Genomic DNA, 56,685 nt, shown 5'->3' with positions numbered 1-56,685 from the left:
TTCAGTACAGCATAGACGAGAACGCGCTTGCTGGCCGTCGGCACGCCGCTAGCATCGACAGCGCCTTTGTAAGTACCGGCGCAGGTGATGAGTGTCAGACCTTCGCGACCTGATTCGAGTGGTTTCATCGCTGCTTTCATATCAACATCGGCAAGGTTCAAAATTTGCACTTTCCTAACGACATACTGCAATGTTTGACCATCGCCACGCTCGACAACGATAGAATCACCATTTTTCAGGCTCGAAATCTGATCAAACACGCAGCTCATAGCCCTAGAAAAGCACGTGTGTCCGTCAAACAAAGCGGCGGTTTCGGTGTTGCCATCACCAGGTGTTTTATACGTATCACAGCGATTGTCGGCGATCGGATTGATCTGGCAGTTATACCAGCCGGTATCACCAATCCGAGTTGGTGCGTCGAGTTGTTGGCTGCCATCTGCCGCTGGACTCTTGACACCTAACGCTATAGCCCTGGCATTGGTTACACCAGCCCTTGGTATCGAGATGTAGCGCGGCTTGTCGGGATCAACTTTGTAATCATCGATCTCAGCCTGGGTAACCGGTTTGGTCGAGATGCCGATACTCTCGATGTAGTGTATTTCCTCGTTATTTTGCCAGGTTGCTACCAAATAATCCATCAGGAAGTAGCTGCCGACAATCGCGGCTAGAGACAATAGTATGGTAATGACTCGACGCAACCAGCGCTTGGTTTTTGATCCAGATCCGATATTAAGCGTCCCACTCCTTGACATATGTTGCCTACTTGTATTCGTCGTAGGTCACCATCAGAGCGCGCGAGTTGAGCTGGCGTAACGATTCGAGGGCGACCGAGACAACAATCAGTAGTCCGGTACCGCTAATCGCCAAGCTCTGCGCCGCCGAGCCGAGGCCAATCATGACAAACACATATTCAAATACAAAAGGAATAATGGCGATCAAGCCTAGAGCTAACGATCCAAACAGCGTTAAACGATTGACGATGCGCGTTAGGTACTTTTCGGTTTGTTTACCCGGCCGGACATTTTCAATGAAACCACCCTGTTTTTGCAGGTTCTCGGCAATTTCACTACTATTAAACACGATCGAGGTATAGAAATAGGTGAAGGCCACGACGAGAATGAAATATGACACCGGATAGATAAACTGCGTCCAGTCACCGGTCAGGCTAAAACTGTTGGTGCTAGACTTTTGGAACCACAAAATAAGGTTTTGGCCCAAATCGACATTGTACCCAGTCGCGACAAATAACTGGCCCAGGAACGCCGGAAGCGCTAGGAAAGCCACCGCGAAGATCACTGGGATAACGCCAGCAGTAATGAGCTTGATCGGCAGAATTGATTTGATGCCGCCATAGGCGCTGTTGCCTTGGACACGCTTGGCATAATTGATGGTGATGATTCGCTGACCTTCATTGATCTTGACCAGGAAGTATAACACTATTAAACCTATGAGTAATATGGCGAGCACCAGTAGCGTAACGTTATGATTGAGCCACGGGATCGTGAACCAGTTAAAGACGTGGAAGGCGTCACTGGCGCTAGACACACTAAAGAGAGCGCTCGACAATGCACCAAAGCTGCTCGGCAGCTGGCTGATAATACCGCCAAAGATCAGGAGTGAGATACCGTTACCGATACCCTTTTCCGTGATAATTTCACCGAGCCACATCAAAATCATGGCGCCAGCGGTCATCGCCGTCACAGATACGATCCATTGGTGCATGTTCATATCCGTGATGACTGTTGATTGATCGAGTACGGTTTGGCGCAAAATATAAATAAAAGCAATCGACTGCAAGATCGCCAGCGGCAAGGTGATAATCCTCGTCCATTGGTTGATTTTGCGGCGACCCGATTCGCCGTCTTTGTGCATTTCCTCGAGGCGCGGAATGGCTTTGGTTAATAGCTGAGAGATAACCGAGGCGGTAATATACGGCGACAGGCCAACGAGCATAATTGAGAAACTGGCGAGCGCGCCACCTGATAACAGATTCAAGAATCCGCCAAAACTACCGCTATCGATGGTATTTGTCACGATGTCTTTGAGCTGGGTTGGTTCGGCTAGTGGAACTGGTATGTGCGACAAAAAACGATAAATAACAATAATGCCCAGCACCGCGAGAACTCGGTTGCGCATATCCGAGCTTTTCATTGATTTAAACATTGTTTTCCAGTTCAAAGTATTCCCCTCGTTAAATTCAGTAAACATTCTACAGGATTTTCTCGCGGTGGTCAAATAAGCAAAAACTCCGCTCGCTTTTCCGTGGCGGAGTTTTTAGGCTTTTGCTAACTAAATGCTATTTCTTGTCAGCTTTTTCTGGCTTGTCCTCTGGCGTTTTTGACGATGGAGGTAATGGCACAGCAGTTTTGACAAACGTGCCGCCATTTTTCTCTAGCTGAGCTACAACGCTCGCCGACATGCCTGGCAGTTCAACCGTAGCTTTGCTCGTTAGTTCACCACGACCAATCACTTTGACGAGGTGATATGGCGTCATGATCAAACCAGCTTCGTAGAGTTTGAAAGCATCAATTTTAGCGCCTTTTAGATCATTTAGCTGATCAGCATAGACAACCTGGGCTGGGACACGTTTGCTCTTGAAGCCGCGCAGTTTTGGTATACCTTGGACTAGTGGCAACTGACCGCCCATAAAGGTTGCACCTAATTTTTTACCAGTACGAGCGCGCTGACCTTTGGTGCCACGGCCAGCAGTTTTGCCGTAGCCGGATGAAATACCGCGACCAACTCGTTTGCGATCTTTGTTAGCTGTCGCGTTCAATTCATGATATTTGGTCATTATTTTGTCTCCTTTTTGACTGGTTTCTTGGCTGGTTTTTTAGTCTGGCCAATCCAATCTTCGCGTGGAACGAGCGAGCGCAAGGCTTCGATCGTTGCGTAGGCGATATTCACTTTGTTGTTTGAACCGAGGGATTTGGTCAACAGGTTAGAAATACCAGTTACACCGATAATCGTGCGGACGACACCACCAGCGATAATACCAGTACCGGGTGCGGCTGGCTTCAGCAGGACGTGTGCGCCGCCGTATTTTAGTTCGACTTCGTGTGGAATAGTGTTATTCGTTAGTGGAATAGTAACGAGGTGCTTTTTAGCAACATCAGTAGCTTTTTGGACGGCAGCCTGGACGTCTTGACCTTTGGCAACGCCGACGCCGACGCGAGCTTTTTTGTCACCGACCACAACGAGCGCTTTGAAGCGGAAGCGACGACCACCTTTGACGACGCGAGAGACGCGGTCAATGGCGATAACTTGTTCCTCAAAGACTTTGTCTTCGGCTGGTTTGTCGTCGCGACGTGGGCGACGGTTGTCGCGCTGACCACGGCCAGCAGCTGGGCGTGGACCGCGTGAATCGCGAGCTAGATTATCACTACTAAAGTTAGTGGCGCTACCAAATTTGCGCTTTGGCGCTTCACCGTTTTTGGCGGCAGCTGGCGCAGCTTTTGGAGCTTCGGCTGTCTCAGGTTTCACGTTCTGTACCTCATTCTCAGTTTTCTTGACTTCTTCACTCATAATTAAAACTCCAAGCCTCCTTTACGCGCCGCATCCGCGAGCGCAGCTAGTCGACCAGCATAACGACGGCCGTTACGATCAAACACTACTGTCTTGATTTTGGCTTTTTTGGCCTTCGACGCAATTTCCTCGCCGATTTTAGCAGCTTTTTCGGTCGTGGTACCGGTCATTTTCTGACCAACAGTGGTGGCTGCAGCCAACGTTTTGCCGTTGACATCGTCAATCAGCTGAGCCGAAATGTGCAGGTTCGAAATGAATACCGTCAAACGTGGTTGCTCGGCAGTGCCGCCGACACGCGCACGCACACGATTCTTGCGCAAGGCGCGATTCAATAATTTACGGTCAGCCATTATTTACCTGCCTTTCCTGCCTTGCGAAGAATAACTTCGTCAGCGTATTTAATACCTTTACCTTTGTAGGGTTCTGGTTTCTTTAGACTACGAATCTCAGCGGCGACCTGACCAACTTGTTGTTTGTCGATACCGCTGACGGTGATCGTCATCTTGTCATTAGTGATAGTAATGCCGCTCGGCGCACTATATTTGACTGGGTGACTAAAACCAAGACTCATCTCGAGCTGGTTGTTAGTAGCAGCGACGCGGAAACCGACGCCGTTGACTTCGAGTTTCTTTTCGAAACCTTTGGTGACACCAGTTACCATGTTGTTGATGAGCGCGCGCATCAGACCATGCTGACTGCGAGCTGCTTTGCTCTCGTCCTGTGGCGAGACTGTGAGAACGCCGTCTTTGACCTCGACAGTGACGGCTGGTGTAATAAACTGCACGAGTTTGCCTTTTGGCCCCTCGACAGTCACATCACCAGAGTCAACCGTGATTGTCACACCTGACGGAATCTCGATTGGTAGTTTTCCGATTCGACTCAGACTCATATGTACCTTTCCTTTTAATATACTTTACAGATTAATTCACCACCGAGGCGTTGCTTGAAGGCTTCGGAGCCAGTCATAACGCCTTTACTAGTGCTGACTAGCATGACACCGCGGCCAGATTTGACGCGTGGGATGTCGTTGGCGCTCGCGTACACGCGGCGACCAGGTTTGCTGACACGTGCAATCTCGGTGATAGTTGGGTTTTCGCCATCGCGATAGATGGTTACGACCAGTTCATCACGCGGTGATTGCTTCTCAACCTTGACGTCGGCGAGATAGCCGGTGCGTACCAATTCCTTGGCGACGGTTACTTTTAATTTGCTAGACGGCAGGCGAACTTCGTTCTTGCCGACAGCGATAGCGTTCCTGATACGGGTCAGGAGATCTGCGATTGGGTCTGTAGATTGTAAACTCATAGTCTTCTCCTTTCCTTTACCAACTACTCTTTGTTACACCAGGGATTTCACCCTTGCTAGCATGTTCGCGGAAACTGATACGGCTCAGGCCGAAACGACGCATATAGGCGTGTGGTCGACCCGTTTCGCCGCAGCGGTTTTTATGCCGGGTTGGCGATGAGTTGCGAGGTAATTTCTGGAGACCGTCCTGGTCACCAGCTGCCTTTAACTCGGCGCGCTTGGCGGCGTGTTTTGCAATCATAGCTTGGCGCTTTTTATCGCGAGCTAGTGCTGATTTCTTGGCCATATTATTTTACCTCCTTCTCAAACGGAATTCCGAACTTTTCTAGTAACTTGCGTGATGCGGCTGGATTGTCGCCACTGATAGCGAATGTGATCTGCAAACCGTGCAACGTAGCGGTTTCCTCGAACGTCAGCTCCGGAAAGATCGATTGTTCGGTCAAACCTAGGTTGTAGTTGCCCTGGCGATCAAATGCTTTGGCACCGACACCGTGAAAGTCGCGGATGCGTGGCATGGCGACGCTAACGAGGCGATCGAGGAATTCGTACATGCGATCACCGCGCAGAGTTACGCTCTGGCCAACTGGTGCGCCCATGCCTTTGCGGATTTTGAACGTAGCAATTGATTTCTTGGCGATGCGCGATACTGGTTTCTGACCAGTGATACGGGTCAACGTGTTTGCGACAACTTCCTGGAAATGCTTGTTGTCCTTGTTACGGCCAACACCGCTCGCAACGACAATTTTCTTGAGACTAGGAACCTGATGGATGTTCGATAGTTCCAATTCTTTTTTCAGCTCACCGGCAATTTGGTCGCTATAGAGCTTTTTGAGACGCGGCGTGTATGTTGCCGCTACTTTTTCAGCCATTATTTAACCTCCTTGCTATTGACTTTGGCGATGCGAGTTTTCGCACCGTTTTTTACCTGGTAGCTGACTTTACTGACTTTTTCGGCACCAGCAGTTTTTTCAACCACGAGAACAACGTTGCTCGCGTCAACTGGTAACTGAATGTCTCGTTTGGTGCCTTGGGCGCTCAAACGGTTAGCGGCTACGTGACGAGTGCGAGTATTGACGCCTTCTAGGTAAACTTTGTCGCCATCGACGCGGGTAACTTTGGCAATTTTGCCTTTGTTGCCGCCAGCGATGACTTTGACGAGATCGTCTGTCTTGATGCGTTTCATTAGAGTACCTCCGGTGCTAAGCTAACGATCTTGGCATAGCCGAGATCACGCAACTCGCGTGGGATTGGTCCGAAAACGCGGGTTGCCTTTGGCGTTTTGTCGTCGTTAATGATAACGGCAGCATTTTCATCAAACTTGATCGTGCTACCATCGGCGCGGCGGATTTGGTTGCGCGTGCGAACAACGACAGCTTTTACGACCGTCTTCTTTTTGATGGTACCGGTTGGGCTAGCGACTTTGACGCTCGCAACGATCACATCACCGACGCGGGCATAGCGTCGTCTAGTAGCACCGAGCACGCGGATACAAAGTATTTCCTTTGCGCCGCTGTTATCGGCGACTTTTAGTCGAGATTCTACTTGGATCATTGTTCGGCCTCCTCAGCTGCTTCTTTCCTCGCAGCTTTTTCGGCTAACTTGGCTTCAGTTTCTTCTTCGACGGCGGTCTTTTTGATCTCGAATTTTTCGCGGCCACGTTCGACGATCTTGGCGAGTGTCCAGGTCTTGGTTCGAGACAATGGTCGGCTCTCTTCGATCAAAACGGTGTCACCGACATGGGCTTCGTTCTTTTCATCATGAGCGTGAAACTTGCGACTAACCGTAAACTTCTTGCCATACAGCGGATGGGTTTCGCGGGTTGTACGCGTCACGACAATTGTTTTGTCGCCAGCAACGCTCGAGACTACGCCAGTAATTGTACGCTTACTCATTATTTTTCCTCCTTGCTGTTGGTTACTTCGGTCAGTACGGTGTGAATGCGGGCAATCAATTTCTTTGATTTTCGAATCACGTGAGCCGATGGCAGTTCATTGGCATGCAGCATCTTTTGCGCCTCGACCAGATCAGCTTTAGCAGTAGCTAGAGCATTATGTAGCTCAGCTTCGCCGAGAGCACGCAAGTCTTTGGTAGTGTTCGCGATAGATTTGCCGACAGCTTTGACATCTTTTTTGATGTCTTTGGTCGAAACTTTCTTGGCCTTGGTTTTTACAACTTCGGCTTCTTTGGTGGTTTTCTTTGTCGTAGCCATGATTACGCCTCCTCCCGTTTCACAAATCGAGTGCGGACTGGTAGTTTGTGGCTCGCGAGGCGCATAGCTTCGCGGGCGACAGACTCTTCGACGCCGTTCATTTCAAACAGAATGGTGCCAGCTTTGACTTTGGCTGCCCAATATTCAGGTGAACCTTTACCGCTACCCATTTTAACGTCCAGTGGCTTTTTGGTAACTGGCGTGTGCGGGAAAATGCGGATCCAGATTTTACCACCACGTTTGGTGTGACCACTGATAGCACGACGAGCTGACTCGATCTGGCGACTGGTGATACGTTCGTTGTCGAGGCTCTGCAAACCATAGTCGCCAAAAGCAATATAGTTACAGCGCGTAGCTTTGCCAGGATTGCGACCTTTGAAAGCTTTGCGGAATTTCGTTTTCTTTGGTAACAACATACTAGCGCCTCTCTCCCTTGTTTATCCAGACTTTGATGCCGATGACACCGGCTGGTGTTTTAGCGACAGCTTGATGATAATCAATATTGGCACGCAGGGTGTGCAAAGGCACCGAGCCTTCGATCAGTTTTTCGCGGCGACTCATTTCAGCGCCGTTCAAACGACCAGCGACTTCGATACGAATACCTTTGGCCCCAGCAGCCATGACGTTTTGGATCGTCATTTTCATAGCGCGGCGGAAATTGATGCGACGCTCGAGCTGACGCGCAATATTCTCGGCAACGATCTTTGATGCGAGATCTGGTTTCCTGACTTCTTCGATGTTTAATCGAACTGGGCTACCGACGATCTTTTCGAGTTCGACGCGCAGTTCTTGGACACCAGAACCTTGGCGACCGATCACGACACCAGCTTTGCTCGTATGGATAGTCACGGTGGTCTGATTGGCATTGCGCTCGATCTCAATGTGATTGATCACAGCACGAGTCTCGAATCGCTTTTCAATAGCTTTGCGAATCTGAATATCAATTGCGAGCCATTCAGCGAAATCACGTTTACTGGTAGCAAACCATTTGCTAGCCCAGTTTTTGTGAACCTGAAGACGCATGCTGATAGGATTAACTTTTTGACCCATTATTTCGTCTCCTTCTTGTCTTTAGCCTCAACTTTGGCTGGTTTCTTGGCGGGTTTGACTGCGCCGGTTACCTGTACATAGATGTTTGCGGTACGTTTCTGGAAAGGATGGGCGCGGCCACGCGAAACCGGGCGGAAGCGCTTGAGGCGTGGGCCCGAGGTGACTGATAGTGTCGTAATACGGAGGCCATCAGCTTTGAGACCGTGGTTGTTGACCGCATTAGCACGAGCGCTAGCGATCAATTTAGCTAGCGGTTTCGCAGCACGTTTTGGCGTATGCTGCAAAATAACTAATGCATCCTCGACAGTGCGGCCGCGAACGAGGGCGGCAACGAGTGCAACTTTGCGAGGCGTTAGACTCAGCTCGCGCAAGGTTGCCTTGACAGTAGCTTCATTCATTACTTTTTACCTCCGTGTTTGCGGAATTTGCGAGTTGGCGCGAATTCACCAAGCTTGTGACCAACCATGTTTTCAGAAACATAGACTGGGACATGGACGCGACCGTTGTGAACAGCGATAGTGCGACCAACCATATCTGGTGTAATCGTGCTAGCACGTGCCCAGGTCTTGATGACGGTACGATCGTCAGAACCGAGAGCTGCGATCTTTTTCGCCAGCTTGGCATCAACGAACGGACCTTTCTTTAGACTTCTACTCATATCCTACCTCTTCCTCTTTGCGTCGTGACGACTTCTTACGATCATTTTGTTAGTAGACTTGCGTCGGCGAGTGCGATACCCAAGGGTTAATTGACCCCATGGAGTACGTGGTGGTTTACCGGTACCGTGCGCACCACCGTCACCACCACCATGTGGGTGATCGACAGCGTTCATGGCGACACCGCGGACACGTGGGCGAATGCCCATGTGACGTTTGCGGCCAGCGGCACCGATCTTGATATTTTGGTGCTGCTCGTTGCCAACGCTACCAATGGTAGCCATACACTCTAGTCGGAAGCGTCGAACTTCGCCTGATGGCATTTTTACCATAGCGTGATCACCTTCTTTGGCTGTCAACTGAGCGCGAGCGCCAGCCGAGCGAACCGCTTGAGCGCCTTTGCCAATGGTAATCTCGATATTATGAATGGTGGCACCAGTTGGAATGTCACGTAATGAAAGACGATTTCCAACCTCAATTGGCGTTGCGGTAGAGTTGGTCTGGTCTGAGACCTGAATCTTTTGACCTTGACGAACACCACTCGGAGCCACGATGTAATGGAGATCGCCGGCTTCGTCGCGAATACGAGCGATGCGAGCTGTGCGACCTGGATCGTATTCGATGTGTTCAACAGTTGCTACCGTGCCGGGAGCGAGGTTAAAGTTCACATTACGATCAAAGCGCTTGGCGCCGCCACCGCGATGACGACTGGTAATACGACCCTGGTTGTTGCGACCGCTATTTTGTTTGCGGATGCGAACTAGAGATTTGACTGGTTTTTTGGTAGTAACCGTATCAAAATCCTGTGACGTCATACCGCGCCTCGATGGCGTTGTCGGTTTCAATTTCTGGATAGCCATTATACTGCCTCACTTTCTGCAGCTTCTTTGAAGATCTCGATTGAGCCCTCAGAGACTGTTACGTAAGCTTTCTTGGTGTCTTTGCGGGATGCGGTCGTTGGACGAGCGCGCTTGCCGCGGTTGACTGCCTTGACTTTACCTTTGGCGACAAGTAATCGAACATCGCCGACTGTCACCTCAGGATATTCAGCTTCGACAGCTGCCGTGACTTGCGCTTTGTTAGCGTCCATTGGGACATCAAAGACGTAGACGTTATCCGCTGACAACTTGTAGCTTTTCTCGGAAATTCGTGGAGTAATTAACATTATTTGTCTCCTTTCAGCCATGCGGTGGTAGCCTCGAGCGACTTGCCGTTAAATACGATCTGATCAGCGTTCAAGATATGAAAGACCGTCAAATAGGTTGGTCGGACTACTAATACGTTAGACAAATTATTAGTAGCGCGCAGCACCTCAGAGGTCTTGTCCTCGACAACGAGGAGCACTTTGCGATCAGTCGCAATCTTTGCAGTGGCTAGAGATTTGACTGTGTCGCGAGTCTTGCCAGTAAATGTTAGGTCGGCAGTCGAAACTTTTTTCGCCTGGCTAGCGAGGGTTAGCGCCTGACGCAGAGCCACACGTTTGCTATTTTTAGCGATTTTCTTGGTATAGTTTTCGTTACCGAGAGGTCCAAAGACGACACCACCACCACGCCAGATTGGGTTACGAGATGAACCGAAACGAGCGCGACCGGTGCCTTTTTGACGCCATGGTTTTTTGCCACCACCCCGAACATCACCGCGCTTGAGCGTTTTAGCGCCAACTTGGCGACCCTCAGCCAGATAACTTTCGTAGGCTAGTTTTAGTAGCTCGTGATTGGTGACTTCGACACCAAACACAGCTTTATCAAATTTAGGAGTCGTTGTTTCAGCCATTATTCTTGCCCTCCTATGATTACGATGCCTTTTTTCGGTCCAGGCACAGCGCCTTTAACACCGATCAGGTTCTTGTCGACGTCGATATAGGCTACGGTCAAGTTCTTGACCGTAGTTGCCTCGCCGCCCATCTGACCAGCCATGCGCTTGCCCTTAAAGATTTTCTGCGGATACATCGAACCGATGGAACCGACTTTGCGAGTGTTACCTTTGCCACCATGAGTTGCACGATGACGTTTAAAGTTGTGGCGCTTGATCGTGCCAGCCCAGCCTTTACCTTTGCTGGTGCCGCTGACATCGACACTATCGCCGACCACAAATACCTCTGCTGTTAGTGCGTCGCCGACTTTGAGCTCTGGTAGAGTCTCAACCCGAACTTCGCGGATGACTTTTGGTGTTATGTGGGCTGCCTTTACGTGGCCAGCCACGGCATTGCTCAGGTTCTTACCCTGTCCGTAACCGATTTGCACTGCGTTGTAGCCGTCGCTTTCGACTGACTTCACCTGAGTCACAGTACAAGGGCCGGCTTGGATCACGGTAATGGGAAGCATTACCCCGTCTTCGCCGAGGATCTGGGTCATACCAAGTTTGGTACCGATGAGAGTTTTCACTAAACTATCCCTTTTCCACTTAAAACGCCTGAGAATTTGCAGTTTCCTATCTGTAAAAGTAGGACTTGCAGACGTTCTCAGGAACGTTGGTCTAACATTAACCCTGTTATTGTAGCAAATTTTGTCATCAAGTGCAAGCCCCGCGCTGACTTAGTTAATATAGGCCATGGCTCGGCATTTTTCCGCCCTGTCTGGTAATCTCTGCGCAACTGACACAGGCTCGTAATGTTGCCGCCGCCATAGTTCCGTTTTGCCCGACAGAGTCCCGTAACGCCTCACGAGCACACATATCCCAGCCCGATTTAGGTGCTGGTCGTCTATCAATACAACCGTCACAATAGTCTATCGCTCTCTGGTTGACTGCAACGATCCCTAAAACTGTTCGCCGACTCTCCGGCGATGCGTTGCTCACCATCTCGACACCAATCGACAGCCGCTCCTCGATAGTAGGCTCTGCAGCCTCTGCGTCATCTATCGCGTAGGTCATCATCTCGGGTGCAAGTTTTGTCATACTAGGTAGGCCTCCTTTTTTCCTAAAAAAAATAGCCCTGTCGCCAGAGCTATAGTCTAATTACTTTGATTGGTGATTTCGTCATCAGATTATATATTACACCTATCTAACGACAAAATCAAGTCTGTTTCTGTTAATAGATGGAAACTGCCATGCCGCCATAGGGATTAGTTCGTAGATTGGCCTGTAGCTGGCTGGCTGTCCAATAGAATGTGCCCCGCAAGGGATCATTGATCCAAAAGCCGATAGGCTGGCTCGGTTCGCCTTTGACACCTGTCACAACTCGGGCATGACCATTCGTCGCCGACGTTACTACGCGCCCATTCGGAGCGGTCCAGCTATAATAGGACGGCTTTTTACTGGTACCAGTACCACTGATGACGACTGGATGACCAGCGTGAATCTCCTCGGCTATCCAGTTAACATGAACACTACTACCGATCCTTTCGGTAGTACTCTTGCCGAATGACCGAGCAACGCGCGCGACAAGTGGCATTTCGACGCCGGACGCGGTATACATACTAGTACCATCAATGTTGCCGACGAACATCTCTCTAGGATCATCCCACTCGTTATTCGCTACATCCATATCGCGCGGGGCATAGTTCATGTAACCCAAAATAGTCATTTCACTAGTGCTGATACCATAATAGGCGAGTGCCATCCGGAGTGAAGCCAGCCCGCAGGTGGCGGCATGTTCCTGGCGCATCATCGGAACACCGAGTTGCCTAGTGCGAATCTCGGTCGTGAAACTAACACTAAACGCTTGCGTACTCGGTAGCCCAAAACCGCCATTGACAACGCCGCCATCCACACGAGCAGTAATCGTTTGTTGGAACCCGAGATTTTTGACAGTAGCAGTCATCGTATTGCCACTCCAACTAAAGCCAGTTACCGTGCCGCCGCTGATAGAAAAGTGCCCTTCGGCCGACGCATGGTCGACGGGTTGATCAAACGTGAATTTGATATTCTGCTGCGCCTGCGATAATTCTTTGCCAGTCGGTGAGCTAGCCGTGACCGCCACAGCACCGACCGTTTTGAACTCGCTGTCGATGGCACTAGCCAAAATACCGCCATCTGTCGATCTCAGCCCTGACTGTATGTGATACGTATAAGTCTTGCCGGCCTCAACTTTCGACGGAGTAAAGACATATTTCGTGTCGCTCTCCCAGGTGCCGCTACCTTCGAGGTCAAAAACTATCTTGTCTCGGCCCTGCTCGGCTATCGGCTGATTGAACTCTATGACCGCCTGGTCTTGTTCACCGAAATGATCGGCCTTGACCATGGATTGTACGGTTGGTTCGTCGGCCACCTTGAGATTGCGTACTAGTAGTGACTCCTTGTTTTTCTCGTCATAGACCTCGACTCTGATAGTTTGTCCCTGCGGCAATAGCTGATCTCCCTTGACACGCCAGGTATAACTAGAATCATCTTGCCTGACTATCTCGGTTTCGATCACCGGATCAGTTTTGAGCGTCAAGGTGCGCAAACCTTTGCCAGATGATTCTAATTTGGCAACGAACAGATAGTCCGCGGAGATTACGGCGCCGTCTTTTAGAGTTGCTACCCCGGCCTTAGCTAAACGAGGCGCTTTCTCTGTTTTAAAACTGATTGATGGCATCGTCGTATCACCCATAAGGTAGCGCTCTGCATCACCAAAATTTACTGTGTACTCGGTGTTAATGGCCAGAGGATTGTCATGTTCGAAAACCAGAGTATCGGTTCCTAGCAAACCGCCCGGATGATAAATCCACTCACCGCCCTTGACCGCTGGTTCGATCGAAATACTATCAACATCGATAGCTTTGAGCGATTGATTGAGCTCGACCGTAAATGGCTCGTTAACGGAGATATTAACCGTCTCGTGTTGGAACGAAATAGCAGAGGCGGTGCGGAGGAATAGGAAAGCTATTAGGGCGACCACAACGACTGCGCCAAGCCCCATAGCCGAATGCTTTAATATATGTTTATGTTTCCTCATCAAATCCACCACTTTCATACCAATCTCCCCTGTTTGTGTTAAAGTATACGTATATTATAACAATAGCACCAGGAAAACACAAGCTTTTTCTGGCGCTATCTAATTTCTAATACACAGCAACGGCTTGTTTGATACCTTTGCTAATGTCGGTCTTTAGCGCCACCGTTGTCCAGTACTTTTCCGTGCCAGTAGCTGGGTCGTTCAGGTAAAAGCCGTCGGGGTCGCTAGGGTCGCCCTTGAACCCAATCACTAGCCTCGTATGGGTGCGCAGTGGCGCGTTCACGGTGGCGCCGTCCTCGGTATACCACACGGTGTCGCTGATTTTGATCGACACGCCCCAGACGATGACCGGATTACCTGCGTAGAGCTGGCTAACGATCCAGTCAATCTGAACATCGTCTTTGGCCTCGGCCGGGCGACCATTTTTATCGGACGCTGCCGCAATCGGCTCAGCAAATACGCCATAGCCCGTTAACTTCTGTTGATCGCCGTCTTTATCGCCTACAAATTGTTTGTGTGGGTCAGTCCAGATTAGCCTGCCGTTGACCGTTTTTGCCACGACGCCGTCATATCCCATCTGATTCAGGAGCGCCATATCAGTTGTCGTCACGCTACGATACGCGAGCGCCATGCGCAAGGCCGAGGCTTCACAGCTCTGGCCATAGGTCTGTTTATAGAGCGGAACTTTCAATTTAATAACGGTGGTAGCGGAAAAGTTCGTCTGCTCCAAACTCGAACTGATCGAGGTTAGACGCTCCTGGGCTTTGGCTAGGTCGGTCGGTTCTCTCGGCAGCGACTCTATGACCTCGGGTTTGTCAGCACTGGAGCTAGCGGTGCTGTCGGGTTGCGATAATGAGGTATGCTCGCCGGTATGTTGGAGTAGTTTAGAGGCAGTCATGACGCAAATCACAACGATGGCCGCGATAGCTAGCGTCACCAGGAGCCAGCCGCGCCAGGCTTTGGCTCGATTAGTCTTTTTCGACTGGCGATTGATCGCAAAGGCGCTGGTCCTAGCCACTGGTCGATGGTGCGAGATTGGTTTTTTCGACGTCACATGTGATCGCACCACCATATGTCTCGATGGGTGTTGCTCGGCAGGAGTTTTATGTCGCCCGTCATGAGTACGCCCAGGCGTTTCGGTCTTGGTAGCTGCGGAGCTCCCTGTTTTGACCTGAGGCGGAGCTTTAGTTTTATGGGTAGTCGATGATCTTGCCATGGTACCTCCTTTATATCACAATACCTACTGGTGAAACATAGCTGATAATAGCTGCTACTACTAGTATACCAATCTCTAAAGTTCGTCCCATCCGAAAACGTTCAAATGTGACAAGGATCAACCCGACAGCGAGACCGACCGGGACTACTTGGACCGATCCAATTGGTGCGCCCAGCCGAAACCAAGTCAGACCGAGGATCATAAACAGGGCTAGCTTGAGCATAAAATAGCTATAGACGCGTTGGTTTTTGTAGATTTCGCGGTTCATATTGCGTGGCGTCAAGCGTTCGCGCCCAGTAACCTTTCGGCCACCGCCGCGAGTAGTGCGCTTTTTGAACCAAAGTTTTTGTTTTGCCATTTCGTATAATTATACCATAAGCCCCTTGCTCTGCTACAATTGATCGTATGATCAGACGACACGGTGGAAGGTCATCAACCAGGAAAACCTGGCGTCTAGCGCTATGGCTCATTATTGTCGCGGCACTCATGGCATGGCTATACATGGCGGCTAGTGCGACGCATCGATTATCAGCAACTGCAACGACGCTGGATCAACCTGCTGTGTCGGCAATGAAATTCACCCAGCCGTCACGCGGCGCGGCGGCCATTGGTTCGCTCGACGACGGTATGATCGCCCAGTACGGCGCGAGAGATCCCCTCCCGCCCGCCAGTATGGCGAAAACCATCACGGTCTTAGTCGTGCTAGACAAATATCCGTTGGCGGCAGACGAAGATGGTCCAACCTTGACCATGAATTCAGCAGATGTGGAGCGATACAACAAAACCGTCGCCGTTGGCGGATCAAATCTCCCGGTTTACGCGGGACAGCAACTAACGCTCCGATCTGTTCTAAACGCCATTATGCTCGAGAGTGCGAATAATCTGGCGGACAGTTTAGCGATCTGGGCCTTTGGCTCAATGGTAAACTACCATACAGCCGCTACCACTTGGCTAGCTAGCCACAATTTGACTGAAACCACCATCGGTCCCGACGCCAGCGGGCTAGATCCAGCCACCACCAGCTCGACAGGTGATCTGATCAAGATCGCTCAGTTGGTCCTGAAAAACGCAGCTCTCAGCCAGATCGTGGCGCAGGCCAAAGCCACTTTTGCAGGCTCTCGGACAATGACGAATACCAACGCTCTCCTCAGTGACGGTTTCAGAGGCATCAAGACCGGCCACACCTCAGAGGCAGGCTACTGTTTGATGTTTGCCTTTGACTATACGAAAGGATCGCAAACCAAAACGATTATCGGCGTCGTCCTAGGACAGACCAGCAGCGCGGCGCGGTTCGCAGCCGCGAAGGCACTCGCGGAGTCGGCCACCAGTAACCTAGACTATACCAAGGTCGTCGCAAAAGGCGATGCCGTAGCCTACTATAATGTGCCGTGGGTTGGCAAAGTCGAGGTCGAGACCGCGAATGATATCAACGCGCTACGTTGGAAAGATGAATCAATTGCTCCTAACTTGCACCTCGATCAGATCACCGCTCCGAAACAGGCTGGCGACAAAGTTGGTACCTTGACCATCGATGATCAATCAGTCGATCTGGTGCTAGCCTCGGATATCACAGAGCCTCATTTCATCTGGAGACTAGGTCATCCTTTCGCAACCAAGTAGTGGACGAACCTGATTTTTTGCACTAGAATGGTACTATGAATATACAACGTCGGCAGCTCTCAGCCAAAATTGTCATTGGTGCGATAGCGATTCTCGTCATTGGTACTGGATTATTTCTATATACATTACAGTCTGGATCTGATACGACAACGCTCAAAACCGCTAACCAGCCAACCAAGGTCGATAAAGATACCAAACCTAAAACCATCCAGGTTAGCTTGCCTGGAGCTGACCCGATCGATGCCATCGTCGAAGATTACAATGATCCGACTAGCCTATGGGTCGTAGTCAACAAAGATCATCCATTGACACGACAAGATTACAGGCCGAGTAATTTAGTTTTTTTGAAAGATGATAGTCGCACCGACAAAAATCAAGACGAGCGCTCATTGCGTGAGGTGGCTGTTAATGATTATCACGCCATGATGACCGACGCCATGGCGGCAGGCTATGATCTGATGATCGGGAGCGGTTTCCGGTCCTATAACCAGCAAAAGATATACTACACCAATTATGTAGCGAAATCGGGCGAGGAGGCTGCTAATAAATATAGCGCTAAACCAGGCTACAGCGAACATCAGACTGGGCTGGCCGCCGACGTCGCGCCACGATCACGAGAATGTTACATTAGCCTCTGTTTTGGCGATATGGCAGCTGGTAAATGGATCGCAGCTAACTCTTATAAATACGGATTTATCATACGCTATCCGGCCGATAAAACCGAAATTACCAAATACCAGTACGAGCCGTGGCATATACGTTACGTCGGGATACCGCTAGCAACAGCCTTGCATCAAAGCGGATTGACGCTCGATGAGGCCTATCCTTATTTACAGGCCGCTCGCGATGAACTAGTCAAGGCCGGCAAGATCACGGTTCAACCGTAACGCCAGCCTTCGCCGCATCAAGGGCAGTTTCAAGGTACGTTCGTCGTTCCGCCGCCGACCTACTACTGCCAAACATAGATCGTATCTCCGCACCAGCGCTTCCCAGCGGCTGCAGTTTTAGATCATGCCGCGCTAGCAACCTATTCGCCGCCTTGTCAGCTGCCGACCATTCATACGACATAAACGTTGGTGCAAATGCTAGTTTTTTGACTGTTGCCTTTCCATCGGTAATATGAATTTCACCTTTGGCAACACCACTCGTTAAGCCGTCGATGCCGAGCTGGCTGTTCAGCATGTTACCGATCGAGTACCAGACCGGTACATCACGCCCGTCGCTGCTTTTTAGCCAAACGACTGGCTGGATGACATGCGGACCAGTGCCGATCACCATAGTTGCGCCACTATCCGCGAGTAGCTGTGCAGTCTTCCGTTGATCAGCATTCACCACGCTCGAATCCTCAGTTCCCCAATGCGCCGACACCAATACGACATCGGCATTCGCCCTAGCATCACTCATCAATCTCTGCACCAACGCTGTGTCGTGATAGATATTCACGCCGTAACTATTCGAGAGTTTGGTGTTGCTAAAATCGGCAAATGCTACGAAAGCTACTTTGACACCCCGTACTGTGAAATAGGCAACTTTATTCTGATCATCAGCCGAACTATTCATGCCGTTATAAGCCAGTAACGTTTGCTGTTTCCAGACGGCGAGCGATTGATTGATGCCGGCTTGACCTTTGTCGTTTTGGTGATTCGAAGCCAGACTGACGACATTACAGCCGGCACCGTCGACCAAATCACGCGCGAACGCACTCGGCGCATTAAACGCCGGGTAGCCAGTAACACCATATGTATCGCCCGCCACCGAAGTCTCGGGGTTACAAAATACGATGTCCGACCCAGTATAGAGCGACTTGATCGCCGTAAAATACGGTTTGTAGTCATAACCATCGGTGGTTTTCGCCTGAGCATTGACCGAATCATGCGCTAACATATCGCCCATCATGGCGATTTTGATAACTATTTCCTTGGCCACGTCGTCTGGTTCGGGATTCGTGGTGTTCGAGGATACAGTATCTTTGTTGTCATTGTCCGATGACTTTTGCTTCACAACATAAAAAGCCCCGATTGCAACCACGATTATTGCCACAGTAGCAATAATAATCCACTTGAGTTTGCTGGATTTTTTGCCAACATAAAATGCCTGTTTCATCTTGATTAGGAGTATATCACGGTCAAGGTAAAACAGGCAAATATCACTAACTACATGCGAATTTCAGCGTCAACACCGGCTGGTAGCGACAGGTTTTGTAGGCTGTCGATCGTCTTTGGTTTAGCGTCAACGATGTCGATGAGGCGTTTATGAACGCGCATTTCGAAAGCTTCACCGCCCTTTTTGTAGACGTGTGGGCTTTTGACAACGGTAAACGTCGATCGTTTAACCGGCAAAGGTACCGGGCCGACGACGTTAGCACCGGTGCGAATTGCCGTGTCGACAATCTGCTTGGCGGCGGCATCGATGATCTTGTGATCATAGGCTTTTAGTTTGATTCTGATTTTTGGTACGGCTGCATCTGCCATATAGCTCCTTCTCCCTGAGTCTCAGGGGCGCCGCAATCTCTCACAAGTTACCGGCGCAATTAGGTTTAACGCATACTATTGTAGACCAAATCTGGGTTTTTTGCAAGGACTATCTAGATTGTTCTCGACATTGACCATGTTGGAATAGCCCGTGATGCGGATTCAATATCACTACGAGAGCACAGCCTGTCTTGCCACATGCTCGCTGTGCAACCACATGATCACCTGCCCGGAGGTCGTTTCCGTCCAATAATTCTGGCACTGTGACGCCCTGTAAATCTGTCGTATTATATCGCTCGGCGTATTCCCCGAACACGCATCGCCCTTCGCCGTCACCATCGTCATCGTTATCACCATTGCCGCGCATCGATCCAGACCCGTCAGTATTGAGGTCCGGCAGCTGGTTGCTAACATATTCAGTGTCAGCTCCACCCGAAAAAGCCCCTCGTCGTTCCATAGTTCCTGTTGACATGCGACATATTATAGCCGAGTCGCCCCTGATTAACAAATCTTTTGACAGATACAAACCAAAAAGAGAGCTTGCCGTTTATAGCAAACTCTCTCTGGTGGTTAGACTATCGATTATTTTACAATCTTGGTCACAACACCAGCACCAACGGTGCGGCCACCTTCGCGGATAGCGAGGTTGAGACCTTGCTCCATAGCGATTGGGGCTTGTAGTTTGACCTTGAAAGTAACGGTGTCACCAGGCATGACCATCTCTTTACCAGCAGGCAATTCAACCTCACCAGTTACGTCCGTGGTACGGAAGTAGAACTGCGGTTTGTAGCCCTTGGCAAATGGAGTATGGCGGCCACCTTCTTCTTTGCTCAGGATGTAAACCTCGGCTTCGAATTCGGTGTGTGGGGTGATTGAACCAGGTTTCGCGATAACCTGACCGCGCTCAATGTCAGCGCGCTCAATACCGCGAAGCAACAAACCAGCGTTGTCGCCAGCTTGACCCTGATCGAGTTGCTTTTTGAAAGCTTCGATACCAGTCACAACTGATTTCTGCGTAGGCTTGATACCAACAATTTCAACTTCGTCGTTGATCTTGACGATACCCTGCTCGATACGACCGGTCGCAACAGTACCACGACCCTTGATCGAGAAGACGTCTTCGATAGGCATGAGGAAATCTTTGTCGAGTGCGCGAACTGGCTCTGGGAAGTATTCATCCATCGCGTTGACCAGTTCCATAACAGCGTCTTCATTAGCAGCGTCGCCTTCGAGAGCTTTGAGAGCTGAACCCTTGACGATTGGAGCATCTTTGTCGAAGCCGTTTTTAGCTAATAGATCGCGGATGTCTTCTTCGACGAGCTCGACGAGATCGGCATCGGCCTGGTCCATTTTGTTTAGGAATACCAAGATCTTTGGAACGCCCACTTGTTTCGCGAGCAAGACGTGTTCGCGAGTCTGAGGCATTGGGCCGTCAGCAGCAGACACAACCAAGATTGCACCGTCTACCTGAGCAGCACCGGTGATCATGTTCTTGACATAGTCGGCGTGACCTGGCATATCGACGTGAGCGTAATGACGCTTTGGTGACTCGTACTCGTTGTGGCTAGTAGCGATGGTAATACCACGCTGTCTTTCCTCTGGTGCGTTGTCGATTTGGTCATAAGCGACTGGTTTGTTAACATCGCTTGGTAGCTTTTTGGCTAGTACTGCGGTAATAGCAGCCGTCAAAGTTGTTTTACCGTGGTCGACGTGGCCCATAGTGCCAACGTTGACGTGCGGTTTGGTGCGGTCAAATGTTGCCATTTGTTCTCCTTGTTATTAAGTTTATAATTAGCTTCGCGCTCTGGCGACGCGACATTCAACATCGCCGCGGCAGCGCTTACCTACTATTCTACCGAAAAAGTACGACTCTGTAAAGACCTTGGGGAGGCAGTAGTGTGCTTATTTATTTACGACGTGTCGTTACCAGCCCGTCGCTAATATACACATTGTTGGGCACATGTCTGGATGGCGAGCAATGTAGTCGATCTGAGGCGTCAATATCGACAATCCGCGCATAGCCTCTAGCTCGCTAGCTCGCACTTGCTGATCCCTCCAATCATATGGCATCTGATCGCCAATGCCATTAAATTGATCAAAATAGATCAGTCTGCAAGCAATTTTTCCCGATACTAGCGGGAACAGTTCTGTTGTAGCAAACCTAGCCTCACCGAGATCTTTATCGTCTATCGTATCAATAATATCTCGCGCCACAGATTCATGAAACCCTACCGTTCCGCGATGCCTGTTTCTAGTGATAACAATCTCGGGTGATAGCACAAACGGCGTAGCCCGCAAGGCCAATCGACCATTTGGCGAAAACAGAAATGCACCAAAAGTATACGATGGCGGTTTCGCAAGGCTCTCACCGAACCTACTAGCGTCACGCTGAGCACTATCTATCTGTAGCGCCATCATGTCATCATCGTCCGAATGAACAAAGTAGCTACCTAGATCTGTTGCATCGGCAACAAACCTATCAACCAGCTGCTCTCTATGCGCGTCTAGTCTTAATATGGCGAATATCTTTGAAATTGTGCCGAGACTACTATCGCTCTCGGCACAGTCTCAGGCTATTTAGCTCGTTTCTCGATGATTTCCTGAGCTACGTTTGGTGGGACTTCCTCGTACTGGGCCAGTTCCATCGAGCTAGCAGCACGGCCTTGCGACATTGAACGTAGGTCAGTTGTATAGCCGAACATCGATGCTAGTGGTACAAATGAAGTGATTTGTTTGGCGCCGCCCATGAGATCCTCCATAGCCTCGATGCGACCGCGACGCGAGTTGATGTCGCCGATCACATCACCCATGAATTCCTCGGGGGTAACCACGACTAGTTTCATCACTGGCTCGAGTAGGACTGGTTTAGCTTGCTTGACACCTTCGCGGGTTGCGAGCGACCCAGCCATCTTGAAGGCCATTTCGTTAGAGTCGACATCGTGATATGAACCATCATAGAGCGTAGCTTTGACATCAACAACTGGATAGCCGGCGATAACACCGCTATCGAGGGTTTCGATGATACCAGCTTTGACGGCTGGGCGATATTCCTGGGGTACCACGCCACCTTTAATGGCGTCAAAGAACTCGAAGCCTTTGCCAGCCTCATTCGGTTCGAGGCGTAGCCAAACATCACCATACTGACCGCGACCACCGGACTGTTTGATGTATTTACCTTGGATTTCCTTGGTACCACGAATCGTTTCGCGGAAGGCCACTTGTGGTTCACCAATGTTAGCTTCGACATTAAACTCGCGTTTCATGCGATCAACGATAATATCAAGATGAAGCTCACCCATACCGCTAATAATCGTTTGGCCGGTTTCCTCGTCAGTATGAACGCGGAACGTTGGATCTTCCTCGGCGAGACGCTGCAGAGCAATCGCCATTTTTTCCTGGTCAGCCTTGGTCTTTGGCTCAATAGCAATAGAAACTGGAGGATCGACGAACTCGATACCTTCGAGCTGTATTGGATGAGCTGGGTCACAGAGCGTCGTACCGGTGGTCGTGTTTTTCAGACCGACCACAGCAGCGATATCACCAGCTTCGACTTCACCGATGTCCTCTCGTTTGTCAGCAAACATACGGACGATACGGCCGATACGCTCTTTCTCACCCGTTGTTGTGTTCAGGATATACGAACCAGCGGTCAATTTACCACTATAGACGCGAACGAAAATGAGTTTACCGACAAACGGGTCAGCCGCAATCTTGAAGGCTAGAGCGCTGAGCGGCTCGCTAACATCAGGTTTGCGCTCGATTTCGTCGCCAGTTTTTGGATTCTGACCCCACACAGCATCGACATCAGTTGGAGCTGGCATGTAGTCGGCGACGAGGTCGAGTAGTTTCTCGACAATCACGCCGCGACCGTCGCCACCAGTTACGAGATAGAACTCGCCAGATAGTACGGCTTTACGGAGAGCCGATTTCAATTCGTCTTCGGTGATCGATTCTTCGCCTTGGTCGAGATAGCGCTCGAACAATGCATCGTCGTATTCGACAGCTTTCTCAACGAGGAGAGTGCGAGCATTTTTGGCCTTTTCAACCATATCGGCTGGAATCTCGCCTTCGACCAATTCGTGATCAGCGTAGTCTTTGTAGGTATAGCCTTTCATGGCAATCAGGTCAACCACACCGCAAATATCTTTTTCGAAACCGATTGGCAAATGAACTGGCAAGGCGTTTTTGCTGAGGCGATCGTGAATGCTATCGAGTGATTTATAGAAATCGCCACCAGTTTGGTTGATTTTGTTTATAAAGCAAATACGTGGCACACCATATTTGTTAGCCTGGCGCCACACCGTCTCAGACTGCGCCTCAACGCCCATTTTGCCGTCAAACACTGTCACAGCACCATCGAGAACACGCAAGCTGCGCTCGACCTCGGCGGTAAAGTCAATGTGACCTGGGGTATCAATAATATTAATTTTGTGACCCTTCCAGAAACACGTCACTGCAGCGGAGGTAATAGTGATGCCGCGTTCCTTTTCCTGTGCCATCCAGTCAGTCGTAGCACCGTCACCGTCACCACGGACTTCGCCGATTTTGTGAGTGAGACCGGTGCGATATAGAATACCCTCGGTGGTCGTGGTTTTACCAGCGTCAATATGCGCAATAATACCGATGTTACGAAACTTTGCTAGGGGAGTTGTTGCCATGTACTTCCTTCTTCTTTTTACATTAATTAGATTGACAGTTACTGTGCTTTATTTCACGCCACCAAAAAAGAGACGCGACTATGCTCGTTAAAAATTTTAACACGGTATGGCAGTAAAAGCAACTTGTTTGGCTGGCGATCGATCTTGTGCTAAAATAGAGCAGTTAATTTGAAGGAGAGAAAGTGGCTAAGAAGAAGAATCAGCAAAAGTTCACCACCTATTCTAACTTGACCAAAAACAAGGGCAAGAGCCGTCGTACTATTAAAAAAGAAGGTAAGGCGCGCGAACGTGCTGAGTATCTAGCAACTTTGCCAAAAAACCCTGTGCTGCGTTTTGTGGCTCATCTACATCCTAAACGCGTATTCAAATATTGGTTCTCGATGCGCGGGCTCAAGATGCTTGGTAAAATCACCCTCTTTTCCATCCTATTCCTCATCATAGCGGGCGGCGCAATGTTTATGTATTTCCGCAAAGAACTTGACGCCCTAAAGCCAGAGGAGCTATCCAAACGTGTCGCCACCACAGTATCTAAATATTATGACCGCAACGGTACATTATTATGGGAAGACACCGGAACTGGCGAATATCGCCTCGTTGTTACCTCAGAAAATATTAGCCAGAACATGAAAGACGCTACCGTCGCCATTGAGGATAAAGATTTCTACAAACACGGCGGTGTCAGCCTGACCGGTATGCTACGCGCCGTGGTCAACAACGTCACCGGTTCGGGTGGTACGCAGGGTGGCTCAACGCTAACACAGCAGTTGATTAAACAGGTTTATTTCTCAGACGAGGCTAATAATCGTGGCATTAGCGGTATTCCGCGCAAAATAAAGGAAGCTATCTTGTCAGTCGAAGCCGAGCGAATCTATAGCAAAGATCAAATCCTCGTGATGTACCTCAACGAATCACCATACGGCGGACGACGCAACGGTGTCGAATCGGCTGCGCAGACTTATTTTGGACACAGTGCCAAAGAGCTCACTTTGGCGGAGGCAGCTTTGCTGGCTTCGATTCCGCAGTCTCCGGGCGCCTACAACCCGTATAACACCGACGGCAACGCCAAACTACTGGCCCGCCAAAAAGTCGTGCTCGACTATATGCGTCAGCAGTTCCCGGATAAATACAGTCAAGAAGCCATCGACGCCGCCAAGGCTGAACCGATTCTCGACACCATCAAGCCCGCCGAGGATCAGCTCAAGAGCGCCAAAGCTCCGCACTTCATCCAAATGGTGAAACAAGACCTTGAAAATAAACTCGGCGCCAAAGTCGTTGGTCAGGGCGGTTTGACCGTAACAACCACTCTCGATGTCCGTGTCCAAGATGTCATCGATAGCGAAGTTGACAAAGTGTTTGCTAGCTCGCTCCCAACACAGATGGGCTTTGACAACGCCTCTGTCACTATGATTGATAACGAGACTGGTCAAGTTCTCGGTATGCGCGGTAGTCGAGATTTTAATTATCCAGATTACGGCGCCTACAATGCAGCGACCGCCTTTATCCAGCCAGGTTCTACTATAAAACCCCTCGTCTATTCGGCACTCATCAATAATCAGACCAATAAAAACGGTGCTTTTGGTGCTGGATCGATCATACCAGATACGCCAATCCCGCAGAGCGTATATCGAACTGGCGATGGCACGTCCGTCGCTAACGCCGACGGCAAGTTCAAAGGCAATATACCGATTAGACAGGGCCTGGCCGAATCACGTAACGTACCAGCTATCAAGGCTATGGCGCTCAACGGCATTAGCGATACGAGAGATGTCATCCAGGCTATGGGCGACAAGAGCTATTGTACGGACGGCGCTGACACTTCAGCTGGTCTAGCCTCGGCTATTGGTGGTTGTGGTGCCAAACAGGTTGAGCACGCTAACGCTTTTGCAACTATTGCTCGTATGGGTGTCTACAAACCAGTCAGCGACATTATCAGCGTCAAGAATTCTCAGGGTCAAACCCTGTACGAATGGGAAGACAAAGGCGAACAAGTCATCGATCCGCAAACAGCCTATATCATCTCCGACATCCTGACCGACGACAATGCCCGTCGTGGCACGATGGGTTGGCGTCCAACTGGTTTTTATATTAACGGCATCAAGACCGCCACCAAAACCGGTACCTCCGATATCGGCGGCAAGAAAAAAGACCTTTGGATGATGAGCTACACGCCAAAAGCTACCTTGAGTGTCTGGTACGGTAACCACGTACCAAAAGCCTTGAAAAACTCCGCCTCATCGCGCCTCGGGCCGCTCGTAGCCGCTGTCACCACACAGGTTTATAACAACGTCTTTAAACCGGACGGTACCTGGAAAACTGGCGACTGGTTTACCAAGCCGTCTGGCTTGCAAACTCTCACCGTGGGTGGTAAGAGCGACCTCTTCCCATCCTGGTATAACAAAAATCAAAAGAAATCGACCGAGAAACTCACCTTTGACAAGGTTAGTAAAAAACTAGCAACTGATTGTACGCCGGCTGGCGCCCGCGAGGAGCTAGAAGTTGAAAAGATCACCGATCCTATCACCAAGGAAACCACCTATACAGCACCTGATGGTTACGATGTCCTAAACAAAGACGATTTCCATAGCTGCTCGGATGCGATTCCGTTCATATCCACTATATCCGCGACACATCGATCTGATGGTCGATACGATATATCTGTTCTAGTCCAAGCCGGAACCAATAGCATAACTAGCGTATCTATCTCTGTTAATGGCAATACCTACTCGGCAACCCAGGACTCAACAGGAGCATGGTCAATTATCGTTGACGCGCTGAGCGGCTCCTATTCCGTATCGGCCACCGCTACTGATGCTGGCTACTATACCGGCAGTGGCTCAAAAACAATAGCATTCTCTGGAAGTTAACCTCGCTATGACAAAAGTATCTTCGCCGCAAATTTCAAAATGGCAGATTATCTGCACCATAGTTTTAGGCCTCGCCACTGTCGCTTCGTTCCTTTACCAGCATACGACCGGGTTCTTTGACCTAGCAAACATTGGGCGGATCTTGCTAGTGGTGGCATTGCTAGTGTCGCTATTCGCTAGCCTGCATGGCATCCCAGACAAATCGACTAGTATGCCAAAATACGCTAAAACACTAGTCTGGTTATTGCCGAGTTTGGCTGTCCTATGTGCCGTCATCAACACCATTTGGCCTGAGCTCGGCCACGCCCTAGTCAAGGGCGGGCATGTCTTTTCGTTCCGTCCGGCCATTTACGTCAAAATGCTGCTCGATCTAGTTTCGTGCGTCGTTTTCATCGTGCTGGTCGTACGATTTGCAAAACGTAAAACCTGGCTACTGGTCGGCGTATTCGCACTCCTCGCCCTAGTTACCTTCTGGATGGCAATGGAGGAAATCTCCTGGGGGCAGCGCATTTTCAAATGGGAAACGACTGGCTATTTTGCCGACAATAATATGCAAGGTGAAACCAATCTACACAACCTCAACACGCAGTTGTTCCAAAATGCGCTCTATTTCGGCGGATTTCTATTACTCGTCGCCTTGCCATTTTTCCGCGATCATATCGCGCGCCTATTACAGAAAATTAAGCTACTAAAACCAATCGCATTTCTACTGCCTAGCGCCTGGATGCTACTGGCATTTTCGGCCGGTCTAGGCTTTATCGATCCATACATGTCAGAAGCTGGTTGGCGCTGGACCTCAATCCTATTTCAGATTATAGCCACCGGCGCAATCTTGGCGGCGTTCAGTTACCGCGCCTACAAACAGCGCGACGTTCGTTTACGAAGCGCCCTATTGTCATTATCGGCCTTTATCCTCGTATTAGCCTTGAGTCTATGTTGTCGTGGTCTGTGGGATCAAGATAGCGGATCGCCAACCGAATATATCGAACTGTTTATCGCCCTCGGTATCAATGCGTGGGCGTTCGAATTGAAAGCTCGCTCCACCGACGAGCGTAGCCTAACAACAGCTAGCTCCTAGATTGAATCGTCTCTGCCAGAATTTGCTAGGGCGATCATCGAATCTTCGGCCGAGCTACGCGCTTTGCTATTTTGTTTCCTAGGCGCGCGAGTTTCGCTTGGCTTATTCGAGCGTTGATTGCGACCCGAAAACTTCTTTTTGTTGCTATTGTTCATCTGATCAGAATGAAAAGATTTCACAGGTTTTTGCGTGTTCTTGGATTTTTGAGCGAACATCATACGACCAGCTTCGGTTTGGAGCGACCGAACAATCTCGACTCGCAGTTTCTGGCCAATCAGATGTTTGGCATCTTCGACCACTACCATCGTGCCGTCGTCCAAATACCCGACCGCCTGTTCGCGGTTAGCGCCAGGCTGAATCACCTGGATTTCGACCGCTTCGCCTGGCAAGTGCTGTACGCGTAACATCTGGGCCAACTCGTTGACGTTAACGACGGTGATGCCGACTACTTTGGCAACTTTGTTGAGGTTGTAATCAGTCGTTGCAATCGAGGCGTCGTAGTTCTTGGCGAGCTCGAGCAGTCGTTCGTCGACGCCGCCCGAGCCAACCCGACCATCGTTCACAATTGTTACCGTCACCGTGTCCATACGCTGCAATTCACGAACATTTTCTAGCCGGGCGCGAGCGCGGGAACGTTTGTCATGATCGGCCTTATCCGCCAGTAGCTGCAATTCGTTGATAACGCTGCGTGGCACGATCAATTCGGCGGTAATCACGCCAGTTTTCGCCACGTCAACAATACGACCATCCATGATAGCGCTCGTGTCGAGCAGCAGCGAGCCGCGCGCAACTTTCAGTGTGCGCTGTCGCAACTTCGTAATCGTCAAAAACGTCGTCTCCGCCAAAATGGCGATAGTTACCATTAGTATAATAATTTCCATAATTTCCTTTCGTTTATTGTTAGATTTAGATTTTTTATTTTGTCAGATGCTGGTTCAAGGCATCGCGCAAATCGACAGCCGGGACGACAAATTTGTCCTTGGCAGCGGTTTTAGGAGCAATCGCAAACTTGAATCCTAGCTTTTTAGCCTCAGCGATACGTTTATCGCTCGACATGGCGGATCTAATTTCCCCGCCTAGGCCCACTTCGCCAAACACCACGGCGCCGTCACGCAGCTTACGCTCGGCAGTGGCACTGGCAATTGCCATACAAACCGCTAGATCGGCCGCCCGATCGGCTAATTTCAACCCGCCCACTACGTTCACAAAAATATCTTTGTCTGATAGATTCAATTTGGTACGGCGCTCTAGCACCGCAATCAATAACGTCAGTCGGTTCGAGTCGAAACCACTCGCCGCCCTCTTAGCATACCCGAAATTCGTCGGATTTACAAGTGCTTGGATCTCAACGAGGAGCGGACGATTGCCCTCCATTGTCGCGAGCACCACCGATCCGTCAGCGTCATGACGCTCAGCCAGCAAGGCCGCCGATGGGTTTTCAACAATCTCTAGACCGCCCTCGGTCATGTCAAAGATTGCCACCTCCGAGGTCGAACCGTAACGGTTCTTGATAGCCCGCACTAATTTGAACCCGCCATAGCGATCGCCTTCGAAATTAATGACGACATCAACGATATGCTCGAGGACTTTTGGACCAGCGATCGAGCCTTCTTTGGTGACGTGACCAACCAACAATACAGCCGTGTTAGTTGATTTAGCGGCGCGAATAATGATATTGGCGCTATTTGTAATCTGGCTGACCGTGCCTGGCGCCGAGGCGATATCGTTCATCGCCATGGTCTGCATCGAGTCGACAATCACTAGTTGAAATTGACCGCCCGCAATCGTCGCCGCCACGTCATCTGCATTCGTGGTACTCACTAGACTCAATGATTCGTTATCTTTGGCGCCGAGACGTTCGGCACGCAGCTTGACCTGACCAGCCGACTCTTCACCGCTAACATAGAGAACGTTATGCTGATGCGCGATCGCTGCCGCCACCTGGAGCAACAGTGTTGATTTGCCGATACCCGGCTGTCCCGCCACTAGAGCCACGCCACCTGGCACTAGCCCGCCGCCTAGCACCGTGTCGAGGTCTTTGATCCCGGTTGATAACCGACTGGCCACCGCATCAAGCTTGATAGCCGAAATCTTTTCGGCCTTTAATATAGATCCGGCAGAGCGTGATACGGCTGATTTTCCTTCCGCCTCTGGGGTTGACTCGAGTAGCGAGTTCCAGGCGCCACAATTGTCACACCGACCGGCCCATTTTGGAAAGCTAGCGCCGCACTGCTGACAGACAAATCTCGATTTGGCTTTGACCAATTAACCCCTCCTTAAAAAATAACAACCTATATCCCCTATTCTAGCACAAGCTGATGAATCATCTAGGATCCGATCGACTGTGACTGACTATTCAGGTTATCGTTGAGTTCGTTGATTTCGATACCGACGGCGTTCAGATCGCCGACGATCTGGTTGTATTCCGCCACCAATGCGTTAATCTGTTGCGCTAGTGCAGTTAGCGCACTCTGACGGGTCATCAAACTAGCTCTGGCTCGGCTGAACTCGGCTTGCGACGCGAATCCACCAGTTGTCGCAGCTCGTTGGTTAAAGGCTTTGATGTCAGATTCTAATTGCGCCAGTTTTGTGTCGTATTCGGCGGTCTTGCTATCAATGGTAGCTTTTTTAGACGACAGCTGATCCTGTAATATCGTAGCTTGGGCTTTCAGGTCGGTGAAAACTTGATGGTAATGAGTATAAGCCGCCACAACCTGGCTGCGATCGGTAAAATACTGTTTGTAATAGGTCTCGAGCTCGCCCGATAATTGCGCGACTTCGGTGCCAAAGATGGAATGGAGCTCGTTCCATCGCTCGCCCGGTTCGAGCTTGTCATATAACGCCACCAGATCCAACATATCCTGGTCTTCGGTTTTGGCCAGTTGCGCCTCTAGCAACTTATCTACCCGATCACGCTCGGCACTCGACAGACGCTCATACGCCGCATGCAGCATTTCGTGTGCCGCCGTCACCGTTTTCACTCCCACGATGCGGCTATCGGTCACCTCAAACACAAATATCCGATGATTTGTATAACAGCCGAGCACGATCGACTGAGTCTCGCGTGTCTTACAGTTACTATTGAAATCCGTCGCACTCTGCAGTTCAGGCTGCGAGGCGTAGAACAAAAACGTACCGTGATCGTTCAGGCTAGCGTCACGAGACAAGGCAGTAATTTCTGCGCTCGGCTTGAACTGCCAAACGGTGATCTGATCGATCACAAACTGTCGATTAAGTACCGCCCAAACGCCAGCCGCTAGCACGGCCAATAGAAAAATTAGCGATAAAAATCGTCTGAAGGTCGAACGTCGTTTCGGATTATGCAATTGACTCGTTTCCACCCGACTATTTTAACAGAAATGCTAGAATGGTTGGATGAATAAACTGGTTCTCGGTATTGACGAAGTCGGACGTGGATCGTGGGCGGGACCACTTGTCGTCGGAGCCGTCGCCTTGTATCAAGATTGCCTAATCGAGGGTCTCAACGACAGCAAAAAACTAACTCCTAAACGCCGCGAACAACTGGCGCGCCAGATACAACAGCGAGCTGCCGCTATCGGTATTGGCTGGGTTGACGCCCGAGTCATCGATACTATCGGGCTATCGGCAGCCCTGCACCTGGCGTCCGAGCGGGCTTTTGCTCAAATCCCTGCTGACATCCGCGAGGCAATTGATAGTATCGTCATTGATGGCCGAGACAGGTTCATTGACGACCCTAGGATAACTACCATGATAAAGGCCGATGGCAAGATCAAGTCCGTCTCTGCTGCCTCGATCATCGCCAAAGTTGCCCGTGATCATTACATGGCGAACCTAGATAGTACCTTGCCCGAATACGCTTTTGCATCGCACGTCGGCTACGGCACCGCCAGCCATACCGCGGCGTTGGCCGATCATGGCGTCATAGACGGCATCCACCGTCAGAGTTTTGCTCCTGTCGCCAAAGTGAGCGGAACGTACCAGACAACCACCATCGACCATATCACCTCAACTATCGGCCACCAAGCCGAAGAGGTGGCGTCCGAATATCTAGCCAAGCTGGGTCACACTATTGTCGATCGAAATTGGCGAACCAAGATATGCGAAATCGACATCGTTTCGACCAACCAAGAAACCCTCTATTTTACCGAGGTCAAATACCGAGCTAACTCAGTTCATGGCGACGGTTTAGCCGCTATCACCCCCAGGAAACTGCACCGGATGCGACGTGGCGTCGAAATGTATCTGGCTAGCCACCAGGAACTCGCACATTCCGATATTAAGCTGTCAGCTATTGCCCTGTCACAAACTCCGCCTGTGGTCGATAACTACATCGACACTATTTTTTAGAACGAAGTTTGTCTAGGACAGCTGCCTGGTCGCGATCAATCCAGGCGACGCGAGCCGAGATGTCGTTTAGGCCAATCTCGATCGCTCGCTTCAGCGCTGGTTCCGCGGTCTTTGACCCAAAGAAATCTTGATAGTTGGCGAGATCTACCTGGTTATCGAGTATTTGTCCAGCACAGCGCGGAAATAGATCGTACGACTTGTCGCCGCTAAACGTTTGATCGATCCAGGTCCAATGATCAACCAGCCAGCCCCACGTTTTGCTGCGAGCGCGACGATTGCGTAGCATCGAGACATACCAACTAAACAGATCTTGCGGTTTCACAATATCCGATCGATCCATCAGATCTAGAATTTCATCAATGCGATCCTGGTCGCGCGTTGAGGTTAACGCCGCCGCAATGTCTTCTTTTAGCTCGGCATTATGTGAGATCTTGTACTGGGCTAATAGGTAATCAAACTCCTCTGGTTCGCCGTAGCGCACCGCCGCACCTAGAATAATCGTCCGCTGGTCGCCGTCTAGCTTGTCTAAACTATGCTTTAACTGCGAGTAAATCCCGAGCGCAGTATCAATCGCAGACTGATCCTCGGCAAAGATCATTTCGCCGAGAATCGTTGGGCGCAGCCTGCGGTCATTGATCGACTCGTCATCAGCCGCTTTCCAGCCCAGCCGTTTGTATTGCCCCTTCGATAACGTACCGCACAGCTGACGTAGGCGCCGTTCGTCATCACTATCGAGCTCCACAAAACGCCCGATAGCCCCTAGCGCCATCGCCATCACATCCCAAACCGCATCGTTATCCTCGTGAGAATACGACTCTAGTAAGTCCAGGATATTAGCCGTCGGCTCGACGCCGGGTTGCACTAATAGCAGCGCCTCGTTCAATAATTTGGCGCGGTCGGTCGGACTCATGTCGGGTACCTGATGATTGATATACTCACTTAACTGTTCATCTTGTACTGTAATAAAATGTGCATTATTATCGACATTGAGTCGAAATAGCTGCGGATTTTTAACTGTAAAAGTCACCTCAGCCGTCTCCATGATCTCTGGTACCTCGGGACTGCTAGCAAACAGTGGAATCGGCCACATCTGATCATCGGTCGTGCCGTCGTTCAAGAATCGTTGCTGTCGCAAAGTAACCTCGTCGCCAGATAGGCTAGCTCTAACGAGCGGGTAGCCAGGCCGCGTCAACCAAGGATTCATAAGAGCCGCCACATCTCGTCCGGCAGCAATGCTGAGGCACTGCCAGAGGTCTTCGGCGGTCGTATTATCGTAGGCAAATTTCTGGAAATAGTCCTTTAGCCCAGACCGAAAGTTAGCTTCACCGATAAAAGCTCGTAACATTTTAAGTAGACGTTCGCCTTTGGCGTAGACAATAGCGCTGTCAAACAGCGTCGAGATTTCATCGGGATGCTGGATGTCTTGGCGCACCGGCTGAACGCCTGGCAAACTATCACGCCGCAGCGCCGCGACGACGTCTAATGTTTCAAAAGTTTGCCACATCTGCCAGTCAGGAAACAGTGCATCGGTTGCGATATGCTCCATCAGGCTGGCAAAACTCTCGTTGAGCCACAGATCGTTCCACCATTTCATCGTCGTCAAGTTGCCGAACCACTGGTGAGACAACTCGTGCGCTATCACAGTTGCTATATACTGTTTGGCCGCCACACCCGTGCTTTTGTCCGCCAGTAGTGCCACTTCGCGGTAGGTAATCAAGCCCCAGTTCTCCATGGCGCCACTACTAAAATCCGGCAATGCTACATGGTCAGATTTTGGCAATGGATATTTGATACCGAAATAATCATCGTAAAAGTCGATACATTTCACGGCCGTATCCAGTGCAAAATCCAGGCTACTCGCCGGTTGTGCCGGCGTCGCATAGATATTGACCTCAACACCCGATGCAGTTTTGGCTGTTTTGCGATGCAGCTTGCCAATCACAAAAGCTAGCAAATACGTCGACATCTTTGGCGTCATCTGAAACGTAGCGCGACGTTTGTTGATCAAGTCCTCGTCGAACACTATTTCGACATCAACCGGCATATTGCTGAGCGCCTGGTAAGCCGAATCAGTCGTGACCTGGCAGAGGAATTTAGCTTTGGCGGCCGGCTCGTCAACACACGGAAAGACCTCACGCGCATGGTGACTCTCGAATTGAGTCGCGAGCAGCTCCTGATCCTGCCCGTCCACCTGATAGTAGCAGGGATACAGCCCGTGCATGCCATTATAGGAGATTTTACCGCTAAACTCGATAGCAACACTGGTATCGCAACTGACACCCCAGCGCTCCTGTAGATCGGCGCTATAATTGGCATCTAGTTCACTATGTTTAACAGGTCGTAGTTCGATTTCATCATTAGCACACTCGATCACCTCGGCCGGCTCGGCATTAACTTTGACGTTTTTGAACGTTAACCCTTTGGCGTGCAATCGCACAAATTTACCAGTTTTATTACCGGCGATAAACACCTGTCCTTTGAATTCACGTTTACCTGGAATGGCTTCGATGCTTAGCAAATAACCTTCGGGCCGAAAAAAATTGATGAGCTGATTTACTGATTTTGTCATGCCATCTATTGTATCATTCTATTGCCTCTATTGACTATTGACAAAAGTTATCCGTTGGTGTATAATGAAAAGATATGGCGCTAATCGAAATTTTGACAGAGAACCCGAATCGGGCAGTCAATACGCATGTCGCGAAAGCCACTAGGCAGATTGCCGCAACAGCACTCGGCGGCACAGTAGAAGTCTACACGTTTGTTTCCGAGACTCAAGGTCAGACACCGATCGACTATTTGCTGCGAGTCACGGCGGTACCGCGACCCGATCATGCCGCCAAACATCAAGACATAATTAACACTCTCGGCGAAAAGTTTCCGGGGCATACATTCTCTATCCTCCCGCGGTTTATTACCCCAGAGGAAGAATCGGCCATGGTCGCTACGCCGCGCCTAGAATCCTAACGTTAACTCTTGCATTCGTAATATTTTTTCTGTATAATGTTCAGTGTTGCCGGCCGATTCAGGTCGGTGTTTTTAATCAGAAAGGATTATTTTATGGAAGGATTCAACATCAAACAGCTGGCCGCTGCTGTCCATTCAATTAGCGAGGAAAAGAATCTACCGGAGGAAACTGTTCTCTCCGTGGTCGAACAAGCCATCGCCGCCGCTTGGCGTCGTGATAACGGCGACCGCGAGTTGAATGTCACCGCCGTTTTGAACCAGACGAACGGCACCGCCAAAATCACCGTTCATTACGACGTGGTGGAGGAGCCAGAGAACGCTTCTCAGTTATCACTCGAAGAAGCCAAGAAAATTGATAAAAATGCCCTGCTCGAAGGTATCGTTGAACAGGAATTTGAAGCTACCAGCTTTGGCCGCGTGGCGGCGCAAACCGCCAAACAGGTTCTACTCCAGAAACTCCGCGAGGCTGAGCGCGAAGTAGTCGCTAAAGACTTTGATGACAAAGTCGGTCAAGTTATCACTGGAACCGTTGCCCGAGTTGAGCCGCGCATTGTACGCATTGAGATCGGCCACGGTTCTGGCATCATGCCAGCCAGCGAACAAGTTCCGGGCGAACGCCTCAACACCGGTTCGCGTATCAAGGTCCTACTCAAGGAAATCGAACGCGACCAACGTGGTCCGCAAATCATCCTGAGTCGTGCCGATGCTGATTTCGTCAAAGTCCTCTTTCAGCAAGAAGTCCCAGAAATCGAAACCGGTGCCGTTGAGATCAAGGCTATCGCTCGCGAAGCTGGTCGTCGCACCAAGATCGCCGTCGCTTCGTCAGTACCAGGTGTCGACCCAGTCGGTACTTTTGTCGGCGGCAAGGGTGTTCGCGTCCAGGCCGTGATGAACGAAATTGGTGACGAGGAAAAAATCGATATCATCACATTTGATAGTGATACTAAAAACTTCATCGCCAACGCCCTCAGTCCAGCCGAAATTTCCCGCATCGAAACTAACGACGACGAGAAAAAAGCCACGGTTTTCGTACCCGAGAATCAGCAGTCTATTGCCATCGGTAAACAGGGACAAAACGTACGCCTCGCTAGTCAAATTACCGGCTATGAACTAGATATCGCTACTGAATAATTAGCAAAACTAGAAAAACACTGAATGCTAATTTAGCACTCTTGCAATGAGAGTGCTAAATTGTTATACTAGAGGTATGGACTTTAGCAAACGCCTAACCGACAACGCTCGCGACGTGCTGGCTCATTCCGAAGTGATCGCCCGCTCGTCTGGTTCAGCCTATATCGGTACCGAGCATTTACTCTTAGGCATCTTGAGCCAAGAGCAATCAACTGCCGCCGAACTCCTTCGGACGGCTGGCATCACCTTTGACCAGGTGCGACAAGCCTTGCAACTAGTTCCGCCAGCTGGTGTTGATAGCTTGTTGCTCAGCCCGACCAGAGGCTTCTCGGAAACCGCCAAGCTCACTATGCGTATGTCGGTGGAATTGGCGAGCGAGTTTCACCAAGATTATTGTGGTACGGAACATATTTTGTTCAGCCTACTCAGCCAAAAAAACGCTCGCGCTGCCACCGTGCTAGCTGACCTACATATTGACAGTAACCAGATACTAGCCGACCTCGAAGACATCCTGGACCGCAAAAAGAGCGATTTTCGCGACGAAGAAGCTCACGCTGCCAGCAAACCGAGGTCAACCCGCGGTTCTTTCCTGTCTAAATTTGCTCGTAATCTCAATAATTTGGCCTCGAGCGACGAGCTAGATCCAGTGATCGGTCGAGACAAAGAAATTGAACGGATGATCACTATTTTGACGCGGCGCACTAAAAATAATCCGGTTTTGATTGGTGAAGCCGGCGTCGGTAAAACCGCCATTGTCGAAGGCCTCGCCCAGCGCATCAATGACGGCACCGTACCATCATTGCTCACTGATAAAAAAGTATGGCAACTCGATCTGGCGGGCATGGTGGCTGGTACGAAATACCGGGGCGAGTTCGAGGAACGCCTGGGGCGCCTGCTCGACGAAGTCAAAGCCGATCGCAATGTTATTATCTTTATCGACGAATTACATCTATTAACCGGCGCCGGATCCGCCGAAGGATCGATGGATGCCGCCAATATCTTGAAACCAGCCTTGGCGCGCGGCGAATTCCGACTAATCGGGGCTACCACGCTCGATGAATATCGCAAAAATATCGAGAAGGATTCTGCCCTCACCCGCCGTTTCCAGACCATTACGGTCAATCCGCCAAAAAGCAAAGACACGATCCGTATTTTAACTGGCATAGCGCCGAAATACGAAGATCACCACCACGTCAAACTATCTGCAGCGGTGATCGACGAAGCTGTTCGATTGTCAGACCGATATTTACCAGAGCGCCAGCAGCCCGACAAAGCGATCGACGTCATCGATGAAGCTGCCGCTCGTGTCAACATCGCCCGCAAACGCAGTGACAAGCCGGTCGAGCTCAAAACGTATCAGCGCGAAATTGCCCGGCTCAACGAACACATGGAAGACGCCGTCGCCACCGAAGATTACGAGCGCGCTGCTCTCTATAAAATGCGCATTTCACGTCTCCACGAAAAGATTGCTGAGGTCGAAAAAACCGATACCAGTGACAGCAAAGTCACACTGAAAATCAACGATGTCGCCGCGGCGGTTAGCGCCATGACGCATATCCCGTTAGAGCAACTAGAACGTTCCGAGACAAAAAAACTAGCCGGACTCGAGAAACATCTATCTAAACATGTGATTGGTCAACGCAGTGCTATCACCGCCGTTTCGCGCGCAATCCGTCGTTCACGTGTCGGTATCGCTGCCAGCCAACGACCGATCGGTTCTTTTGTATTCCTAGGTCCAACTGGTGTCGGTAAAACTGAACTGGCTCGCGTTTTGGCGCGCGAGGTCTTTGGCTCGGACAAAAACCTGATCAAAGTCGATATGAGCGAATTTAGCGAACGACATACCGCTAGCCGATTAGTCGGTGCCCCTGCCGGCTATGTCGGCTACGAAGACGGTGGGCATCTGACTGAAAAGATCCGGCGTCAGCCCTATTCGGTCGTATTGTTTGACGAAATCGAAAAAGCACATCCGCAGGTCTTTAATTTACTGTTGCAGATCCTCGAAGACGGCACCTTGACCGATGGTCATGGACGCACGGTGGATTTTTCTAATACCGTTATCATCCTAACTAGCAACGTTGGCGCCGAGGAAATGACGCGCGAAAATATCCTAGGTTTTGATGCTCGTACCAAAAACGAAAAGGGTGATCTAGCCAGTATTCACCAAGCCAACCAATCGGCCGGCGAGCAAAAACTACGAGAAATCATGCGTCCAGAGCTTTTGAACCGCTTTGACGCTATCATTACCTTTGATAGCCTATCCCGACCAGAAGTCACCGAGATTTTGGATCTAATGATCGAGGATTTCAACCGCCGACTAGCCAGCAAGGGCGTGGCTGTTACGTTGACATTGAAAGCCAAACGACATTTGATCGCGGCTGGCTATAATCCAAAGTTTGGCGCTCGCCCACTGCGCCGCGCCGTATCTGAACAACTAGAAGATTTAGTTGCCGAAAAACTCCTAGCAAAATCCGTCAGCCGAGGCGATATCTTGCAGATCACTGCCGAGAATGGACAGTTAGTTGTGGGCAAGCTCCGCGAACAACCCAGCTACGCTAAAAAATAGCGCCCTCTGTCGTAGGGGACGCTATTCATATTGTCTCGAGTAAGATTACTGTTCGGCAGCGTGGCGAGCGGCAACTTCGGCGGCTTTGGCCTCTAGTTCAGCCTCGGCAGCAGCTTTTTCGGCAGCTTTGGCCTCAGCAGCAGCTTTGGCTTCTTCTTTTAGTTGCTCAGCCTCGGCCTCAGCGGCGGCGTCATGAACATCGTTGATACTCTTGTCAAAGTCTTTACCGGTGAGACGAGCGCTCTTGCCAGCGCGATCACGTAGGTAGGTCAGGTAATTGCGTCGAACCTTGCCGCGTTTGACGACTTCGACCTTTTCGACTAGTGGGGAATGGAGCAAATATGACTTTTCAACACCAACACCGCTGGTGATTTTACGAACTGTGATGCGGCTATTTAATGAGTCCTTGCGATCAGTACGGATAACGACACCCTCAAACATCTGAATACGGGTTTTGTTACCTTCTTTAATCTTTTGATAGACACGAACTGTGTCACCACTACGAACATCAACCACTTTGGCTTTCTTTTGCGCGTCCGAAATCTCTTTAACTAAATCGCTCATTTCACTCCTAAAAATCAGTTAGAATTTTACTTCTCTAGATTGTATCATAGTTTTCGTTTTATAGCAAATAGGATATACTGGTAGGATAACTAGGAGGGTCTCATGGATTATAATCAGCTGGCATTAGAGTTGCACGAAACATATAAAGGGAAGATTTCATTAAAATTACGCGACAACAGCGAGCTCGATCGTACGAAACTATCGGCCTACTATACGCCAGGCGTGGCAGCGGTGTCGAGCGCGATTGCCGAACACCCGGAATTATTGCCAAAATATACTTGGACGAACAATCTGGTCGCTGTTATCTCGGATGGCTCCGCCGTACTCGGCCTCGGCGATATCGGCCCACGTGGCTCAATGCCAGTCATGGAAGGCAAGGCCCTCCTATTCAAGCATTTCGCTGGTGTTGACGCGGTGCCAATTACCATCGACGTACATTCGCCCGATGAGATCGTATCTGTTGTCAAAGCCATCGCACCGAGCTTTGGCGCTATTAACCTCGAGGATATTGCCGCTCCAAAGTGTTTTGAGGTCGAGGAACGGCTCAAGGCCGAACTGGATATCCCAGTTTTCCACGATGACCAGCATGGCACCGCCGTCGTTGTACTAGCTGGCCTCATCAACGCCATGAAAGTCGTCGGCAAAAACCTGCGCAACTGCAAGGTCGTCATCATTGGCGCTGGCGCCGCTGGCACAGCGATTATGAAGTTACTCCATACATACGGCGTCGGTTCGATTGTCGCAGTTGATAGTAAAGGTATCATCGGCGACACGCGTGATGATCTGAACCAGGAGAAGAAGGCATTGCTGCCTTACCTCGAGACATCACTATCTGGTACATTGAATGACGCCATCGCCGGTGCCGATATTTTCATCGGCGTCAGCAAACCAGGGCTCTTGACCGCCGACATGGTGAGCAGCATGAACGAAAAGCCGGTCGTGTTCGCCCTCGCTAATCCAACGCCAGAAATCATGCCGGACGAGGCCAAGGCTGCTGGCGTAGCCATTATCGCCACCGGGCGTAGCGATTTCCCAAATCAGGTCAATAACGCCCTCGCTTTCCCTGGTATTTTCCGCGGCGCATTAGACCACGGTGTCAAAAAGATCACTGACGAGCATAAAATAGCTGCTGCCGAAGCCCTCGCTAGCCTCATCAAAAATCCGACCGCCGAGGAAATTATTCCTTCACCATTCGACCCCCGCGTCGTGCCAGCAGTATCTAACGTTATTAGATAGAAGATAGCTAGAGTACGCGATTGACTTCTTCGAGCGTGGTTTCCCCGGCCAGTGCCTTCAAAACACCTTTTTGCAGCATGCTCACCATACCTTCGTCGCGAGCAGATTTCTGAATCGTGCTAACATCCATGTCCTTTTCATCACCACGCAAAAACGCCGAGATCTCATCGTTAACAATCAGCTGTTCCATGAGGACAATGCGCCCCCGGTAGCCAAACGGATCACTCTCGGACGTCCCCGGTTTCCAGAGTTTGAAATTATCGAGGTTTGGTCGCTCAACACCCTCTGGGAGGTCGGCGAGGACTTCTCTCACCCATTTCTTGGTTGATTCGTCAGGATCGTACTCAATTTTCGTATCATCGTCTAGTTTACGCACTAGGCGCTGGCCAATCACGAGCCGAATCGCTGTCGCAAACACTGGGTTCGTGCCAATCATGTCAATCATACGCGCAAACGCCGCAGCCGCGTCCTGAGCATGAAACGTCGCGAGTACCAAATGACCAGTGATCGACGCCTGAATAGCCGTTTTGGCGGTATCGTTATCACGAATCTCGCCTACCATCACGACATCTGGATCGAGACGCAGCACGGTGCGCAGTTCATCGGCAAAGCTCTTGCCATTCGTGGTATCAACCGGAATCTGACTAATACCAGGCACATCAAACTCGACTGGATCTTCGAGAGTTAGAATCTTGCGCGATGGATCGTTCAAGGCATTAATAATCGAATAGAGCGTGGTAGATTTGCCGCTGCCGGTCGGACCAACCACCATCACCATACCGCGCGGATGACTCACGATTTCGTCGAGCGCACGTCGTTCATTATCATCGAGACCGAGCACATCCATGTTTAGCATCTCAGAATCAAAGTTGAACAAACGAATCACCGCGTCTTGACCATACGAGGTCGGCACTGTCTCAATGCGCATATTTAGCACATGCGTCGCACCTTTTTCATCGGTAATTTCCTTTACAATGTGACCAGACTGCGAATCAGTACTAGCGGTCGACAGGTCAGATACTGATGCGATAGACGAAAATAATATGCGGTATTTTTCATGACTCAAATGAGCTATTGGATGTAGCGTCCCGTCGATGCGGAATCGCACACGAACATTTTCACGCTGATTTTCCAGGTGAATATCGGACGCACCAAGCGTGTCGGCCTGGGTAATCAGATAATTCAAAATGTCATCGCTACGTACTTCGTCGAGCGTCTGACTGACGTGTTCTAGCATATCGTTATCGCCCGCTTCGCCGATCTCAACGTTGTCATAAACGACTTCTTTGGGCGGATCATACCGTTTCATCAGTACGCGAAAAGCAGAATCGGAAATCAGATTGTAACGAACGTTTTTTGCATCAGCCGCGGCGGTATCATTGATTTCCTGGAGATGCGATTCTGGTGTCGCTAGGGTGATACCATACACCACCGTGCCATCGTAACCACCGTCGTCGAGCGGCACCATCCGATATTTATACATATCAGCTACCGGCATAACACCGTTGACTAGCTTGATCGTTTCATCCTGCTCGCGCATATCACGATACGTCACACCTAAAATATCAGCGCGTTTAGCTGTATTAGCTTCGTCGGCATCACGAAAACGGCGTTGGCGTTCAGCTTCATCCATACCGACAATTATAGCATAAACAGTTTAATGTATTTATCGATAGTTATATGTTAAAATTATGCTATGAAGAGACAGTTCTCCATTAGGAGGTCGAGTGGTAGGAAAATAATGATTGTTGGGCTTATCATCTCGGCGGTGTTAATGGCATCGATTGTTGCGATACTGCTAGAACACCAATCTATCGATCGTAATCTATTTGACACATTGCCGAAACAGACCCAGATGAAAGCTCGTCCACACATTACCGCGGCTCGTAGTCATTGGCTATTTATGGGAGATATCTTCTTTGGTCGCTATATTAATGACTGGTCCGAGGCTAGCAGCCTAAAGGAAAAATATCCTTTTCAAAATCTAGACCAATTCGAGCGCCAACACTATAATGCCTGGATCGCTAATTTTGAGTGTCCATCAGTCGCAGGTCTCCATCTCTCCTCAGCAGCCACAGACAAAACGTTGACGTTTAACTGTGATCCGAACTATTTGCCAGAGGCTGCCAAATGGTTCACCGCCGTTTCACTCGGCAACAACCATACCGACAATCAAGGCGCAGCGGGCTTTCGATCTACGCAGGAGAACCTCACTGCCAACCATATTCAGCATTTCGGTGGTTATGACCCGCGTGATCATGCTAACCTTTGCAATGTGATAACTCTAGAAACAACCGTAACCTACGATTCTGGTAGCGATAAGACCCTGTTGCTACCGTTCGGGTTTTGCGGCTATAATGCAGTATTCAAAATTCCGTCAGATTCCGATCTGGCCGAGATCACGCGCTATAGCCAGCTTCTACCGACCTTTGTCATGCCTCACATGGGCACCGAGTATCAAGCAGTACCTGGCTCGCTAACCGTGGCAACCTACCGCAGGATGATTGACGCCGGAGCCGAGATGGTTATCGGTAATCACCCCCACTGGGTACAGCCTAGCGAAAGCTACAAGGATAAATTGATCGTGTACTCTATGGGAAACTTTATCTTTGACCAACAAACACCACCGGAAAAAACTCGTTCCGCCCTGATCGATGTCGATATATCGGTCAAAAACCCTAGCGAGGTTGAGAAGTGGTCGAGTATTGCAGAAAGTTGCCGCGGTAATTTTAATGCGTGCGAAAAGCTCGCGAGCGACAATACATTATCCAGATTATCTCTAGCATACAAATTTGATGTCAAAGGCTCAAATGACGGTAACAAACTAGTGAAACCAGCTACACCTAGCGAGCTATCGGCTATCAAAGATCGTCTCAAATGGGACCAGACTATGGGCGCACTCGGACAATAAATGCTACAATACTTGAGATGAAATCACGTGAATTCACTAGGGGCAGCCAGGAAATTGTTGTCATAGCCCACAACATCCGCTCGATCATGAACCTAGGCTCGATCGTGCGTACAGCCGAAGGTTTTGGGGTATCAACGGTTTTTACAACTGGTTGGACGGCGTCACCCGACAAAGGCTTGCCTCATGTTCAGAAAAAGATGGCTGGCGAACTGCACAAAACTGCACTCGGCGCCGAGGATATTGTTGCGATACATTATCGAGAAGACGTTTCTGATCTGTTAGGAGATCTGAAACAAGATGGCTACAGAATTGTTGGTTTGGAACAAAGCTCTCGTTCAATCCCATTACCCGACTACCAGCCGCCCGATAAAATCGCGCTGCTACTCGGCGAAGAAGTAGGCGGCATTACTGCGGAATTATTGGAACTATGTGATGATACCGTTGAAATACCTATGTTCGGGCACAAAGAGAGCTTTAACGTTTCAGTCGCCACCGGAATCGCTCTTTATGAACTCGCGCGAGAAACTATTTAATAACTACGCAATCAGCACCGTAAATTTCTGCTACCGACTGTTCTAGCTCATCGCAAGCCTTGGCTGTAAAAGGCATGCGAATAGCATCTTTTTTATCCGCACCGAGGACCAAAACGACATTGCTCGCACCTTCAAAACTTGTGAGTTGCTGTTTGAGTTGGGCCAACTTATCGCCATTAGATGGATCCTTGACATGTACATAGATCGTCTTGACTGCGGTATCGGTGACAGGTTTATACGTAGCGCTCGGGGCATTGACTTTTGGTGTTTCGACTGATGCTGCCGCATTGTGGCGCGGTGCGCCTTTGCCGCCCTTTCGTGGTGCGGCTTTTGGCTGTTTAGTTATATCCATCGTGATGCCAGTCGGCACGTAATTTTCTAGTTTGTCATCGCTAATAATTTCAATTGTATCAATGATTACCGATGGATCAGGCGTGCGGTTGCCATCTCGATCACGACCGCTGATGCGGCCATTGATTTGCACCACCGCGCCGACATCAAAATCTGCTGGCAGAGTCTCAAATATCTTTGGAAATACTACCGTTTCAATCTCGCCAGTTTTATCCTCGATCGCAGCGAATGCCATCTTGCTACCTGACTTGGTGACAATTTGACGCAAACGACTAACCAAACCACCAACCACGACTAGTGTGCCATCTTGATCAGAGTTCAGAGTATCTATCTGGTTAGTTTGCTCACGAAAATACGTGTCGTATTTATCGAGCGGATGTTCGCTAATGTAGAGACCTAGTAACTCACGTTCCCAGCCGAGTCTTTCCTTGGTCGGATATTTGGTCGGACTGACAGCGATGTCTAAATGTGTTTCAGCGCCCGCGACTTTTTCGCCGTCGCCGAGCATTTCAAATAAATCAGCTTGACCTGAGGCAGCTTCCTTTTGGATCTTCTGTGAAAAGGCAATGATCTGATCGAGGCTATAGAGCAGATCCGAGCGATCGCCGCGCACAGCCGGATCATCGGATGACTCAGGCTCGATTACTTCGGCGAAATTGTCGAAGGCGCCGGACTTGATCAACGCTTCCCACACTTTGCGATTACATACTCGTGAGTTTACTCTCTTTGCAAAATCTTCGACACTGGTGAACTTGGCGATAGCTCGCTGGGCTAGTAGACTCTCAATCGCCGTCGAACCAACGTTCTTGACCGCGGACAGACCAAACCGAATATTGCCCGTCTCTGGTACAACGGCAAATTCCGGGAACGACTCGTTAACGTCCGGGTTCATCACTTTGATGCCCATACGATTGCACTCGGCAATTTCGATCGCCAAACGATCAATGTTATTCGAATCGCTCGTCATCAGCGCCGCCATAAAGGCCGCCGGATAATGTGCCTTGAGATAGGCCGTCCAATACGCAATCAATCCATAACACGCCGCATGTGATTTGTTGAAACAGTAATTAGCAAATTCTTCTAGCTGCGACCAGAACAATTCCATAGTGTCGCGCGTAATATCGGGATTGTTTTTAAGAGCACCATCGATAAATTCTGGCTTGATCTTCTGCATCATGTCGAGCTTCTTTTTACCGACAGCTTTACGTAAATAATCCGCCTGACCGCCCGTGAAACCAGACAAATCTTTGGAAATCTGCATGAACTGTTCCTGATATACCAAAATACCGTAGGTCGAACCGAGTGCATTTTCCATTCGGTGATGCAAATAGGTGATCTTTTCCTCACCGTGTTTGCGTTTGATAAACGAATCGATAAACTGCATCGGGCCTGGTCGATAGAGCGCTACCATGGCAACGATGTCATCAAAATGAGTCGGTTTCAGCTCGCGCAGATAACGTTTCATGCCGGCCGATTCCAACTGGAACACGCCAGTCGTATCGCCGCGTTGGAATAAATCAAAAGTCTCCGTGTCGTCCATCGGCAACTCAGATAGATTGATATCAACGCCATACACCTTCCGTACAATACGCATGGTGTTATTAATAATTGTCAGGTTAGACAGGCCCAAAAAGTCCATTTTGAGTAGCCCCAGCTCCTCTATTGGCCCCATCGGAAATTGCGTTGCAACGACACCTTTTTGCGCCATTTCGAGAGGGGCAAACTTGACTAACTCATCTGGCGCAATCACCACGCCCGCCGCATGAACGCCGTGACTGCGTATCGTACCTTCGAGACGAATTGCGAAATCAATCACTCGTTTGCTCGTTGGGTTGGTTTCGTACTCTTGTTTTAAATCTGCATCTATTTCAATTGCTTTGACCAGCGGCACATGATGACCTTGCTGCGGCGGCGGAATCAATTTCGATAGACGATCACTCTCGGCATACGGTACTTCGAGCACCCTAGCTACATCTTTGACCGCCGCACGCGAGGCCATCGTACCAAAGGTTGCGATGTTTGCCACTCGTGATGTCCCATATTTTTCGGTGCAATATTTGATCACCTCGTCACGACGCGTGTCTTGAATGTCAATATCGATATCAGGCATCGAGATACGATCTGGATTCAAAAAGCGCTCAAATAGCAAATCGAACTGCATCGGGTCTAACTCTGTAATCCTGAGCGAATACGCAATAATAGACCCAGCTGCTGATCCGCGCCCTGGGCCAAAAACGATTCCTTGGTTTTTACCCCAGTTAATAAAATCCCACACAATCAAGAAATAGCCGTTAAAGCCCATCTTGCCAATCACGCCCAGCTCGTACTCAGCCCGGTCGAGGATTTCCTGAGACAGCACCTTTTTCGCCTCATCAACCGATAGATCGTTGCCAGCCGGTGCACCACTATAGCGCCAGGCTAAACCACGATAGACTAATTTATCTAGATACGATTTCTCATTCTCACCCTCAGGACAAGGAAAACTTGGGATTAAAATATCGCCCATGCTGATATTCACGTCACAAAGGTTTGCCACGTGCTGCGTATTTAAAATAACATCCGGATATGTCTTGCCCCATCGTTCAATTATTTCCGCTGGATCGGTTACGTGTAGATGAAAATCGCTGAGTGACATGCGGTTTTTATCAGATAAAAATGAACCAGTGCCGACACAGAGCAAAATCTCGTGTGCGTCGGTGTCCTCGACCCGAGCATAGTGCGCATCACACGTCACCACAGCCGGGATACCCAGTTCATCGGCGATTTTCAAGGCACCCTCGTTAATCTGGGTCTGTACGTCCCAACGCTTGGGCGCATCAGGATGTCCATGGTCCTGCACTTCGATAAAGTATCGATCGCCAAAGACTGATTTGTACCACTTTGCTATCTCTAACGCCTTGTCATAATCACCAGCTCGTAGATTCTCGCCGACTTCACCACTGGCACAGCCTGATAATACAATAACGCCTTCGTTATATTTTTCGATCAAATCATGGTCGATACGGGGTTTGTAATAAACACCCTCGAGATTGGCGATCGTACTGAGACGCATCAGGTTTTTAATCCCCTGGTCATTGTAGGCGAGCATCGTCAAGTGATAGCGCGCCTTGTCCTTGGCTGGATCACGATCAGTATGCGAACGAGCCGCCACATAAGCCTCAATGCCTAAAATTGGCTTGATACCTTCGGCTTTGGCAGCTTTGTAAAATTCGATCCAACCAGATAGCGTGCCGTGATCGGTCATAGCCACCGCATTCATGCCAAAATCCTTGACTAGCTTTACGAGCTCTGGAATCTTGGTCAAGCCATCGAGCACAGAGTGGTTCGTATGGTTATGGAGATGTGTGAAATCGTTGGTCGATAATGTTTGAGTAATCTTTGATCGCTCAGACGGCAAGATAGGGGTCGTCTGGCGCCCATCAACAACACTGGATTTTTTATCCGCTTTCCCCTCAGTCATTGCAACTATTGTATCACAAAGACCCTGGGCAGTTTATTTCTTGTTTAGCGAATCAATCAGGCGCTCAGTAAAGTCCCGCGCCCAAGGAAACAGGTCGACAGTCTGAGACAATATCCACACTATGACCGCGACTACTATCGTACCGCCGAGGAATGTACCGAGACCAAAGGCTATGCCGCGTAAAAAGTTCATCTTCATGATTTTACGACGGTTGTTGAGATAGACATCCTCGACTAGCTGACGAAAATCAGCCCGCTGGTCTTCGGTCAACCCAGCTGGTAATGTTCCAGCCTTTTCCCTATCGATAGGCTTTGATTTAGCCGGGATTTTCGGTGATTGATCACCCATCGGGCGTTAGGCCTCAACTTTGTCGGCTGCTTTTTTAGCCTTGTCAGCCAATTGGTCAGTGTTCTTTTTTAGCTCGTCAGCCTTCTTCTTGGCGGCGGCACCGACGCCATCAACCGCTTTTTTCGTCTTGCCCAGAGCTTTATCGGTGACTTTTTTAGTATCATCAACCAGTTTATCTGATTTCTTCTTGATATCAGCCCTAGTTTCTTTGCCTGATTTTGGAGCGGTCAGGATACCTGCCACCACACCGACAACTGCACCGACTATCGCACCAATGGCAAATTTGCCTGTTCCTTTTTTAGCCATTATTCCTCCTTTTCTTTACGTAGTTACGAATATATTTTATCACAATTTTAGCGATTATCGCTGGCGAAGCAATCCGGCGCAGTCCGTCAGAAAACTGTTTGAGGTTTTCAGCAGCTTCACCAATAGCCGTAGCAGCACCTTTGATCTTTAGAGAAATCTTGATAAACAAAATCAGTAGAATGATGCCGAGTATCAGAAACAAGGCTAGGAAAGACGACAATATGATAACGAGAATTTGAAATGCGTCCATGGTTATTATTATATCCTTTGTATGTTAATATGTCCACCTACCATTATAGCACTAATGCTAACATAATGCAAGTCCTGCCGCTATAATCTGGTGATTTCGTCTCTGATATCTTGGCCGTAATCTTCATGATCGATCACGTATTTGAGATGTGCCAGGAAGTAGTTTTTTGGATCACCCGTTGTCATCCATTGGCCTTTGGTTTTTACCACGTACACATCACCCTGGGCAGCCATTTTGGTGATGGCATCGACCGTCCATAGCTCGTCATCGAGACTCGTCATGTTTGGCTTCAGGTAATTAAAGACTTCTGGAGTCAACAAGTAACGACCGTAGCTAGCTAAATTGGATGGCGCCTGACCAATGGCTGGTTTCTCCACGATATTGTCGAGGTGTTTACCATTTTTGAGCGAAATAATGCCATATTTGTCCACGACATCAGGCGTGACTTCTTGGCCCATGATGATAGCTTTGGCGTCTGGATGCTTTTCAAAAGCTTCGCAGAGATCATGAGCGTCCGACGTACCGAACACCACATCGTCGCTATAAATGACAATGAAAGCCTCGTCATCGGCAATATAATCGCGAGCGCTGACAATCGGCGAACCATTGCCGTACGGCAGTGCTGGATCCTGGATAATAATACGAATTTTTGGAAAATCGAGGACTTTGCGAACCACGTCGTAGCGCTTGTCTTTGCCCTGAGCCCTGAGTTGCTTACGAATATGGTTGACAGCGTTATTGAAATAATCTTCGTAAATTGGCTTGCCCTCTGGTGTTGCCACGATAATAATTTCCTTGATATCGGCCGCCACACATTCCTCGACAACGAGTTGCATAATTGGTCGATTGCCGATCGGCAACATACCTTTTGGAATAGTTTTAGCGATCGGCAGGTAACGACTGGCGTAGCCCGCATCGGTGATAATTGCTTTGGTTGGTTTTCTCATTATAGTCTCTCCTTTATTAACTTTTGCGCCAGGCCGGGATTGGCTTTGCCCTGCGATCGTTTCATAGTCTGCCCGACCAGGAATCCAATGACTTTTTCCTCACCATTACGTAGATCATCTACCGCCTTGGCGCAGGCTGGGTCGCTCAAGACTTCGTCGACAATCGCAGCAATTGCGCCCTCATCGCTCACCTGGAGCAAATTTTTTGCCTCGGCAATTAATTTTGGATCGCTATCATGAATCAGCATCTCATTAAAGACTTCCTTGCCGGCCGTCGACGATAACTCATTGCCATCGATCATACTGGCTAGCATAATGAGATGTTCGACTGTCGGTAATGTGCTAGCTGGCCTATCATCGGCCTCACCGGCATTTTCATCCTCACTGGCGAGAGAGCTCACGAACAAGTTGGCAACTTTTCGGGCGGTCTTTACATCGGACTGCGCGAGCGTTTCGCTAATGAGTGCAGCAATATTTTGATCCTTTAATAGAACGCGGATCACCGACCCATCGACCTGCATCGTTTCAAATTGCGATCGATAATCACTCGGTAGGAGCGGCATGTCACGTTGCAATTCGGCAATGTCGGCGTCGGTTAACATCACCGGTGGAATATCGGCGTCTGGCATATAGCGATAGTCCTGGGCGTTTTCCTTGGAGCGCTGCGAGACGGTTTGTTGCGCATCATCGAGCCAGCCGCGAGTCTCCTGGGTAATTGTTTCACCGTTTTCAATCAGCTCAATCTGACGTTTGATTTCATAATCAGTTGCGCGCTCGACCGAACGGAACGAATTCAGGTTTTTAATCTCTGTCCTAATACCAAGTTTTTCACCTGGCTTCGCTACTGAAATATTAACGTCAAAACGCATATTGCCGTGATAGAGATCGCCGATCGTCACGCCCGCATAGGTCATCAGCAGATGAAGCTCCTCGGCGTAGGAGCGCGCCTCGGCAGCCGAGTGAATATCCGGTTCAGCGACAATCTCGATGAGTGGCGTACCGGCACGATTGAGATCAACCAGCGAATGATCACCGTAGTGAGTTAACTTGCCAGCGTCTTCCTCGAGATGGGCGTGATGAATGCGCACTCGCCCGCCAATCGGCAAATCAACATGTCCACCAATGATAATTGGCTGATACATCTGGCTGATCTGGTAGCCCTTTGGCAGGTCAGGATAGAAATAATGCTTTCGATCAAATCGCGACTCGTGAGCAATCTCAGAATTTAGTGCCTTACCGGCTCGTGCTGCCATTCGGATGGCCTCTCGGTTTAGATACGGTAACATGCCAGGCAACGCATAATCAATGACGCTGACCTTGCTATTTGGTTCAGCATCACGAGCATCGTTATCGACACTAGAGAACAGTTTGGTCTTGGTCGCGAGCTGGACGTGACATTCGATGCCGATCGTCGGCAGATAGCCATCGACTAGATAATTCTCGACCGCACCAGTAATTTCGCTACCGTGCTGACCAGCGCTCCCTAAACTCATATCGCCCCCAGTTCTTTTAATGAACGTTTGAAAATAGCCAGGGCTCGGCGACAACCGATAAAGTCAATTTTAGTGTTCGCTTCGTGGGCAACCTGGTTGCGAATCTTGTGCGCTGACCACACCTGATTGATATTTGAAAACTGCTTTTTCGCGGCCTTTAATCGATCGCCCATGGTCTCGCCGGGCACTCCAGATTCTTTCAGGGCTTGGTCGAGTAACTTATCGGCCGATAGAACCGCAAAATGGTAGGTGTCGAGGTTGGTTTTATCGAGCCCGTTCTCGATTTTTAGCCAGGCGCTACGGTATTTTTCGCGGTCTAACAAGCTAGGTCCACCCTTGGTAAAGTTCATAAATACGAGCAATCCGATACCGACAATTAGGACGATAATTAGCATCAGGATGATTGTACCTTGGCTCATGAATGTACCTCCATCGTTTTAGCAAATGATAATAACCTCGCGTCGTCCTTTTGGCGACCAATAATCTGGACACCAATCGGCAGACCTTGATCATTGACACCATTTGGCAGACTCAGCGCCGGCAAACCAGCTAGTGATGATGGCACCGTCATAGCGTCGGCTAGATACATTTTAATTGGATCGGCGGTATTTTCGCCTAGTTTAAAGGCTGGTGTTGGCGCCGTTGGACCAATTAGGAAATCGTACTCATCAAATAGTTTGTCGAACTCCTGGATCAGCAACGTTCGAGCCTTTTGAGCCTGCAAATAATAAGCATCGAAATAACCGCTGCTCAGTACATAGGATCCGATCATGATACGTCGTTTGTTCTCTGGCATGAATCCTTGATCGCGACTCTGACCATAGACATCATCGAGCGATTTAGCTGTCTCCGAGCGCAACCCATAGCGTACGCCATCATAGCGAGCTAGATTCGATGACACTTCGGCTGGCACTACGATGTAATAAATCGCCAGGCTGTATTTGGCCATCGGTAAATCAACGTCCTCGACTGTATGGCCTGCGGCTTTTAGTCGATCAACAAATTCCTTGGTTTTTGCAACCACTTGTTCATCGACACCGTCACCAATAAATTCACGAATTAATCCAATTTTTAATGGCTTGTCAGTAGTCTGGGAGATAAAATAATCATCGTGAACAGTGCTGTCTTTGCCGTCTGGTCCAGCCAAAATCTCAGATAGTAATTCAGCGTCAGCGACCGTACGCGTCAACGGTCCAACGACGTCGGTCGAGCTGGCCATCGCTAGGACACCGTATCTGGAAATCATGCCGTAGGTTGGTTTATAGCCAACCGCACCGTTAAAACTAGCTGGCTGGCGAATCGAACCGCCGGTATCTGATCCGAGCGCAAACGGTACCACGCCAGCAGCGACAATTGCCGCTGAGCCACCAGATGAACCACCAGCCACGCGTTCGGGATCAACGACATTTTTCGTGGGACCAAAAGCGCTGTTTTCGGTCGAGCCACCGTGCGCAAAAGCGTCAAGGTTAGCCTTGCCGATTAAAATTGCGCCCTCCGCGTCGAGTCGCTCGATAGCTGTCGCATCCAGTGGGCTCTCAAAGTTTTCGAGGATCTTGGCTGCGGCTGTCGTATGACCAACAGTAGTTAGGAAATTATCCTTGGCCACATAGGGTACGCCTGCGAGACGTCCGACGTCCTCGCCATCTTTGATACGCGCATCGATTTCGTCGGCCCGGGCTAACGCTTCGTTCTCAAATAATTCTAGTAGTGCATGGAGGTTGTCTTTTTCCTTGGCAGCAGCGATGGCTTTTTCAACCTCGGCACGAGCAGAGCTAACACCAGATTTAACTCGCTCGACAATTTTTATAATTTCACTGTCCATTTATAAAACCTTTGGAACCTTTACCTGATTATTCAACGACTCCGGCGCTAGTGCTAGCAATTTCTCGCGTGGTAATTGTGGTTCGATTTCATCCTCGCGCCAAACATTGGCGAGACCAGTCAGCTGATATGTCGGCTCGACGCCAGTCGTATCTAGTTCTTGCAGCTGTTCGATATAGGTAATAATATTTTCGAGGTCAGCCGTTAGAGCGTCTAGCTCATCGTCGCCCAAACTAATACTGCTCAGCGTCGCGAGATGCGCGACATCGGTTTTACTAACACTCATGATACTTATTATAACATTGACAGAACGAGAGACAAAACAAATCTATCTAATATTACGGCTGTAACCTGGTCATTACATTTTAATCCCGCTCACCCCTATTGAATAGTGCCAGAAGGTATTGAAAATAATAATATTTATGTTCTCATGGTGCCGGCTCGCGCGGCAGCCATCTAGTGAAAATGGTATAATAGACATAGGCAGTATTGTACCGCCTGGGGTATAAACTTTAACGGAAAGGGGTAGATACCATGGCGCGGCGCGGTGGATTTGGCGAGTGGCCAGTATAAGTCTAATATACTAGATCATTAGCATAGGACGACCACCAGACACTTGATGTCTGGTGGTTTTATGTTCGTTTAGTTGCATAATTTACAACTTTGCCCGGATCTCGGCGATGGTATCACGCAGATCGGCGGCTTTTTCGAACTCTAGATTAGCCGCAGCTAGTTCCATTTGTGCCGTTAGATCACGGATCAAACCAGCATATTCGTCCTTTGGAATCTTTGCTAGGTTGAGTTTCGGCTTGTCGTCCCGAGCAGGAATAATAGCGCGCAAACCCTCGTCAATCTTTTTTGCAATTGATGTCGGGGTAATATTATGTTCCTGATTGTAATGTTCCTGAACCATGCGGCGATTATTGGTCTCATCGATAGCACGGCGCATCGACCCAGTTATATTGTCAGCATACATAATCACTCTACCGTCGAGATGACGAGCGGCACGACCAATCGTCTGGATCAGCGCCGATTCAGAGCGCAGGAAACCTTCTTTGTCGGCGTCAATAATTGCCACTAACGATACTTCGGGCAAATCCAAGCCCTCACGCAGCAAGTTGATACCGACTAGCACGTCAAAAACACCCTCACGCAGTTGTCGCAAAATGTCGCTGCGCTCCAGTGTATCAACCTCGCTATGAATATAGGCAGTTTTGATATCAAGTTCCAATAAATATGCTGATAGATCCTCGGCCATGCGTTTGGTGAGAGTGGTGACTAGTACGCGCTGACCTTTCGAGGTTCGATCACGAATCTCAGCAACGAGATCGTCGACCTGATGCTGGCTAGGACGCACCTCGATCACCGGGTCCAATAGGCCAGTCGGTCGAATGACCTGGCGAATCGGCTCGGGCGAATGTTGCAATTCATAGTCAGCTGGAGTCGCTGAGACAAAAATCATTTTATTGATATGGCGTTCAAACTCATCGAATCTCAAGGGGCGATTATCGAGGGCACTTGGCAGCCGAAAACCGTAGTCAACGAGCGTTTCCTTGCGCGCGCGATCGCCGTTATACATGCCGCGCACCTGTGGAACAGTCATATGCGATTCGTCGATAAACATCAAAAAGTCGTCCGGGAAATAGTCGAGTAGCGTCGCTGGCTGTTCGCCTGGTTCACGATTGGTCAAATAGCGTGAGTAGTTTTCGATGCCTTTTACAAAACCAGTCTGTTCCAGCATTTCGAGATCGAATTTGGTTCGTTGCGCCAGACGTTGCGCCTCGAGATATTTTTGATTCTTTTCAAAATAGGCCAATCTATCGTCGAACTCAGTGCGAATCTTTTCGATCACCCCCGCCATACGTTCGCGCGGTGTAACGTAGTGACTGGTCGGGAAGATCTTAACATCATTTGGCTGGTCAATGACCTCGCCCGTTAGTGGATCAATCCGCACAATGCGTTCAATATCGTCGCCAAAGAATTCTAATCGGACGGCAATTTCGCTGCCGCTCGGAAAAATATCGATTGTATCGCCACGTACGCGAAAGGTTCCGCGCGCAAAATCAATGTCGTTACGATGATACTGGATATCATTGAGATGGCGAATAAATTTGTCTTGTTTGTAAGGCTGGCCAACCGATGCTTTGATCGACATGTCGGCATAATCAGCCGGTGAACCGATACCATAGATACAGGACACGCTGGCCACGATAATCGTATCGCGCCTCGTCAGTAGCGCCGAGGTCGCCGCATGGCGCAAACGATCAATTTCCTCGTTGATCTTTGAATCCTTTTCGATATAGGTGTCGCTGCTCGCAATATAAGCCTCTGGTTGATAATAATCAAAATAGGATACGAAATAATGCACCTCGTTGTTCGGGAAAAATTGTTTGAATTCACTAAATAATTGCGCAGCGAGGGTTTTGTTATGCGCGAGCACTAGCGTCGGTTTCTGCACCTGCGCAATGACATTGGCCATCGTAAAAGTTTTACCTGAACCAGTTACACCCAGCAATGTTTGAAACTTCTCGCCACCCTCTAGTCCGTTCACCAGTGCAGAAATAGCTGTAGGCTGGTCACCCGTCGGTTTGAATTTAGTATGAAGCTGGAACTTGGACATCTTTATATTATACGCCAAAAATGCTGCGTTTGATCTAGTAATTAGCTGGTCGGACTGTGATGTTCATGTCTTTTAGTCCGTCGTAGCTACGTAAAATGCCGGCTTTGGCACCAATCTTTTGTACTACGGAATCACTGTTAGCGGCGCCGTATATCAATGCCTTTTTTAGCCCCAACCCTTTTGCATAGGCCAAAACAAATGCCGACCCGAACGAATCACCAGCGCCAGTGCGATCGATGACTCGCGATGATGGATTGTATAATCCGGAACGAGCAAACGAAGTTTTGTCGATGGCAACCGCCCCATTTGAGCCATCAGTTCCTACGACAACTGGACAGTAACTATGCGCCCGTCGTACCAGCTCCTCTAGTGATGCACCGCTGAAGCATTTTGCCAGCTCTTCTTTGTTAGCGAGCAAAATATCGACATCAGCCAGTAACGGCTTCAGCTTGTCCGGTCGAGCCAACTCACCCTGACCAGGGTTGAAAGCAATCTTGCCACCGCGCGCTTTTATTTGATCGAATAGTCTCGACAAAATCTCAAAATGACCATTGAGGCTTGAGACATACGCCCAATCAAATTGCGTTTCGACGTTATTCAAATCAAAGTTTTCGGGATGAAAATGAGTGCTAGCGCCACGATACGTCAAAATTGTTCGCTCACCACCAGGTGCTAACAGCAGTACCGAATAGCCTGTGTGGTATCGTGATGAATATTTGGCATGCGTCGCGTCAATTCCCTCCTCGTCGAGCATATGCATAACAGCCGCACCGGCTGGATCGTGCGCAATTTGTCCCAAAAATATCGCGTTTTCGCCAGCCCGGACAAACGTCGTAGCTGCATTCGTAGCCCCGCCACCAGTTGAAAAATCAATTCGATTGACATTTACTTTGTCACCGAGTGGGATATTGAAAAAACACTCCTCAGGGCTCTCACATACTGGAACAAATTCCGAAGAATGCGACAAAAATACATCCTGTACGGCCGAGCCAACACAGAGAAATGTTAGCGGTTTCGGGGTGGCCACCTAGAGCACTGCCTTTCCTGCGCTACCAAAGGCCGATATTTTTTCCTCAACCACCTTCTGCACTTCGTCGCGCACTGTGTTCATCAATTTCATAACGGCATATTGATCAGGATTCTCACGCAATACCCGTTCTAGCGTCGTCCGATAAGCAATCCTGAGATCGCTATTAACGTTAACCTTGCTCACGCCGATCTGAGCGGCCGATTCGAAATAATGGAGCGGCGTACCGGAACCACCATGTAAACTGATATTACAATCGATCGCCTGGCGAATAGAGCCTAGGAGTTCGAGATCCAG

The 56,685-nt window shown here is 49.6% G+C and carries 60 protein-coding genes (2 of these 60 only partly in view); 11 read left to right on the top strand and 49 right to left on the bottom strand.

What is annotated here, in order from left to right; all coding sequences use genetic code 11:
- The 25 genes from IPL44_03085 to IPL44_02965 all read right to left on the bottom strand — a co-directional run.
- Nucleotides 1–752: the 5' portion of a class F sortase gene (locus tag IPL44_03085; protein QQS17269.1), read on the bottom strand. Its footprint begins 19 nt before the window's first position; only the first 752 of its 771 coding nucleotides appear in the window; it begins with the start codon at nt 750–752; its stop codon lies beyond the left edge, outside the window.
- A 7-nt stretch (nt 753–759) separates the two neighbouring features.
- Nucleotides 760–2,163, bottom strand: coding sequence for a preprotein translocase subunit SecY (gene secY / locus IPL44_03080; protein QQS17268.1), 1,404 nt, complete (start codon nt 2,161–2,163; stop codon nt 760–762).
- Between the two features lie 133 nt (nt 2,164–2,296).
- The gene (rplO, locus tag IPL44_03075; GenBank protein QQS17267.1) at nt 2,297–2,794 is read right to left on the bottom strand and encodes a 50S ribosomal protein L15; all 498 of its coding nucleotides are present in this window, start codon (nt 2,792–2,794) and stop codon (nt 2,297–2,299) included.
- Nucleotides 2,794–3,525: a 30S ribosomal protein S5 gene (rpsE, locus tag IPL44_03070; GenBank protein QQS17266.1), complete on the bottom strand. Its 732-nt coding sequence runs from the start codon at nt 3,523–3,525 to the stop codon at nt 2,794–2,796. The genes rplO and rpsE overlap by 1 nt, the downstream gene beginning before the upstream one ends.
- A gap of 2 nt (nt 3,526–3,527) precedes the next feature.
- Nucleotides 3,528–3,875, bottom strand: a complete 348-nt coding sequence (locus IPL44_03065) for a 50S ribosomal protein L18 (protein QQS17265.1) — start codon at nt 3,873–3,875, stop codon at nt 3,528–3,530.
- On the bottom strand, nt 3,875–4,408 hold the full coding sequence (gene rplF, locus IPL44_03060; GenBank protein QQS17811.1) for a 50S ribosomal protein L6: 534 nt from the start codon (nt 4,406–4,408) through the stop codon (nt 3,875–3,877). The genes IPL44_03065 and rplF overlap by 1 nt, the downstream gene beginning before the upstream one ends.
- 20 nt (nt 4,409–4,428) lie before the next feature.
- Complete coding sequence (rpsH, locus tag IPL44_03055) at nt 4,429–4,830, bottom strand: 30S ribosomal protein S8 (GenBank protein ID QQS17264.1); 402 nt, start codon at nt 4,828–4,830, stop codon at nt 4,429–4,431.
- A 16-nt stretch (nt 4,831–4,846) separates the two neighbouring features.
- Nucleotides 4,847–5,116: a 30S ribosomal protein S14 gene (rpsN, locus tag IPL44_03050; protein QQS17263.1), complete on the bottom strand. Its 270-nt coding sequence runs from the start codon at nt 5,114–5,116 to the stop codon at nt 4,847–4,849.
- 1 nt (nt 5,117) lies between these two features.
- Entirely contained in the window at nt 5,118–5,699 is a 582-nt protein-coding gene (rplE, locus tag IPL44_03045; protein QQS17262.1) for a 50S ribosomal protein L5, read from the bottom strand.
- Nucleotides 5,699–6,013 carry a 50S ribosomal protein L24 gene (rplX, locus tag IPL44_03040; protein ID QQS17261.1) on the bottom strand — a complete coding sequence of 105 codons (315 nt, stop codon included), beginning with the start codon at nt 6,011–6,013 and terminating at the stop codon, nt 5,699–5,701. Before rplX ends, rplE begins: the two co-directional genes overlap by 1 nt.
- Nucleotides 6,013–6,381: a 50S ribosomal protein L14 gene (gene rplN, locus IPL44_03035; GenBank protein QQS17260.1), complete on the bottom strand. Its 369-nt coding sequence runs from the start codon at nt 6,379–6,381 to the stop codon at nt 6,013–6,015. Before rplN ends, rplX begins: the two co-directional genes overlap by 1 nt.
- On the bottom strand, nt 6,378–6,722 hold the full coding sequence (gene rpsQ / locus IPL44_03030) for a 30S ribosomal protein S17 (protein ID QQS17259.1): 345 nt from the start codon (nt 6,720–6,722) through the stop codon (nt 6,378–6,380). Before rpsQ ends, rplN begins: the two co-directional genes overlap by 4 nt.
- On the bottom strand, nt 6,722–7,039 hold the full coding sequence (gene rpmC / locus IPL44_03025) for a 50S ribosomal protein L29 (GenBank protein ID QQS17258.1): 318 nt from the start codon (nt 7,037–7,039) through the stop codon (nt 6,722–6,724). The genes rpsQ and rpmC overlap by 1 nt, the downstream gene beginning before the upstream one ends.
- A 2-nt stretch (nt 7,040–7,041) precedes the next feature.
- A complete protein-coding gene (gene rplP / locus IPL44_03020) occupies nt 7,042–7,455 on the bottom strand; it encodes a 50S ribosomal protein L16 (GenBank protein ID QQS17257.1) in 414 nt (137 codons plus the stop codon).
- A 1-nt stretch (nt 7,456) separates the two neighbouring features.
- Nucleotides 7,457–8,089: a 30S ribosomal protein S3 gene (gene rpsC, locus IPL44_03015; GenBank protein ID QQS17256.1), complete on the bottom strand. Its 633-nt coding sequence runs from the start codon at nt 8,087–8,089 to the stop codon at nt 7,457–7,459.
- Nucleotides 8,089–8,487, bottom strand: a complete 399-nt coding sequence (gene rplV / locus IPL44_03010) for a 50S ribosomal protein L22 (protein ID QQS17255.1) — start codon at nt 8,485–8,487, stop codon at nt 8,089–8,091. Before rplV ends, rpsC begins: the two co-directional genes overlap by 1 nt.
- On the bottom strand, nt 8,487–8,747 hold the full coding sequence (rpsS, locus tag IPL44_03005) for a 30S ribosomal protein S19 (protein QQS17254.1): 261 nt from the start codon (nt 8,745–8,747) through the stop codon (nt 8,487–8,489). Before rpsS ends, rplV begins: the two co-directional genes overlap by 1 nt.
- A 3-nt stretch (nt 8,748–8,750) precedes the next feature.
- Entirely contained in the window at nt 8,751–9,605 is an 855-nt protein-coding gene (rplB, locus tag IPL44_03000) for a 50S ribosomal protein L2 (protein ID QQS17253.1), read from the bottom strand.
- Nucleotides 9,605–9,931 (bottom strand): 50S ribosomal protein L23, encoded by a 327-nt coding sequence (locus tag IPL44_02995; GenBank protein QQS17252.1) that lies wholly within the window; start codon nt 9,929–9,931, stop codon nt 9,605–9,607. The genes rplB and IPL44_02995 overlap by 1 nt, the downstream gene beginning before the upstream one ends.
- A complete protein-coding gene (rplD, locus tag IPL44_02990) occupies nt 9,910–10,518 on the bottom strand; it encodes a 50S ribosomal protein L4 (protein ID QQS17251.1) in 609 nt (202 codons plus the stop codon). The genes IPL44_02995 and rplD overlap by 22 nt, the downstream gene beginning before the upstream one ends.
- Complete coding sequence (gene rplC, locus IPL44_02985) at nt 10,518–11,129, bottom strand: 50S ribosomal protein L3 (GenBank protein ID QQS17250.1); 612 nt, start codon at nt 11,127–11,129, stop codon at nt 10,518–10,520. Before rplC ends, rplD begins: the two co-directional genes overlap by 1 nt.
- A gap of 154 nt (nt 11,130–11,283) precedes the next feature.
- Complete coding sequence (locus IPL44_02980) at nt 11,284–11,640, bottom strand: hypothetical protein (protein QQS17249.1); 357 nt, start codon at nt 11,638–11,640, stop codon at nt 11,284–11,286.
- A 133-nt stretch (nt 11,641–11,773) separates the two neighbouring features.
- On the bottom strand, nt 11,774–13,639 hold the full coding sequence (locus IPL44_02975) for a C39 family peptidase (GenBank protein QQS17248.1): 1,866 nt from the start codon (nt 13,637–13,639) through the stop codon (nt 11,774–11,776).
- An 88-nt stretch (nt 13,640–13,727) separates the two neighbouring features.
- Nucleotides 13,728–14,837 carry a C39 family peptidase gene (locus IPL44_02970; GenBank protein ID QQS17247.1) on the bottom strand — a complete coding sequence of 370 codons (1,110 nt, stop codon included), beginning with the start codon at nt 14,835–14,837 and terminating at the stop codon, nt 13,728–13,730.
- A gap of 10 nt (nt 14,838–14,847) precedes the next feature.
- Entirely contained in the window at nt 14,848–15,195 is a 348-nt protein-coding gene (locus tag IPL44_02965) for a hypothetical protein (protein QQS17246.1), read from the bottom strand.
- 47 nt (nt 15,196–15,242) lie between these two features.
- On the opposite strand from IPL44_02965, the gene IPL44_02960 reads away from it, so the two are divergent.
- Together IPL44_02960 and IPL44_02955 are read left to right on the top strand one after the other, a co-directional pair.
- The gene (locus IPL44_02960) at nt 15,243–16,457 is read left to right on the top strand and encodes a D-alanyl-D-alanine carboxypeptidase (protein ID QQS17245.1); all 1,215 of its coding nucleotides are present in this window, start codon (nt 15,243–15,245) and stop codon (nt 16,455–16,457) included.
- 35 nt (nt 16,458–16,492) lie between these two features.
- Nucleotides 16,493–17,344, top strand: coding sequence for a M15 family metallopeptidase (locus tag IPL44_02955; GenBank protein QQS17244.1), 852 nt, complete (start codon nt 16,493–16,495; stop codon nt 17,342–17,344).
- Here the strand turns inward: IPL44_02955 and IPL44_02950 are convergent.
- The 6 genes from IPL44_02950 to fusA all read right to left on the bottom strand — a co-directional run bounded on the left by IPL44_02950 (nt 17,328) and on the right by fusA (nt 23,586).
- Nucleotides 17,328–18,560 (bottom strand): CapA family protein, encoded by a 1,233-nt coding sequence (locus IPL44_02950; GenBank protein ID QQS17243.1) that lies wholly within the window; start codon nt 18,558–18,560, stop codon nt 17,328–17,330. The two genes, IPL44_02955 and IPL44_02950, sit on opposite strands and share 17 nt — an antisense overlap.
- A 50-nt stretch (nt 18,561–18,610) precedes the next feature.
- Nucleotides 18,611–18,928, bottom strand: coding sequence for a 30S ribosomal protein S10 (gene rpsJ, locus IPL44_02945; protein QQS17242.1), 318 nt, complete (start codon nt 18,926–18,928; stop codon nt 18,611–18,613).
- A 109-nt stretch (nt 18,929–19,037) separates the two neighbouring features.
- On the bottom strand, nt 19,038–19,400 hold the full coding sequence (locus tag IPL44_02940) for a hypothetical protein (GenBank protein ID QQS17241.1): 363 nt from the start codon (nt 19,398–19,400) through the stop codon (nt 19,038–19,040).
- A 110-nt stretch (nt 19,401–19,510) separates the two neighbouring features.
- Nucleotides 19,511–20,692 carry an elongation factor Tu gene (gene tuf, locus IPL44_02935; GenBank protein QQS17240.1) on the bottom strand — a complete coding sequence of 394 codons (1,182 nt, stop codon included), beginning with the start codon at nt 20,690–20,692 and terminating at the stop codon, nt 19,511–19,513.
- Between the two features lie 159 nt (nt 20,693–20,851).
- Nucleotides 20,852–21,346: a hypothetical protein gene (locus tag IPL44_02930; protein ID QQS17239.1), complete on the bottom strand. Its 495-nt coding sequence runs from the start codon at nt 21,344–21,346 to the stop codon at nt 20,852–20,854.
- 155 nt (nt 21,347–21,501) lie between these two features.
- On the bottom strand, nt 21,502–23,586 hold the full coding sequence (gene fusA, locus IPL44_02925) for an elongation factor G (protein QQS17238.1): 2,085 nt from the start codon (nt 23,584–23,586) through the stop codon (nt 21,502–21,504).
- Nucleotides 23,587–23,768: 182 nt separating this feature from the next.
- Between fusA and IPL44_02920 the strand changes: the two genes are divergently transcribed.
- A complete protein-coding gene (locus IPL44_02920; GenBank protein ID QQS17237.1) occupies nt 23,769–26,450 on the top strand; it encodes a transglycosylase domain-containing protein in 2,682 nt (893 codons plus the stop codon).
- 7 nt (nt 26,451–26,457) lie between these two features.
- Nucleotides 26,458–27,528 (top strand): hypothetical protein, encoded by a 1,071-nt coding sequence (locus IPL44_02915; protein ID QQS17236.1) that lies wholly within the window; start codon nt 26,458–26,460, stop codon nt 27,526–27,528.
- On the opposite strand, the gene IPL44_02910 is transcribed toward IPL44_02915, so the two are convergent.
- From IPL44_02910 to IPL44_02900, 3 genes are all read right to left on the bottom strand, one after another.
- Nucleotides 27,525–28,409, bottom strand: coding sequence for a TRAM domain-containing protein (locus IPL44_02910; GenBank protein ID QQS17235.1), 885 nt, complete (start codon nt 28,407–28,409; stop codon nt 27,525–27,527). The genes IPL44_02915 and IPL44_02910 overlap by 4 nt on opposite strands.
- Before the next feature lie 34 nt (nt 28,410–28,443).
- Nucleotides 28,444–29,793, bottom strand: coding sequence for a DNA repair protein RadA (gene radA / locus IPL44_02905; protein ID QQS17234.1), 1,350 nt, complete (start codon nt 29,791–29,793; stop codon nt 28,444–28,446).
- Nucleotides 29,794–29,855: 62 nt separating this feature from the next.
- Nucleotides 29,856–30,869 (bottom strand): hypothetical protein, encoded by a 1,014-nt coding sequence (locus IPL44_02900; protein QQS17233.1) that lies wholly within the window; start codon nt 30,867–30,869, stop codon nt 29,856–29,858.
- 34 nt (nt 30,870–30,903) lie between these two features.
- Here IPL44_02900 and IPL44_02895 point away from each other — a divergent pair, with 34 nt between their 5' ends.
- Nucleotides 30,904–31,857: a ribonuclease HII gene (locus IPL44_02895; protein QQS17232.1), complete on the top strand. Its 954-nt coding sequence runs from the start codon at nt 30,904–30,906 to the stop codon at nt 31,855–31,857.
- On the opposite strand, the gene IPL44_02890 is transcribed toward IPL44_02895, so the two are convergent.
- Nucleotides 31,847–34,426, bottom strand: coding sequence for a M1 family metallopeptidase (locus IPL44_02890; GenBank protein ID QQS17231.1), 2,580 nt, complete (start codon nt 34,424–34,426; stop codon nt 31,847–31,849). The two genes, IPL44_02895 and IPL44_02890, sit on opposite strands and share 11 nt — an antisense overlap.
- A 74-nt stretch (nt 34,427–34,500) precedes the next feature.
- Here IPL44_02890 and IPL44_02885 point away from each other — a divergent pair, with 74 nt between their 5' ends.
- The 3 genes from IPL44_02885 to IPL44_02875 all read left to right on the top strand — a co-directional run bounded on the left by IPL44_02885 (nt 34,501) and on the right by IPL44_02875 (nt 38,521).
- Nucleotides 34,501–34,824 (top strand): hypothetical protein, encoded by a 324-nt coding sequence (locus IPL44_02885; protein QQS17230.1) that lies wholly within the window; start codon nt 34,501–34,503, stop codon nt 34,822–34,824.
- A 93-nt stretch (nt 34,825–34,917) separates the two neighbouring features.
- Nucleotides 34,918–35,955, top strand: coding sequence for a transcription termination factor NusA (gene nusA / locus IPL44_02880; protein QQS17229.1), 1,038 nt, complete (start codon nt 34,918–34,920; stop codon nt 35,953–35,955).
- A 76-nt stretch (nt 35,956–36,031) separates the two neighbouring features.
- Nucleotides 36,032–38,521, top strand: a complete 2,490-nt coding sequence (locus IPL44_02875) for an ATP-dependent Clp protease ATP-binding subunit (protein QQS17228.1) — start codon at nt 36,032–36,034, stop codon at nt 38,519–38,521.
- Between the two features lie 45 nt (nt 38,522–38,566).
- On the opposite strand, the gene rplS is transcribed toward IPL44_02875, so the two are convergent.
- Nucleotides 38,567–39,085, bottom strand: a complete 519-nt coding sequence (gene rplS, locus IPL44_02870; protein QQS17227.1) for a 50S ribosomal protein L19 — start codon at nt 39,083–39,085, stop codon at nt 38,567–38,569.
- 102 nt (nt 39,086–39,187) lie between these two features.
- Between rplS and IPL44_02865 the strand changes: the two genes are divergently transcribed.
- Entirely contained in the window at nt 39,188–40,321 is a 1,134-nt protein-coding gene (locus tag IPL44_02865) for an NADP-dependent malic enzyme (GenBank protein QQS17226.1), read from the top strand.
- A gap of 7 nt (nt 40,322–40,328) precedes the next feature.
- Here the strand turns inward: IPL44_02865 and tadA are convergent, their stop codons facing one another.
- Nucleotides 40,329–41,954, bottom strand: coding sequence for a Flp pilus assembly complex ATPase component TadA (tadA, locus tag IPL44_02860; GenBank protein ID QQS17225.1), 1,626 nt, complete (start codon nt 41,952–41,954; stop codon nt 40,329–40,331).
- 108 nt (nt 41,955–42,062) lie between these two features.
- Here tadA and IPL44_02855 point away from each other — a divergent pair, with 108 nt between their 5' ends.
- Nucleotides 42,063–43,232 carry a CapA family protein gene (locus IPL44_02855; GenBank protein ID QQS17224.1) on the top strand — a complete coding sequence of 390 codons (1,170 nt, stop codon included), beginning with the start codon at nt 42,063–42,065 and terminating at the stop codon, nt 43,230–43,232.
- A 17-nt stretch (nt 43,233–43,249) separates the two neighbouring features.
- The gene (locus IPL44_02850; GenBank protein QQS17223.1) at nt 43,250–43,765 is read left to right on the top strand and encodes a TrmH family RNA methyltransferase; all 516 of its coding nucleotides are present in this window, start codon (nt 43,250–43,252) and stop codon (nt 43,763–43,765) included.
- Here the strand turns inward: IPL44_02850 and dnaE are convergent.
- From dnaE to IPL44_02790, 12 genes are all read right to left on the bottom strand, one after another.
- Complete coding sequence (gene dnaE, locus IPL44_02845; GenBank protein ID QQS17222.1) at nt 43,758–47,576, bottom strand: DNA polymerase III subunit alpha; 3,819 nt, start codon at nt 47,574–47,576, stop codon at nt 43,758–43,760. The genes IPL44_02850 and dnaE overlap by 8 nt on opposite strands.
- A 33-nt stretch (nt 47,577–47,609) precedes the next feature.
- Entirely contained in the window at nt 47,610–47,924 is a 315-nt protein-coding gene (locus IPL44_02840; GenBank protein ID QQS17221.1) for a hypothetical protein, read from the bottom strand.
- 6 nt (nt 47,925–47,930) lie between these two features.
- On the bottom strand, nt 47,931–48,230 hold the full coding sequence (locus IPL44_02835) for a YtxH domain-containing protein (GenBank protein QQS17220.1): 300 nt from the start codon (nt 48,228–48,230) through the stop codon (nt 47,931–47,933).
- Nucleotides 48,223–48,480, bottom strand: coding sequence for a hypothetical protein (locus tag IPL44_02830; GenBank protein QQS17219.1), 258 nt, complete (start codon nt 48,478–48,480; stop codon nt 48,223–48,225). The genes IPL44_02835 and IPL44_02830 overlap by 8 nt, the downstream gene beginning before the upstream one ends.
- 80 nt (nt 48,481–48,560) lie before the next feature.
- Complete coding sequence (locus IPL44_02825) at nt 48,561–49,427, bottom strand: NTP transferase domain-containing protein (protein QQS17218.1); 867 nt, start codon at nt 49,425–49,427, stop codon at nt 48,561–48,563.
- Entirely contained in the window at nt 49,427–50,920 is a 1,494-nt protein-coding gene (gene gatB, locus IPL44_02820; GenBank protein ID QQS17217.1) for an Asp-tRNA(Asn)/Glu-tRNA(Gln) amidotransferase subunit GatB, read from the bottom strand. The genes IPL44_02825 and gatB overlap by 1 nt, the downstream gene beginning before the upstream one ends.
- Complete coding sequence (locus IPL44_02815; GenBank protein QQS17216.1) at nt 50,917–51,339, bottom strand: hypothetical protein; 423 nt, start codon at nt 51,337–51,339, stop codon at nt 50,917–50,919. The genes gatB and IPL44_02815 overlap by 4 nt, the downstream gene beginning before the upstream one ends.
- Nucleotides 51,336–52,742, bottom strand: coding sequence for an Asp-tRNA(Asn)/Glu-tRNA(Gln) amidotransferase subunit GatA (gene gatA / locus IPL44_02810; protein QQS17215.1), 1,407 nt, complete (start codon nt 52,740–52,742; stop codon nt 51,336–51,338). The genes IPL44_02815 and gatA overlap by 4 nt, the downstream gene beginning before the upstream one ends.
- Entirely contained in the window at nt 52,743–53,027 is a 285-nt protein-coding gene (gene gatC / locus IPL44_02805; protein QQS17214.1) for an Asp-tRNA(Asn)/Glu-tRNA(Gln) amidotransferase subunit GatC, read from the bottom strand. It abuts the gene before it with no gap.
- 369 nt (nt 53,028–53,396) lie between these two features.
- Nucleotides 53,397–55,361: an excinuclease ABC subunit UvrB gene (gene uvrB / locus IPL44_02800; GenBank protein ID QQS17213.1), complete on the bottom strand. Its 1,965-nt coding sequence runs from the start codon at nt 55,359–55,361 to the stop codon at nt 53,397–53,399.
- 34 nt (nt 55,362–55,395) lie between these two features.
- Nucleotides 55,396–56,388, bottom strand: a complete 993-nt coding sequence (locus IPL44_02795; GenBank protein QQS17212.1) for a carbohydrate kinase family protein — start codon at nt 56,386–56,388, stop codon at nt 55,396–55,398.
- Nucleotides 56,389–56,685, bottom strand: partial view of a class II fructose-bisphosphate aldolase gene (locus IPL44_02790; protein ID QQS17810.1) — the end only. The gene runs 561 nt beyond the window's last position; only the last 297 of its 858 coding nucleotides appear in the window; its start codon lies beyond the right edge, outside the window — the gene reads right to left on this strand; the stop codon is at nt 56,389–56,391. It lies immediately after the preceding gene.

The organism is Candidatus Saccharibacteria bacterium (genome assembly GCA_016699895.1).
Classification (GTDB): domain Bacteria; phylum Patescibacteriota; class Saccharimonadia; order Saccharimonadales; family Saccharimonadaceae.
This window is presented reverse-complemented; position numbering and strand designations above follow the sequence as displayed.

What these genes read in the sequence shown, in the direction of transcription:
- secY (QQS17268.1), bottom strand. Translation starts at nt 2,163, where the DNA reads ATGTTTAAATCAATGAAAAGCTCGGATATGCGCAACCGAGTTCTCGCG.
- rplO (QQS17267.1), bottom strand. Translation starts at nt 2,794, where the DNA reads ATGACCAAATATCATGAATTGAACGCGACAGCTAACAAAGATCGCAAA.
- rpsE (QQS17266.1), bottom strand. Translation starts at nt 3,525, where the DNA reads ATGAGTGAAGAAGTCAAGAAAACTGAGAATGAGGTACAGAACGTGAAA.
- IPL44_03065 (QQS17265.1), bottom strand. Translation starts at nt 3,875, where the DNA reads ATGGCTGACCGTAAATTATTGAATCGCGCCTTGCGCAAGAATCGTGTG.
- rpsH (QQS17264.1), bottom strand. Translation starts at nt 4,830, where the DNA reads ATGAGTTTACAATCTACAGACCCAATCGCAGATCTCCTGACCCGTATC.
- rpsN (QQS17263.1), bottom strand. Translation starts at nt 5,116, where the DNA reads ATGGCCAAGAAATCAGCACTAGCTCGCGATAAAAAGCGCCAAGCTATG.
- rplE (QQS17262.1), bottom strand. Translation starts at nt 5,699, where the DNA reads ATGGCTGAAAAAGTAGCGGCAACATACACGCCGCGTCTCAAAAAGCTC.
- rplX (QQS17261.1), bottom strand. Translation starts at nt 6,013, where the DNA reads ATGAAACGCATCAAGACAGACGATCTCGTCAAAGTCATCGCTGGCGGC.
- rplN (QQS17260.1), bottom strand. Translation starts at nt 6,381, where the DNA reads ATGATCCAAGTAGAATCTCGACTAAAAGTCGCCGATAACAGCGGCGCA.
- rpsQ (QQS17259.1), bottom strand. Translation starts at nt 6,722, where the DNA reads ATGAGTAAGCGTACAATTACTGGCGTAGTCTCGAGCGTTGCTGGCGAC.
- rpmC (QQS17258.1), bottom strand. Translation starts at nt 7,039, where the DNA reads ATGGCTACGACAAAGAAAACCACCAAAGAAGCCGAAGTTGTAAAAACC.
- rplP (QQS17257.1), bottom strand. Translation starts at nt 7,455, where the DNA reads ATGTTGTTACCAAAGAAAACGAAATTCCGCAAAGCTTTCAAAGGTCGC.
- rpsC (QQS17256.1), bottom strand. Translation starts at nt 8,089, where the DNA reads ATGGGTCAAAAAGTTAATCCTATCAGCATGCGTCTTCAGGTTCACAAA.
- rplV (QQS17255.1), bottom strand. Translation starts at nt 8,487, where the DNA reads ATGAATGAAGCTACTGTCAAGGCAACCTTGCGCGAGCTGAGTCTAACG.
- rpsS (QQS17254.1), bottom strand. Translation starts at nt 8,747, where the DNA reads ATGAGTAGAAGTCTAAAGAAAGGTCCGTTCGTTGATGCCAAGCTGGCG.
- rplB (QQS17253.1), bottom strand. Translation starts at nt 9,605, where the DNA reads ATGGCTATCCAGAAATTGAAACCGACAACGCCATCGAGGCGCGGTATG.
- IPL44_02995 (QQS17252.1), bottom strand. Translation starts at nt 9,931, where the DNA reads ATGGCTGAAAGGAGACAAATAATGTTAATTACTCCACGAATTTCCGAG.
- rplD (QQS17251.1), bottom strand. Translation starts at nt 10,518, where the DNA reads ATGGCTGAAACAACGACTCCTAAATTTGATAAAGCTGTGTTTGGTGTC.
- IPL44_02980 (QQS17249.1), bottom strand. Translation starts at nt 11,640, where the DNA reads ATGACAAAACTTGCACCCGAGATGATGACCTACGCGATAGATGACGCA.
- IPL44_02975 (QQS17248.1), bottom strand. Translation starts at nt 13,639, where the DNA reads ATGAAAGTGGTGGATTTGATGAGGAAACATAAACATATATTAAAGCAT.
- IPL44_02970 (QQS17247.1), bottom strand. Translation starts at nt 14,837, where the DNA reads ATGGCAAGATCATCGACTACCCATAAAACTAAAGCTCCGCCTCAGGTC.
- IPL44_02965 (QQS17246.1), bottom strand. Translation starts at nt 15,195, where the DNA reads ATGGCAAAACAAAAACTTTGGTTCAAAAAGCGCACTACTCGCGGCGGT.
- IPL44_02960 (QQS17245.1), top strand. Translation starts at nt 15,243, where the DNA reads ATGATCAGACGACACGGTGGAAGGTCATCAACCAGGAAAACCTGGCGT.
- IPL44_02955 (QQS17244.1), top strand. Translation starts at nt 16,493, where the DNA reads ATGAATATACAACGTCGGCAGCTCTCAGCCAAAATTGTCATTGGTGCG.
- IPL44_02950 (QQS17243.1), bottom strand. Translation starts at nt 18,560, where the DNA reads ATGAAACAGGCATTTTATGTTGGCAAAAAATCCAGCAAACTCAAGTGG.
- rpsJ (QQS17242.1), bottom strand. Translation starts at nt 18,928, where the DNA reads ATGGCAGATGCAGCCGTACCAAAAATCAGAATCAAACTAAAAGCCTAT.
- IPL44_02940 (QQS17241.1), bottom strand. Translation starts at nt 19,400, where the DNA reads ATGTCAACAGGAACTATGGAACGACGAGGGGCTTTTTCGGGTGGAGCT.
- tuf (QQS17240.1), bottom strand. Translation starts at nt 20,692, where the DNA reads ATGGCAACATTTGACCGCACCAAACCGCACGTCAACGTTGGCACTATG.
- IPL44_02930 (QQS17239.1), bottom strand. Translation starts at nt 21,346, where the DNA reads ATGATGGCGCTACAGATAGATAGTGCTCAGCGTGACGCTAGTAGGTTC.
- fusA (QQS17238.1), bottom strand. Translation starts at nt 23,586, where the DNA reads ATGGCAACAACTCCCCTAGCAAAGTTTCGTAACATCGGTATTATTGCG.
- IPL44_02915 (QQS17236.1), top strand. Translation starts at nt 26,458, where the DNA reads ATGACAAAAGTATCTTCGCCGCAAATTTCAAAATGGCAGATTATCTGC.
- IPL44_02910 (QQS17235.1), bottom strand. Translation starts at nt 28,409, where the DNA reads ATGGAAATTATTATACTAATGGTAACTATCGCCATTTTGGCGGAGACG.
- IPL44_02895 (QQS17232.1), top strand. Translation starts at nt 30,904, where the DNA reads ATGAATAAACTGGTTCTCGGTATTGACGAAGTCGGACGTGGATCGTGG.
- IPL44_02890 (QQS17231.1), bottom strand. Translation starts at nt 34,426, where the DNA reads ATGACAAAATCAGTAAATCAGCTCATCAATTTTTTTCGGCCCGAAGGT.
- IPL44_02885 (QQS17230.1), top strand. Translation starts at nt 34,501, where the DNA reads ATGGCGCTAATCGAAATTTTGACAGAGAACCCGAATCGGGCAGTCAAT.
- nusA (QQS17229.1), top strand. Translation starts at nt 34,918, where the DNA reads ATGGAAGGATTCAACATCAAACAGCTGGCCGCTGCTGTCCATTCAATT.
- IPL44_02875 (QQS17228.1), top strand. Translation starts at nt 36,032, where the DNA reads ATGGACTTTAGCAAACGCCTAACCGACAACGCTCGCGACGTGCTGGCT.
- rplS (QQS17227.1), bottom strand. Translation starts at nt 39,085, where the DNA reads ATGAGCGATTTAGTTAAAGAGATTTCGGACGCGCAAAAGAAAGCCAAA.
- IPL44_02865 (QQS17226.1), top strand. Translation starts at nt 39,188, where the DNA reads ATGGATTATAATCAGCTGGCATTAGAGTTGCACGAAACATATAAAGGG.
- tadA (QQS17225.1), bottom strand. Translation starts at nt 41,954, where the DNA reads ATGGATGAAGCTGAACGCCAACGCCGTTTTCGTGATGCCGACGAAGCT.
- IPL44_02855 (QQS17224.1), top strand. Translation starts at nt 42,063, where the DNA reads ATGATTGTTGGGCTTATCATCTCGGCGGTGTTAATGGCATCGATTGTT.
- IPL44_02850 (QQS17223.1), top strand. Translation starts at nt 43,250, where the DNA reads ATGAAATCACGTGAATTCACTAGGGGCAGCCAGGAAATTGTTGTCATA.
- dnaE (QQS17222.1), bottom strand. Translation starts at nt 47,576, where the DNA reads ATGACTGAGGGGAAAGCGGATAAAAAATCCAGTGTTGTTGATGGGCGC.
- IPL44_02840 (QQS17221.1), bottom strand. Translation starts at nt 47,924, where the DNA reads ATGGGTGATCAATCACCGAAAATCCCGGCTAAATCAAAGCCTATCGAT.
- IPL44_02835 (QQS17220.1), bottom strand. Translation starts at nt 48,230, where the DNA reads ATGGCTAAAAAAGGAACAGGCAAATTTGCCATTGGTGCGATAGTCGGT.
- IPL44_02830 (QQS17219.1), bottom strand. Translation starts at nt 48,480, where the DNA reads ATGGACGCATTTCAAATTCTCGTTATCATATTGTCGTCTTTCCTAGCC.
- IPL44_02825 (QQS17218.1), bottom strand. Translation starts at nt 49,427, where the DNA reads ATGAGAAAACCAACCAAAGCAATTATCACCGATGCGGGCTACGCCAGT.
- gatB (QQS17217.1), bottom strand. Translation starts at nt 50,920, where the DNA reads ATGAGTTTAGGGAGCGCTGGTCAGCACGGTAGCGAAATTACTGGTGCG.
- IPL44_02815 (QQS17216.1), bottom strand. Translation starts at nt 51,339, where the DNA reads ATGAGCCAAGGTACAATCATCCTGATGCTAATTATCGTCCTAATTGTC.
- gatA (QQS17215.1), bottom strand. Translation starts at nt 52,742, where the DNA reads ATGGACAGTGAAATTATAAAAATTGTCGAGCGAGTTAAATCTGGTGTT.
- gatC (QQS17214.1), bottom strand. Translation starts at nt 53,027, where the DNA reads ATGAGTGTTAGTAAAACCGATGTCGCGCATCTCGCGACGCTGAGCAGT.
- uvrB (QQS17213.1), bottom strand. Translation starts at nt 55,361, where the DNA reads ATGTCCAAGTTCCAGCTTCATACTAAATTCAAACCGACGGGTGACCAG.